Source organism: Burkholderia sp. LMU1-1-1.1, from assembly GCF_040675865.1.
In the GTDB taxonomy this organism is placed as follows: domain Bacteria; phylum Pseudomonadota; class Gammaproteobacteria; order Burkholderiales; family Burkholderiaceae_D; genus Rugamonas.
In genome coordinates this window covers 115,343-173,013 of the sequence record NZ_JBEGHG010000003.1, presented here as the reverse complement: position 1 = coordinate 173,013, position 57,671 = coordinate 115,343, and the positions used below count along the sequence as shown (strand labels likewise).

Below are 57,671 nucleotides of genomic sequence, written 5' to 3'. Positions count from 1 at the left end.
AACGCCGACGAAAACGCGTTCACGCCGGTGATCAATGCCGCGCTGCTGCCGCAGAAGTCGCGCGATCTGGAGCTGGGCGCCAGTTACGCCGACGCCTCGCGCAAGGTGACGGCGCGCGTATTCCGTCATAACTTGAGCAACGAGATCTTCTACGATCCGACGATGTTCGCCAACGTCAACCTCGATCCAACCAAACGCCGGGGCTTCGAACTGGATGCGGAACAGCGCATCGCCACCGACTGGACCGTCAGCGCGCATTACCAGTACGTCGACGCCAAGTTCCGCGAGGGCGCCAACAGCGGCAAGCAGATGGTGCTGGTGCCAGAGAACACGCTGAGCGCGCGACTGAGCTGGACTCCGGCCGATGGCCAATCCGCCGACATCGGCACGCAGTGGGTCGACAGCCAGCGTTACGGCTCGGACTTCGATAACAGCTGCTCGGGCAAAATTCCCGGCTTCGCCACCGTCGACGCCCGCTATGCCCGCAAGTTTGGCCAGTGGGAGTTTGCGCTGTCGGGCCTCAACCTGACGGACAAGCAGTATTACTCGCAGGCGTTTTCCTGTAAGGGCGGTATCTACGCGGCGGACGGCCGCCAGCTCAAGCTGTCGGCCCGCTACGAGTTTTAAGCGGGTTTTAACCCTCAGCCCGGGCGCGAACGGCCACCTCGCGCCTGAAAAGTGGTAATCTCCGCTCGTGGCGTGGTTTGACGTGTCACCCGCCACGCAAAGATGCGCTTTAATTTGGAACGGGTACGAAAATGAAAGAAATTAGCGACGAACGGAAGGCCGCCGAAGGCAAGGTGATGCATCTCTACAAGGAATCGTCACCAGTCATCGAGACGCTGTTCGAGTGGGCGTATATCAACCATGTCGCATGGAGCCTGGTGGTGGTGTTGATGGGCTTTGTCTTCTGGCTGGTGGTCGCCTTGGCCAACGCGGAAAATCAGCGCTATGCGTTGATGACTAAAAAGTGCGAAGACCCGATGTTCAAAGGCGAGATCGACAAGAAGTGCCTGCGGACCGTCGATTCGCGCGACCACTGGTGGCAGCACGTTACTTATGCGCTGAAAAACACCAGTCCGGAGAAGTAACCCAGACCACAAGCCCGCGACAGCGGGCTTTTTTACAAGGCGAGCGATGAAACAGGTGATGGTGGTGACCGGCAGCAGCCGGGGCATAGGCGCGGCGACGGCTTTGATGGCGAGCCGCCGTGGCTACGCCGTCTGCGTCAACTATGTCAGCAACGGCGACGCGGCCGAACAGCTGCGCGCGCAAATCGCCGGCGAGGGTGGCGAGGCGATCGTCGTGCAGGGAGATATGAGCGTGGAGGCCGACGTGCTGCGCCTGTTCGCGACGGTCGACGCGCAACTGGGGCCGATGACGGCGCTGGTCAACAACGTCGGCGTGCTGGAACAACAGTGCCGGCTGACGGAGATGTCGGCCGAGCGGATGCAGCGCGTTTTCACGACCAATATCATGAGCGCCTTCCTGTGCGCCAGGGAGGCGGTCAAGCGCATGTCGACGCGCGGCGGCGGGCAGGGTGGCGGCATCGTCAACGTCTCGTCCGGAGCGGCCCGGCATGGCGGCGCCAACACCTATATCGACTACGCGTCCTCCAAAGGCGCCATCGATGTGATGACCCTGGGCTTGTCCAAGGAGGTGGCCGAGGAGGGTATCCGCGTCAATTGCGTGCGGCCCGGCGTCACCGACACCGAGATCCACGCCAGCGGCGGCATGCCCGATCGCGTGGCGCGGATGGCATCGAGCCTGCCCATGGGGCGCGCCGCCCGGTCGGAGGAAGTCGCCGAGTCCATCCTGTGGTTGCTGTCGCCGCAGTCGTCCTACGTCAGCGGGGCGATCCTGGACGTCGCCGGCTCGCGCTAGCTCCCTTTAGCTGTGGATCACCACCGTGCAGGTGGTGCCGGCCACCAGCGCCAGATCCTTCGGCTTCTGGTCGATATGGATGCGCACCGGCACCCGCTGCGCCAGCCGCACCCAGTTGAAGGTCGGGTTCACGTCGGCCAGCAGCTCGCGTCCGACGCTGGCGTCGCGGTCGGTGATGCCGTGGGCGATGCTCTCGATATGGCCGCTCAGTTGCGCCGCGCCGCTCATCAGATGGACTTGCACCTGGTCGTTCACCTTCAATAGCGGCAGTTTGGTTTCCTCGAAATAGCCGACCACGTAAAACGACTCGCTGCCGATGACGGCCAGCTTGGCCGCGCCGACGGCGGCGAAATCGCCCGCGTGCACATTCAGGTTGGTGACATAGCCTGCCACCGGCGCCCGCACCACGGTGCGCTCCAGGTTGAGCTGCGCCAGGTTGCGCGCGGCCAGTGCCGCCTGGTATTGCGCCGACGCGGTGCCCACCGCGAATTGGGCCGTCTCCATGCTTTCGGCGGAGACGATGGAGCTGTCCAGCGCCGCGCGGCGGCTGGCCTCTTTGCTGCGGCGGCCTTTCTCGACCTGCTGCGACGCCAGCACGGCGTTGGCCTGCGCCAGCGCGTTCTGGTAGCGCGCCTTGTCGACGACGAATAGCACGTCGCCTTGCTTGACCATCTGGTTATCGCGCACCATCACGTCGGTCACGGTGCCGGCGACGTCGGCGCTGATGGTGACCACGTCGGCCTTGATGCGGCCGTCCCGGGTCCATGCAGATTCCATGTAATGGTCCCAGGCGGTGCGTCCGATCCACAGGGCCGCCGCCAGCAGCAGCATGGTCAGGAAGAAGCGGAAGATTTTAGATGCGCTCACGTTAGCTCTCGAAGATGGTTTGGATTATTTATATAAGATCAGCAGCAGCGCGCCGAAGATGCAGACGAACAGGCAAAGGCGCACCAGCGCCGGATGCCAGCTTTGGCGATACGCGCCGATGTGGCTCAAAACACTGTCCAGCGCGACCTGCAGCAGCAGGCTGGCGAGGAACAGCGGCAGCACGCCGGGCAGCAATACGCCGAAGAAGTCGATTTCACGCGGCATGATGGGGTTCTCCTGTTGATAGCTGGTCCAGCAAGGACGTGTAAATGGAATGCAGGTCGGTCAGTGCGGTTTGCAGGGGTGGGCGGCGCTCCGTCGCGGCGTCGGCCAGTACGGCGCGCACCGCTGTGCCGGCGTGCAACAGCGACTCCAGCGCGGTCGCGCCATGTGCCGGCGTCGGCGCGCGCAGGTAGTCGCCCAGGTTCCGCACCACCTGCTGCAGGCCGTGGCGCGCGGGGCCGGGCGGCGACGCCGCGATCAGCTGCCGCAGCTCGATCACCGCGTGGCCCAGCTCCAGCAAGGTCAGGCCCTGGCGCACCACCGAGCGCGCGGCTTCGCCCGGCGCCGGTCCCGAGGCTGCGTTCAACTGGCTCAGAAGATCTCGCACGCGGTTGTCGAAGCGGCGCTTGAGCCGGTGCAGCGGCGCCGTGCAGGCATTCAGCGCCTCGCGCCACAGCGCGGCGGCGACATGTCCCTTGTGGCCCATCGTGTGCTCGGGCAGCACCACCTTGAACATCGCCCAGGCGACCACCACGCCCATGGTCAGCGACAGTTCGCTGCTGATGAAGGCTTCGACGTCGTAGTGCATCTGGTTGGCCGGCACCAGCAACGTGGCCGAGAACATGCCGATGCCGATGCCCACACCCGCCCATTTGGGACCGGTGCTCAGGTAGGAGCCCAGCGCCAGCAGCGGCAAGGCCGCCAGCACCATCGGGCCGAAGTCGTCGGCCCGCGTCATCAGCAGAAACTCGGTGAGGAAGGCCAGCGGCATGGCGATCAGGAAGCCGGTCAGCACTTGCTGCACCAGCGCCGTCGGTCGCGGCGACGACGACGCCAGCGCGCAGAAGATGGTAGCCATCAGGATGGCATTGGCGGCGTAGGGCCAGGCCAGCCAGTACCAGGCGGCGGCGGTGATCAGCAGGGTGGCGCCGGCGCGGAAGCCGCTGGCGATGACGATGGCCGGCGGCGTCTTCGGCGTGTAGGCGCCGGGATCGCTGACCTGCTGGCGCTTCTCGCGCGTCAGGCCGTGGTACAGCGCCGCGAAGTCCTCCAGGTCGCGCACGAAGCGATCCAGCAGTTCGACCGCCGTGTCGAAGTCGATCTGTTGCGGGCGCCCCTCCAGCGGCTCGGCCGCCAGCCGCGCGCGTGCCGCCGTGATGTCTTCGGCCAGTTCCACGCGCATCCGGGCCAGTTGGCCTGCGGTCAGGTCGGGCTTCATCGCCCGCGCCAGATGCGCGTGCATCGGTTCTACCAGGTCCAGCACGGGGCCGCTGGCGTTGATGCGCAGGCGGTGGATGAGGCGGTGCAGCGTGTAGAAGGTGGTCAGCACCGTCATGAAAGCCGCGTTGAAGGCGTGCAGCTGGCGTGTGTGGGAGCGCGCGTGGTCGGCCTCGAAGAAGGCGGCCGCGCGGCCCGACTCCAGCGCGGCGATATCGGCGGCGAACTTCAGGTGGTTCAGCTCCGCCTCAGCCGGTGACAGGCGCCGCTCCAGCACTTGCTGGCAAAAAGTGATGAAGCCGGCGTAGCGCGTCTGCACGGTGCGCATGACGGCGTGCGAGTGGCGGCGCGGGAAAATCACGTCATGCACCACGGCTGCGCAGATGATGCCCAGTCCGACCTCTGTCACGCGGGTGACGGCCAGGGTGAACACGTGGGCCGGCGCGTCGATGGCGGGAACGACGATCATGCAGGCGGTGTAGCCGGCGAGCACAAAGCTATAGGATTGCTGGTTGCGGTGCATGGCGGCGCCGCCGGTGCATAGCGCGATCCACAGCGCCACGCCGATGAACAGCACCGGCGGCGACTGCGGGAACAGCGCCACCAGCAGCAGCGAAGCCGCGCAGCCGACCAGCGTGCCGAGAAAACGGTAGAAGGCTTTTTCCAGCACCATGCCGCTGCTGGGCAGCGCGAGGATGACGGTGGTCGCGAGCGCGGTGGAGGGGGAGTCGAGGCCGAGGCGGAAGGCCAGCCACAAGGCGGAGAAGGCGGCCAGCATGGCCTTGGCGACGAAGACCCAGCGCTGGCCTTCGGTGTTGAACCAGCCGGCGGTTTCAGAGCGCAGCCAGGCCGCTCCCTTGTTCACTCCCCGCGCCGCTTTGTGTTCCTGTGTTGGCGTGGCGGCGGAGGGAGGGTTCATGGTGTGGGTTAGTCTATGTAAGTGCTTCTAGGTTGTTCAACTGCCGTTTCAGCAGTGCTTCCAGTTGTTTGACTTCTTCCGCGTTGTAGCCATCGTAGGCGTGGGTGGTCGCAGCCCATACTTCCGGCAGCACCTTGGCGATCAGCGCGCGGCCGCTGTCGGTCAACGAGATCATCACGCAGCGGCGGTCGCCCGGGCGATTGCCGCGCGTGATCAGTCCCTGTGCTTCCAGGTCGTTGCACACGCGCGTCAGGTTGGCGGGCTTCTCCATGCAAGCCTCGCCCAGCGTGGAAGCGGTGGAGGTCTCGTCGTCCGAGCCATACAGCACCGCCAGCACCATGTAGCTGGCGTCCACCAGGTCATATTTGCGCAGCGCGGCATTGCTCAAATCTTTCATCCGTTTTTGGATGTGGTAGGTCATGCGCATCAGGCGCATCAGATCTTCGGGGAAGTCCGGCATGCGGGCATGGATGTTTTTCAGGCGCTTTTTAGTCGCTTCAAAACTGCTCATCGCCTTGCTCCTCTTATAATTTTGAAGGATTGATTGTACTTGGAAGCTCCCCGGTTAATCCACTTTTATGCCCCCGCCAAGCGCCGACATCAGCAAAGCGTAGTTATCCAGTTGTTTGCTCGCCACTTGTGCCATTTGCTGCTGCTCGTTTAACAAAGTCAGCTGCGCGTTGATGACATTGAGCGAGTCGGTCATGCCGGCGTTGTAGGCCCGCTCGGCCAGTCGCTGCTGACGGCGCGCCGATTCCAGCGCGCGCTGCGCCAGCAGGTCCTGCTGCTTGACGGAGGCGATCCGCACCACCGCGTTGGCCACATCGGACATCGCCTGTATCACGGTGGCGTTGTACTGTTCCACCGCGCCGTCGTAGAGCGCGGTCTGGTTGCCGAGTTGGGCGCGCAGCCGGCCGCCGTCGAAGATCGGCAGGCTGATGGCCGGCGTTATGCCGCGCATCTGCGAGTGGCTGTCGAGGAAGCGCGAGAAACCCAGTGACTGCAGGCCGACGAAGGCCGCCAGATTGATGTTCGGGTAGAAGTCGGCCTTGGCGCCGGCGATGCGCGCGCCGGCCGCTTCCACGCGCCAGCGCTGGGCGACGATGTCGGGGCGCCGGCCGACCAGCTCCGCCGGCAGCGTGTCGGGCACCGCTTCGCCGTGGCCCGCTTCCAGGGCCAGCTTCGGCCGGGCGATGGTCTCACCGTCGCCCGGTCCTTTGCCGATCAGTGCCGCCAGCTGGTTGCGCAACAGGACGATCGATTCGTCGATCTGCTCATGGTCGCGCCGTCCCGCCGGCAGCGTTGTTTCAATGTTGGTGACGTCGATGTCGCTCACCAGTCCCGCCGCACGGCGTTTGCGGGTGATCTCGAGAATGCGCTGCCGCTGTGCCAGGTTGTCGGCCACGCTGTCCCGCAGCGCGTAGTCGAGCGACAGCTGGATGTAGCTGCGCACGATGGCCGTCTCCAATGTCAGCCGCGCCATCTGCGCCTCGGCCGACGCCATGCGCGCCTCGTCGAGCGCGGCGGCGAGCGCGTCGCGGTTGCGGCCCCACAGATCCAGGTCGTAGGAGCCGGACAGGGTGGCGGTGTTCTTCCACGCGTAGTTGCCGGCCAGCGGAGCGGGCACGGTGCTGTGCGCGGAATACAGTTCGCGGTCGATGCTGGCCGAGGCGTCCACGCGCGGCAATGTGCCGGCTTTGGCGACGCCCGCCAGCGACTCGGCCTGGCGCACGCGCGCTTGCGCCGCGCGCAGGCCAGGGTTGTCGGCCAGCGCCGCGACCACAAGCTTGTTCAACTGTTCGTCATGCAGCGCTTCCCACCAGTGCTGCCCCGGCCAGGCCACGTCGGCGCTGGCGGCGGCGACGGCTTTGCCGGCGTTCAGTTGCGCGGGCTTGAGCGCGACGGCTTGCGGCTGGATGTGGCCCATGTCCGCGCATCCGCCCAGCACCGCCATCGCGCACGCCAGCATGGCGGCGGCGAGGGAGCGGGTTGATGGATGCGTGGTCATGGCGATCTGCTCGAGCTGCGATTAGTTGGCGACGTGTTTGCGGGTTTGCGCGACGTCGAAGTCCGCTTCCGTTTGCAGCAGCGTGCCGTTCTTGCGCGCTTCGAGGAACTCCGCTTGAACCTGGGCGCGGGTCAGGCCGGCCGGCTGTTGGGCCTTGCTGGCGGCGACCGTGGTGGCGGCGACGGCGTTTTGCGCGGCGGTGCTGCTGGTTGCCGCCTTGGTGGTGCCGGCGGTGGTGGTCGTGCTGGTCGTGCTGGTGGAGCTGGCCGCGCTAACGGCGGGCGAGGTGGTTTGCGCGATGGCGGCGCTGCTGCCGGCGATGGCGAAAACAATGGTGGCGGCGCGCAGCAGGTGGTTGGTGACGGTGCTCATGATGGACTCCTTCGTGTGTGTATGGAGTAACTATATCTATGAATAGTACATTTGTAAAGTAAAAAAATCCTATCGGCGCGATAGCGGCACCCGCGAGGCGTCTCCCCTATATGCGAGTGGGCGCACGGACCAAGCGCCGCAGCGGTGGTCCAATCGGGTTTTCATTGGAAGGAGTAGATCATGTCTGACAGTACACTCGACCCCGATAACATCCCGGCAGGTAACGATCGCGTGCTGGGGCGCGGCCATGGCACCCGTTCGCTCGGCCCGAGCGATAACTCCGACAGCGGCAGCGACGTGGCCGGCAATCCGGATCTGGCGCTCGACAGCGACACCGATGCCGAAGGCACCGGCGAGCGTGGCGACGTTGGCATCGATCGGGTGGAGGCGGGCGCCGACATCGGTTTCGATCATATCGAAACCATCCCCGGCGCCGATGCGATGGTGGACGGCGATTTCCACGACGTGGTGCCGTTGGAGGATGACGGCAGCGTGCCGGATGACGATGTGCCGCCGGATCAAACGTTAGAGCGTGGCGAGAAGTCGCGGTTGAACGGGCAGCCGGCTTCCCGCCAATAAGTAACTTATTTGTGGACGGAGGATACCGCCCACAGATTGATGTCGCCTTCTTTCGCTTGCTGGTCGATCGCGGCCAATTCCTCGACGCTGAAGGTGAGGTTCTTCAGCGCGGCGACGTTCTCGCGGATTTGCGCGCTGCTGCTGGCGCCGATCAAGGTCGACGTGATGCGCGCGTCGCGCAGCACCCAGGCCAGCGCCATCTGCGCCAGCGTTTGTCCGCGCGCCTTGGCGATCTCGTTGAGGGCGCGCACGCGGGCCAGGTTTTCCTCGCTCAGGTGCGACGCCATCAGCGAGCCGCCGCCAGGGCGGTTGATGCGGGCGTCGGCCGGAATGCCGTTCAAATATTTGTCGCTCAGGATGCCCTGCGCCAGCGCGGTGAAGGTGATGCAGCCGATGCCCTGTTTGCCCAAGGTGTCGAGCAGGTCTTCCTCGATCCAGCGGTTCAGCATGTTGTAGGACGGCTGGTGGATCAGGCACGGCACCTTCCACTCGTGCAGCAGGCGGGCGGCTTCGGCGGTTTTCTCGGCCGAGTAGGACGACACTCCGACATACAACGCCTTGCCCTGCTGGACCGCGTGCGCCAGCGCGCCCATGGTTTCCTCCAGCGGCGTCGCCGGGTCGAAACGGTGCGAGTAGAAGATGTCGACGTAGTCGAGGCCCATGCGTGTCAGGCTTTGATCAAGGCTGGCCAGCACGTACTTGCGCGAACCGCCGCCCTGTCCGTAGGGGCCGGGCCACATGTCCCAGCCGGCCTTGGTGGAGATGATCAGTTCATCGCGGTAGGGCTGGAAATCGGATTTGAACAGGTGGCCGAAATTGGATTCGGCGGAACCGTACGGCGGGCCGTAGTTGTTGGCCAGGTCGAAGTGGGTGATACCCAGGTCGAAGGCGGTGCGCAGCATGTCGCGCTGCGAGGCGAGGTTGTTGGTGTCGCCGAAGTTATGCCACAGGCCGAGCGACATCGCCGGCAGCTTCAAGCCGCTGCGGCCGCAGGTGCGGTATTGCATTTCTTCGTAGCGGTGGGGTGAGGCGAGGTAGGTCATTCGTGTCTCCAATCGGATTAAAAAAAGCCCGGCCTCGCGAAGAGGACCGGGCTTTTTCAGTGGTGCTAGTTCATTCAGGCGAAGTTGGCCGCCGCGAAGTCCCAGTTGGCCAGCTTGAAGAACGTCTCGATGTACTTAGGACGCACGTTGCGGTAGTCGATGTAGTAGGCGTGCTCCCACAGATCGCAGGTGATGAGCGCTTTGGCATCGGTGGTCAGCGGGGTGGCGGCGTTCGAGGTGTTGACGATGTCCAGCGAACCGTCGGCCTTTTTCACCAGCCAGGTCCAGCTCGAACCGAAGTTGCCGACGGCCGACTTGGTGAACTCTTCCTTGAACTTGTCGAACGAACCCCACTTGGCGTTGATGGCATCGGCCAGCACGCCGTCCGGTGCGCCTTTGCCGTTTGGCGTCAGGCTGTTCCAGTAGAACGTGTGGTTCCACACCTGGGCCGAGTTGTTGAACACGCCGCCGGACGATTTCTTGACGATCTCTTCGAGCGACAGGTTCTCGAACTCGGTGCCCTTGATCAGGTTGTTCAGGTTGGTGACATACGTCTGGTGGTGCTTACCGTAGTGGTATTCCAGGGTTTCTTGCGAGATATGCGGCGCCAGGGCGTCGATGGCATATGGCAGTGGTGGCAGGGTATGTTCCATTGTTGTTCCTTTGTTTGGGGTGTTAAAACCGAGGGTGAATTATGGCGAAACGTTCATCATTGTAAAGCGGATGCGCCTTCCATGCTCAAAAGGCCCGCTTTCCGTGTGGATACTCGGCGGCGCGGTCAGCGCACCCGGCGCGTGGTCTCGCGCACGATCAGTTCGAGCGGCGGAATCTCGCCCTGGGCGTCCTCGCCGTTGATCACGCGCAGCAGCGCGTGGGTGGCGATGCGGCCGATGTCGTACAGCGGCTGGCGGATCGTCGTCAGCGGCGGCGTCGTGTAGGACGAGCCCGGCAAATCATCGAAGCCGACCAGCGAGATGTCGTCCGGCACGCGGATGCCCTTGCGGTACAGGGCCAGCCGCGCGCCATAGGCGCTCAGGTCGTTGGCCGCGAACACGGCCGTGAATTGCTGGTGCGTATCGAACAGCCGGTTCATCGCCATCATGCCGCTGGCCTCGTGGTAATTGCCCTCGACGATCAGGTGCGGGTCGGCCTCGATGCCGGCCTCGTCCAGCGCGCGCTTGTAGCCGGCCAGGCGCTCGTCGGCGTCCATGTTGTTGGCGGGGCCGGAGATGAAGGCGATGCGGCGGTGGCCCAGCTCGATCAGGTGGCGCACGGCAAGATAGGCGCCGTATTCGTTGTTGATCTTGAAGCCCAGCGCGGTGCGGGTCTTGAGTTCGCGCCCGGTCGAGACGATCGGCCGCTGGGTGGAGAAACCGAGCACCGTCTCGTCGGAGATGCGGCCCGACAGCAGGATGATGCCGTCGACCTTGCGCGCCAGCAGCAGGCGGATGCGCTCGGCCTCCTCGTCGGCGTTCCAGTGGCCGCTGACGATGACCGAGGCGTAGCCGGTGCCCTTGAGGCCGTCGTCGACGCCGCGCAGCGTTTCATCGAAGAAAGGGGAGGAGATGTCCTGCACCACGATGCCGATGGTTAGCGAGCGGCCTTTTTTGAGGCCCTGCGCCATCTGGTTGGGGGCGAAGTTCATCTTCGCGATGGCGGCCAGCACGGCTTCGCGCTTGTCGTCGGAGACCTTGGCGGTGCCGTTGAGGATGCGGGAAACCGTACTGGGCGACACCCCCGCCTGGCGTGCAACATCCATCAGCGTCGACGGGCCGGAGTGGGAGGGGAGATCTGCCAAGGGGGAATCCTGTTGTTTAATTGTTATGAAAAGCTTTTCACCCAAGGTTACCATATTCGCTATCCTTTCGGCCAGTTCCAGTCGCGCATTGACTTTCCCCAGCGCCGGGTATCTAATGGAAAATGGTTATGAAATCGATTTCATAAAGGTGCTGCCGTATAATCCCGACAACGAACCGATAACGAACGCGTGCATCGCGGCACCCACAATAAAAAAGGAAGAGACATGGATCGCGCATCCTTTTCGCATCTGGCGAACGGCCCGCGCCTGCTGGCCGACATCGGCGGCACCAGCGCCAGCTTCGGCCTGGAGACGGCGCCCAATCAAATCGACGCCATCTGGGTCACCGACTGCGCCGCCTATCCCACATTGGGCGCGGCGCTGGTGGCCTACTTGTCGCAGCCGTCCACGGTGGCGGCCGGCGGCTACCAGGCGCGCTTCGCCGGCATCGCCATCGCCAATCCGATCGACGGCGACTGGGTCACGATGACCAACCACCACTGGTCGTTCTCGATCGAGGCGGTGTGCTCGCAATTCAGCTTGAAATCGCTGGTGGTGGTGAACGACTTCACCGCGCTGGCCAGCGCCTTGCCGTATCTGGCGGCGGACCACAAGCGCCAGATCGGCGGCGGCGTGGCGCGCGCCGGCGCGACCATCGGCCTGGTGGGCGCGGACGCGGGACTGGGCGTGTCCGGACTGGTGCCGTCCGGCGTCGACGGCCGCTGGATCGCCATCGACAGCGAGGGAGGGCACAGCACCTTCGCGCCGATGAACGAGCGCGAGATCGAGATCCTGCGCTATGCGCGCCGCTATCACGAGCATGTGTCGAGCGAGCGGCTGGTGTCGGGCATCGGCCTGGGGCTGGTGTACCGCGCGCTGTGCGAGCGCGCGCGCGTGGAGCCGCGCAACCTGGGCACGACGGAGATCATGGAGCAAGGCTTGCATCGCCTGTGCCCGGTATGCGAGGAGACGCTGGAGGCGTTCTGCGAGATGCTCGGGACGGTGGCGGGCAATGTGGCGCTGACCCTGGGCGCCAAGGGCGGCATCTACATCGGCGGGCGCATCGTGCCGCGGATGAGCGAGTTTTTCGAGCATTCCGGATTCCGCGCGCGCTTCGAGCAGAAGGGGCGCTTTTCGGACTATTTATCGCATATCCCGACGTATGTCATCACCGAGGAATATCCGACGTTGATCGGGATGTCGGCGATGCTGTCGGCAGGCTGAAACCCAACCGCGTAACCGTGGCCTGCGGCCGCCGCGTCACCGGGGTCGTACCCCGTACGGGGTACGACCCTGCGGTTATTGGGGGTTAAATCGGGGTTAATCGAGCGTCGGCTGCACCGCGTCGACGCCGACTTGCGCGCTGCCTTCGGCCAGCCGCAATGTCAATGTGCTTCGCGGCCGCAGTTGCGTCGGCGCGCGCACGATGGCGCCCTTGTCGTCCGTGACGATGGCGTAGCCGCGCTCCAGCGTGCGCTGCGGGTTCAATAACTCCAGCTGCGACGACAGGGCCGCCAGCGCGTGGCGGCGCCGGCCCAGTTGCGTGGCCACGCTGATCTCGGCGCGATGGCGCAGGCCCGCCAGCGCCGAGCGCGCCGCCCGCACGTCCGGCTTGTGCGCGGCCATCCGGCCGCTCAAGCGATCGAGCTGATAACGCGACTGCGACAGCGGCATGCGGTTGGCGTGCATCATCGCCGTCGACAACGCCAGCAGCTTCAAACGCTGCTGCTTGATCTGCGCGCCCGGGTTGAGCAGGCGCCGCGTGTAGTTATCCAGCGTTTGCGCGGCCTCGCTCACGCCGCGGCGCATGGCGCGGCGCAGGTCGGTGGCGTCGGCGCGCAGGGACGCCAGCCAGTCGGCGCGCGGCGTGGCCGCCAGCTCGGCCGCCGCCGTCGGCGTGGCCGCGCGCAGGTCGGCGGCGAAATCGCAGATCGTGAAGTCGGTTTCGTGCCCGACGCCGGAGATCACCGGCATGCGGCAATTGGCGACCGCGTACGCCACATCCTCGTCATTGAACGACCACAGGTCCTCGATGCTGCCGCCACCCCGGCAGACGATCAGCACATCGCATTCGCCGCGCAGCGAGGCCGCGTCGATGGCGGCGGCGATCTTCTCGGCCGCCAGCTGTCCCTGCACCGGGGTCGGATACAGCACGATGCGCACGTGCGGCGCGCGCCGCTTGAGCGCCGTCAGCACGTCGCGCAGCGCCGCCGCCTGCGGGCTGGTGACGATGCCGATCGTGCGCGGGAACATCGGCAGCGCGCGTTTGCGGTCGGCGTGGAACAGGCCCGCCGCGTCCAGCTTTTCCTTTAGTCGCTGGAACGCCTCGAACAGCGAGCCGACGCCGGCGCGGCGTATCGCTTCGACGTTGATCTGGTAGTCGCCGCGCGCGCCGTACAAGGTGACCAGCGCCCGCACCTCGACCTTGTCGCCTTCGCGCGGAATGAAGTCGGCGTACTGCGCGCGGCCGCGAAACATCACCGCCCGCACCTGGGCGGCGTTGTCCTTGAGCGTGAAGTACCAGTGGCCGGAACTGGCGCGGGTGAAGTTGGACACTTCGCCGCCGATCCAGGCCAGCGGGAACGAGCGTTCGAGCAGCCGCGCGACCGCCTGATTGAGGGCGGTCACGGTCATCACGGGGGCTGCGGCGGGGACGGAATCGGAGCGGTCGTCGAACATCATTGATTTCAAAAAAATAAACTATCCACACTATGTGAGATCTGTAACACAGTGGTCACACTGCACGTGAAGCGGTAGGTATTATAGATAGGGTCCTGATTTTAAAGGCTAATATTTCTGCCTTATTTAGAGGCAATGATTAAAAAGCCTTATGGATCAAGCACTTTAGTCTCCCCGATGGCAGTTACGCACAAAGTTATCCACACAAACTGTTCATGAAGAGATCTCGAAATCCCAGTTCTGTACGCCGATCTTGTGGATATCCATTTCGGCGGACAAGGTGAATAGGTCCGCGACTCGTTCCAGCGACATACCCCCGGCCATTTTATCTATCCAGAAGGCAAGCCCTGGCGCGTCGCTGTGCCGCCCGAAGATGCCTTGGTACAGCAGCTCGATGTCGTGCGCGCTGTCGCCGTTGAACACCATCGGATGCAACGCCTGCGATTCCACCGACTGGATGATGCCGATGGCGATCTTGCCCATGCTGGCGCCGTTGTCATACGCCGTGGCCCAGAACTCGACGCCCAGATGGTCGGCCTGGCGGCCAAGCACGCTTTGATACAAGCCCGTGATCGAAGCGAGCGACGCCGGGTTGTCGACATTGAGCGTGGTGTCGGCGAACTTCAGGCTTTCGGCGTTGATCACCAGTGCATGCTGCTGCGGCTGCGCCTTGGCGGTGATGATGGCGTAGCCCTGGTGCAGCTCGATCGTGTAGTTCGCGCTGGCGCCGTTGAAGGCGGCGCTGTCGCCACCGAGGCCGCCATGCAGGATGGTGGTGGTGTCGGCCGCCGCCGACGCGCGCGCCGACCCGGCGGCGGCCATGGCCACGGCGGACGGGGAATTGAACACCAGCGCATCGGCGCCGCCGCCCGCGAACACCGCGCCGCCGCTGGCGGAGGAGACGGTGAATTGCTGGCCGGCGGCGTCACCGGTGAGGATCTGGCCGGCGGTGTTGCCGTTGACGTTGACGGCGCCGATGACGGCGGCGAAGTCGATCGCGTTCAACACCAGTGTGCTGCCCGGGGCGAGGTCGCCGGCGTCGATCACCAGCGCGGTGTGCTGGCTGTCCGTGCTGGTGCCGGTCAAGGTCAGCGAGCCGGTGGGCGCGGTGGTCCCGCTGACCGGAACGATGGTGCTGACCAGCAGCGGCGTGCTGGCCGCCAACTGGCTCAGGAAGGCCACGCCGTTGCCCGTCAGGTGGCTTTGGTCCGACGAGGGGTGGTCCGGCGTCACACCCAGGATGGCCTGGATCAGTTGCTCGGTCGAGCTGCCGGCCGGCCGGCTGGCGCCGCTGGACGCGGTCAGGCCGTAGCCGGGGGCGATCTGGGCCAGCAAGAGGTTGGCGCCGCCGCCGGTCACCAGCGGAATGTCGGCCACGCCGGCGTTGCCGCTCGACTCGGCGCGGTTGTCGCCGACGATGCCGATCACGGTTTGGGTGCCAAGGCCGCCGCCGGGCAGCGCGACCGGCGTTTGCACCACCGCCACACCGTCGATGGTGGTGGCGGGCGGCGTGGTGGGTGGCGGCGCCGCCTCGATCGTCAGCGCCAGCGCCGCGCCGGCGGCCGAGGCGTTGCCGGCCGTGTCGAACTGCTTGGCGGTGAGCGTGTGCGCGCCCACCGTCAACGTGCTGCTGGTGATGCTCCAGTTGCCGGCGCCGTCGGCGGTGGCGGTGCCCAGCACCGTGGTGCCGTTGGTGTCGTACAGGCGCACCACGGCGCCGGCCAGCGCGGTGCCGGTCAGCACGGGCGTGGCGACGTTGGTGATGTCGTCGCCGGCGGTGCCGCTGTCACTGGCGACGGCCAGCACCGGCGCGCCCGGCGCCGCCGGCGCCAGCGTGTCGATGGTCAGCGACAGGCCGGCGCTGGCGGCCGAGACGTTGCCGGCGCGGTCGGTCTGAACGGCCGTCAGCGTGTGGGCGCCGTCGCCCAGCGTGGCGGTGGCGGTGCTCCAGGCGCCGCTGCCGTTGGCGGTCGCCGTGCCCACCACCGTCACACCGTCGGTGTCGTACAGGGTGATGGCGGCGTTGGCTTCGGCGGTGCCGGTGATGGTCGGCGTGGCGCTGTTGGTGATGCCGTCGCCCAGGGTGCCGCTGTCGCTGGCGCTGGCCAGCGCCAGCGCGGCCGGGGCGGCGGCGCTGGTGTCGATGACCACCGTCAGCGCGGTGCCGGCCGCCGAGACGTTGCCGGCGGCGTCGGTCGCGCGCGCCGTCAGCGTATGGCTGCCAACGCCCAGCGCGCTGCTGGTGATGCTCCAGTTGCCGCTGCCGTCGGCGGCGACGCTGCCGACCTGGGTGGCGCCGTCGAACAGATTGACGGTGGCGTTGGCCTCCGCCGTGCCGGTCACGGTCGGCGTGGTGTCGCTGGTGATGGCGTCGCTGGAGGAGGCGCCGCTGTCGCTGCCGGCGCTCAGCGCCGGCACGCCCGGCGCCGCCGGCGCGGTGTGGTCCAGCGTGTAGGTCTGGCCGGCCGTGTGGCCGCCGACGATGGCCACGGACGAGCCGTTCTGGATGCCGGTGCCGCTGGCGTTGAGGTCCAGCCGCAAGGTGCCGTCGCCGCTGATGCCATTGACGGTGACGGTGTACGTGTCGCCGCTGCCGGTGACCGACTGGATGGTGCCGGCGGCGGTGCCGCTGGCGGTCAGCGTGAAGTCGCCGGCGCCGACGCCGGTGACGCTCTGGCTGAAGACGACCGTGTAGCTGACCGAGGTGGCGCTGGCCGCCACCGTGCCCGGCGCGGCGGCGGCGCGCACGATGGAGCTGACGGCGGGGGCGTCGACGACGTCGATGACGAAGATCTGGAAGGCGTCGTTGCCGGCGGCATCGGTGGCGCGCACGTAGATATGGTAGCTGCCGGCGCCCAGCGTCTGCGCCGCCACCAGGCTGCTGCCCGAGAAGCTGAACTTGGCGTTGTCGGCGTCGATGGTGCCGTTGCCGACGGCGAAGTCGTAGCTGACGGCGCTGGCGTCGGTGGACGAGGCGGTGGCCACGGTGGCGCCGTTGGTGGCGGCGGCCAGCGCGACGGTGGTGGCGCTGAGCGCCATGGCGGTCGGCCCGATCGTGTCGACCCGGTAGGTGTAGGCGCTGGAGGCGGCGGAGACATTGCCGGCGATGTCGGTTTGCTTGGCCGTCAAGGTATGCGCGCCCTCGGTCAGCGCGCTGGCGGTGATGCTCCAGTTGCCGGCGCCGTCGGCGGTGGCGCTGCCCACCTGGGTGGTGCCGTCGCTGTCGTACAGGCGCACTGCGGCGCCGTTCTCGGCGGTGCCGGTGATGGTCGGCGTGCCGTCGTTGCTGATGCCGTCGGTGCTGGAGCCGCCGCTGTCGCTGGCGGCGTTGGCGCCGGCGATGGTCGGCGCCAGCGCGATGGTGTCGATGTTGAGCGTCGGCGTGAGGCCGGCCGCGCCGCCGTTGCCGGCCACGTCGGCGTAGCTGGCGGCGGTGACGGTGATGCTGGCGGCGACGTTGTCGGTTGCAGCCGCCGGCGTGAAGGTGGCTGTGCGCGTCAGGCCGGTGCCGGAGATGGCGCCCAGGGTGCCGCCGCTGACGACCACGTCGCCGCTGCTGCCATCCCAGGTGAAGGTGGCGCCAGGGTCGCTGCTGAAGGTGAAGGTGATGGTGGCGGTTTCGTTGGCCTTGAGGCTGGCGACGTTGCTGGTGATGGACACCGTAGGCGCGGCCGTCATGATCGTCACGGTTTGCGTGGCCGAGGCGGCGCTGGTGTTGCCGGCGGCGTCGGTGGCCTTGACGCTGACGCTGTGCGCGCCGGCGGCCAGCGCGCTGCTGGTGAGGGTCCAGTTGCCGCCGGTGGCGATGGCGGTGTCGAGCACGGTGGTGCCGTCGGTGTCGTACAGCCTGACGGTGGCGCCGGCTTCGGCGGTGCCGGTGAAGGTCGGCGTGGTGTCGTTGGTGATGCCGTCGGAGGGGCTGGTGCCGCTGTCGCTGGCGCCGGCCAGCGCCGGCGTCGACGGCGCCGATGGCGCCAGCGTGTCGAAGGTCAACGACGGCGTGGCGCCGGCGCCGCCGCCGTTGCCGACGGTGTCGGCGTAGCTGCCGGAGGCCACGGTGATGCTGGCGGTGCCGCCGTTGGTGGACGCGGTCGGCGTGAAGGTGGCCGTGCGCGTCAGGCCGGCGCCGGAGATGGCGCCCAGCGTGCCGCCGGTGACGACCACGTCGCCGCTGCTGCCGTTCCAGGTGAACGTGGCGCCGGGGTCCTCGCTGAAGGTGAAGGTGATGGTGGCGGTCTCGCCGGCCTTGAGCGTCGACACGTTGCTGGTGATGGCCACGGTCGGGGCGACGCCGTCGACCACCAGCGCCTTGTTGGCGCCCAGCGAGCCGGCCGTGCCGGGCGTGGGCAGGGTCAGGGTGGCGGCGGCGCCGCCGCTGGTCTGCGTGATGCTGCCGCCGTTGAGGCTGAGCGCGCCGGTGCTGAAGAGGTCCAGGTCGCTGCTGCTGTCGCCGGCCTGCACGGTGTAGGTGAAGGTCAGCGTGTTGGTGGTGCTGCCGCCGACATAGTTGATGGCGCGGCCGGCGCCGCCGGTGGCCAGGGTCAGCTGCGGCGTGCCGGTCACCGTGACGGCGGCGTCGAAGCCGACCTGGATGCTGATGGTGTCGCCGACCTTGTAGCTGCCGTTGGCGGTGCTCGAGGTGATCGACGTCACGGCCGGGCCGGGGGGCTGGATATTGGTCAGCGCGAAGTCGTCGAACGACAGATAAATCATTTTTCCGTTCTGCGAACCCGGGTCGGCCGTCACCCTGAGCTGGGCGATATTGGTCAGGCCCGAGAACGACGCGGTCACGAAAGTGGCGGCGCTACTAGAGGTGGTGACCGTCTGCGGCGTGCCGACTTGATTGCCGGCCGTGTCGTAGCCTTTGAAGATCAGGTTTTGCGCCGCCGTGCCGTTCTGGAAGCCGGAGACTTTGATCGATGTGGGCGTGAAGACCTGCCCGTTGACGAACGAGAACGTCAGCAAGGTTTCGCCGATGGAATAGGCGTCGCTGCTGACGTATCCAGCGCCGTAGCTTATGGCGCCTTGGGTGGCGCCGTCGATCTTCAATTGGTAAGCGCCGAGGCCGTTGACGTTGTAGAGCACGTCGCCCGCCGCCGAGGCCGGACTGCCGGTGTTGGCGAACCGCCCCGTAGTGTCGAAATTGACGCTGGCGCTGGCAACCGCCAGCGTCTGTTGATACAGCGCGGCCAGCGCCGGGTCGACCACGGCCGTCGTCTCTACCTGTCCGCTGTGGATTTCCAGCCGCCAGTCGCCGCCCTGCGCGGCGGCGCCGGTCAGGTTGGTCGAGGCGGCGACGTCGGCGCCGGTGGCGTCGGCCAGGCGGTCGATGAAGGCGGCGCCGCCGCTGCCGGCGCCGACGTCGCAGCCGTACAGCAGGATGTCGCCGCCGTCGGCCATGGCGCCACCGATCGCGGCGAGCTCGGCGCGGTGGGCGCCGAGGTTGCCGCCGTCGAGCTTGAGCGCGCCGAAGTTGACCGCCGCCGTGGTGCCGTGCGAGATGATGTGCAGCGCGTCGATGCCGGTGCGTCCGGCCAGGATGGCGGCGATCTGTTGCAGCCCGTCGCCGCCGGCGTCGAGCACGTGCACCTCGCCGCCGGCCAGACCCTTGAGCAAGGTCGGCAGGTCGGCCACGTTCGATTCGATGAAGGTGATCTCGGTGCGCTGGGCGATGACGAGCGGTGCCGGCTGCGCGGACGCGGCCGCCGGGAGCGTGATGGCCTCGGGCGCGCCGGCCATGATCCCCAAGCGCCACGGCGCGCCGTCGTCGTCGAGATGGGTATGGATGCCGTTGGTGTGCTTGCTGGTCATGATGGGTTCCCTGGCAGGGCCGGTTGGTTGCTGATCACATTCGCGCGACTGCCGTTGCGGTCGCCCCAGAAGGACAGCTTGGAATATTTTTCGTACAAATCGGGCGGCAGGATGGTGCGCCGCGCCTGGAACTCGACCTTGGCGCGCACCCGGTGCAGGCCGGGCACGCCCAGTTGCAGGTCGAAGTCGACGGCGTCGTACTCGATGTGCTCGAAGTCGTGCTCGAACGCCGGCTCGCCGATGAAGTCGTAGATCAACGGGATCACCTGTTGCGGCGCGCGCGACAGCAGGTCGTAGTCGACCACCAGCAGCGACTCGGCCTGTTCGCCGTAATAGGCTTCGCGCAGCGCGGCCCAGGCCGAGCCGACCATCTGGTCGTGCTGGATCAAGCCTTCGAGCCGGGTGTAGACCGAAGCGCGGCCGCCCGCCTGGTTGAACAGGCGCGTGTTCTCATACGGATTGGCGCGGTACAGGCGCTCGATGCTGTCCATGACCCAGGCGACGTTGCGCACGCAGACGATCACCTTGGCGCCGGGGAACAGGTCGCGCAGCAGCGGCAGCCTGCCGCACCACAGCCGGTTGGTGTCGAACACCACCTCGTTCGGATGGTCGCTGTAATAGGCGTCGAACAGGCCGCGCAGCAGGGCGCGGCGCTGCCGGGCGTCGACCAGCGTGGCGAATTCGCTGCCGGCGCTGACCTGGCCGAGCAGGCCGCCGGCCAGGTTGGCGACGGGACTGCTGATGCCGGCGTGGAAGCGGGGATTCTGGCGCAGGATGGCGGACAACAAGGTGGAACCGGAGCGGGGCAGGCCGGAAATGAAATGATAGGTGCGGTCTTGAACGGGCATGGTGGACGCGAACGCCGGCGATGGGACGGCGGGTAAGGTTTGAACAGGAATAAACTTTATTTAACTGTGGCATATTTAGAGGCAAAGTTTCTCCCCAATTGTCACAATCGGTCGCTATGTTGTTGATACAAGACAATTTCGGTGTTCAGGCGGGATTGTTCCAGCCACGCGTACAACCACGCCAACCGGTCGAGCAGCGCCGGTTGCGGCGCCGCGCCCCAGCGGTCGGCGGTGGCGGCGTCGCCGCTGAACGGCGCGCCGTGCTTGGCGTGAAAGGCGGCGCGGCGCAGCATGTTGACCCGCTCGGTGCGGCCGGGGCGGATGCCCAGCCGGGCCAGCAGCGGCAAGTCGGGCAAGCGGGGCAGCTCGGTGTAGTTCAGCAGTAGCAACGGTTGGCCGCCGGCCTGCGCCGCCAGCGCCGTCTCCATCAGGGCGCGCAGCACGTGCAGGCAATAGCGGTCGAGGTCGGACGGCGCCAGTCGGTCGTGGTCGCCGTTGCCGCCATCCGTTTCCCCGGCCGTTTCCGCGCCTTCCCCGGGCTGGCCGAAGGCGATGCCCAGCCAGGCAGGATCGATCAGTCCCGGCAGCATTTGCGGGCCGCGCTGGCGCCGGTGCGAGGCCAGCACCTGCAGCGGCTCGCGGTACAGGAACACCATCGGCGTGTCCGGGAAGGCGGCGCGGAACAGCGCCAGGTCGCGCAGGTGCCAACTGTCGAGTTTGATCACCAGATGGCGCTGGCGCGGATCGCGGCGCTGGCCGAGCGCGCGCACCAGCGCGCGCAGGCGCACGATGTCGGCGGCGGCATCGACGCCTTCGCGCCGCCGCAAGAAGTCGTCCAGCACCGGCGGCTCCGACAGCGCCACGCACGAGGGCAGCGTGGCCAGCATCTGGGTCAGCAGGGTCGAACCGCAGCGCGAAACATGGAAGATGAAGGCGGTCGGCGCCAGCGCGTCGGGCAGCGTCGCCGGCGCCCGCCAGTCGCTGAAACACAGCTGGCGTTCGGCAGGGGGCTGGTGCCGGAAGGTGTCGGAGAAAAACGGCTCGCTGAACGGGCGCTCGCCGAGCCGGCGCCACCACAGGCCGTCGGGATGGTCGCTGACGGCCACCGGATACCAGCCGCTCAGCGACCCGGCCTGCGCCAGGGTGATCTCGGGCGCGCGCAGCAGTGCGCGGCGCTGGGGCGCCAGCGGGTACTGGTCGCCCTCGGCCACCTCGCCCAGACGCGGCGGTGCCGACGGCGCCAGGCCGGCCTGGGCGAACAGCCGGCGCAGCCAGGCATTGACGTGGCAGTCGAGCACCAGGTGGACGCGGCTGCGCGCGCTGCGGTTGTGGACCGCGTGGGTGCGGCCGGCGTTGAGGTACCAGGTGTCGCCACGGCTGAAGTGGATGTCCTCGCCGTCGATGCGGAACGTCACGGACGGATCGGTCTGCAATGGCACGTGCAGCCGCGCCAGGCCATCCTCGAAGGCGGTGGCGGCGTCGCGGTGCGGCTTGATGACGGCACCCGCTTCCAGCGCCATCAGCCGCACGGCGGCCTTGTCGCACTCGAAGGCGTCGAGCACGGCGCGGAAATACGGACATTGCGCCAGCGCCGGCGTGTCGAGGAAATTGACGTCGGACAGCGCGCCGATGTGGCGCGGCTGGCCGTCCGCCGAGCGCAGCGCCAGGCAGCGCCAGCCGCCCTCGTAGTCGCGCGTGTTGAAGTGTTCGATCCATTGCGGCGCCAGCAGCGCGTCGAGTTCGGCCTGCAGCCGCGCGGCGTCAAAGCTGAGCGGCAGTTTCAGGTAGCGGGTCGACGCCGTCGTCATGGGGCCGCCGGCGTGGCGGCGGGGTCCCACCGCATCGGCTCGAACAGCTCGTCGCCGGCGCCGGCGCGGAAACCCAGGTCCAGATACAGATGGCGGGCCGGCTGGTTGTCGCGCCGCACCTGCAGGTCGAGCGGCACGCCGGCGATTTGCGCCTGGCGCTGGACCCAGCGCAGCAGCGCGCGCGCCACGCCCTGTCCGCGCGCCTCGGGCAGCACGGCGATGTCGATCAGGCGCAGACGGTGCGGGCGCCAGTCCAGCACCAGCTGCGCCACGCAGCGCCCGTCGCGGTGCAGCAGCCACTGGCGCGCGCACGGGTACTGGCGCCGCTGGCCCTCGGCGTGCACGCGCTGCTGCATGGCGATCAGCGCGTCGACCACCGGGCCGTCGCCCAGCCGCGTGAGGTCGTCGCGGGTGGCGCGGTACAACGCCGCCAGCAGCGGCTGGTCGGCGTCGGTGGCCGGGCGCAGGTCGAGCGCCGGCTCGGCGCCCGCCAGGTCAGTTGCGGGTGGGGTAGATTCCATTCAGGCAGATGATGTAGTTAAGGACGAGAAAAGGCGGCATAGTCGGCACCGGCGTGTTGACGCTCACGCTGACCGTCGCCGGCGTGCCGCCGCCGGTGGGGGCGACCGTCACCGAACCGTTGCCGCTGACCGTGGTCTTGACGCCGCCCAGGATCACCGGCGCGACCGCCGGCGCGCTCGACACCTGGTAGATCGCCGCGCCGGAAGCGCCGGCCGCCGTGCTGGCGAGTGTGGCGCCCGGCGTCGCGGCCAACTGGCCGCCGGTGCCGGTGCTCACGCTGATCTCGGTGGTCGCGCCGAGCCCGCTCAAGGACAGGGTCGCGTTGTGGGAGTGCGCGGGCAGGTTGGCCGCGGTCAGCGCCACCGCGCCGGTGCCGGTGCCGACGGCGGCCACGGTCTCCGTGCCGCCTTTCTGGGCCAGGGCGCGATTGGTAAGCGGCGCCTGGCCGTTGGGTCCGAGCACGGTGCGTCCGCGCAGGTCGGGCACGCCGAAGTCGTTGACGCCGTCGCCGCCGTACTGGGTGCTGAGGATAGAGAACAAGGCCTGGTATTGCCGGACCTGCAAGAGGCGACCGTCGCAGAATGCCCAGCCGGCCGGCGCGAAGGTGCCCGGCCAGGGCAGGATGGTTCCAAGCAATGCGTCCATTGATATCTCCGGTTGCCGGCCGTGGCCGGTGTGCTAGGGGGGGCGGGAAGCGGGGCGCTCCCGGCGCTAGCGCCGACGCTCGAGGCCGGCTTGCAGCCATCTTAAAGACGTTTTGAATTTAATAGCAATAAAAGCAATACTTCCAAGTTGGTAGCGTTGTATCTTTTCAATATCGGGAATTTCACGTTGACGCCGCCGAGCCTGCCTGCGTGTTTTTTGCGCATGGGCATAAAGATGAGATGAATCAAGCACTTGGATGTTGTCCGGTGGCCTTGCTCACAATCTTATCCACACAAAATGTGCAGAAGTGAAAGTCTCGGTGGACAAATCCTGTTCTCGCCTGAAAAAACGGCGAATCGTCATCATTGCTGTTTTTTTACTCAAGGCAAAAATTCCCTTATGAATCAACGATCTTTCACGATGTGGGAGCGGTTGCGCACAATCTTATCCACATCAAGTGTGCAGAAGTCGCTGGCCGGCGCGGCGGAGTTATCCCCGGCGGCGGCTGGCGGGCGCTGCGTCTATTTTACGCATGGCAAAAATAGCCTTATAAATCAAGGGGCTGGGGCGTGTGGAGTAGCCTTGCTAACAATCTTATCCACAAATTTTGTGCAGAAGTGCACAACCCGGCGGCTAGCGGCATAAAAGTTGTGTTGTGGATAAGTACTTTGGGGATTACACGCCGCTGGTCCCATCCTTGCCAGTTTTTTGCGCAGGAACATAAAGCTTATTGAAATCAATGGCATGCGGATCGATGGCATGGCTTGCGCACAATCTTATCAACAGAATGTGGGCATAAGTTGGCACAACTTTTGCAATGCATAAAGCGGGCCATGGTGCCGCGGTGTGCGCTAATTTTGAGCTTCGATATTTTTCTGTTTTAAATCAACGACTTGAGTTGTGTTGATGGGTATTGCGCACATTGTTGTCCACAGAAAATGTGCAGAACTCCCCAAACGCATGCTACTTGCCGAGTGTCGTCCAACAAGATACATTGCGCCTTCGGGTTCATATCACTACAGGAGTTCGTTTTGCTCGCTATCTTCCAAGCCGCAGGTTGGCCCATCTGGTTGTTGTTGATCGCATCGATCGTCGCAACGGCCTTGATCATCGAACGCTTGCTGTACCTGCGCCGTAGCAAAATCCTGCCGAAAAAGCTGCTCGACGAGGTGGTTCAGGTTTATCGCGGCGGCAACGCCAACACCGGCGTCATCGACAAGCTGGAAAAAAGTTCCCCCTTGGGCGTGGTGTTGTCGGCCGCGCTGCGCAACGTCGACGCTCCGCGCGAAGTGATGAAGGAATCCATCGAAGAGGCCGGCAGCGGCGTGGCCCACACGCTGGAACGCTTCCTCACCACCCTGGGCACCATCGCGACCCTGGCGCCGCTGATGGGGCTGTTTGGCACGGTGGTCGGCATGATCGAGATCTTCGGCTCGCAAAACGCCTCCGGCTCCAACCCGGCGCAACTGGCGCACGGCATTTCCGTGGCGCTGTATAACACCGGCTTCGGCCTGGCCATCGCCATGCCGACCCTGGTGTTCTACCGCCACTTCCGCGCCCTGGTGGACAGCTTCGTCATCGAGATGGAGCAGCAGGCGGTGAAGTTTGTCGACATCGTGCACAGCAAGCGCAAGTAAGGACGTCCGCATGAATTTCCGCAAAGGCCGGCACCGCGAGGACCCCGAGATCAACCTGATCCCGTTCATCGACGTGCTGCTGGTGATTTTGATTTTCCTGATGGTCTCGACCACCTACAGCAAATTCACCGAGCTGCAGATCACCTTGCCGACCGCCGACGCGCAGAAGCAGGAAGAAAAGCCGTTCGAGCTGAACGTGACCGTCGACGCCAAGGGCAACTACACGATCAACGACGAGCCGGTGTCGTTCCGCGACGTGGCCGGGTTCGCGCAGTCGATGAAGTCGGCGGCCGACAAGGGCGGCCAGCCCGGCAAGTCGCCGGTGGTGATCGTCAACGCCGACCAGTTCGCGATGCACCAGATGGTGATCAATGTGATGGAGGCGGCCCGCATCGCCGGCTACGACAAGCTCACCTTCGCCGCGCAGACCGCTGCCGCCAAATAAGTGTCCGCATCTTCCGCCACCAAGTCGTCCGCGCTGGAAGCGACGCTGACGCGCAACTGGCTGCGGCGCGGCCCGCTTGCCTGCGCGCTGTGGCCGCTGTCGCTGCTGTTCCGGGCGTTGAGCGGCTTGCGCGCGGGACTGTACCGCGCCGGCCTGCTCAAGTCGTCGCGGCTGCCGGTGCCGGTGGTGGTGGTCGGCAATATCTATATCGGCGGCACCGGCAAGACGCCGCTGACGATCTGGCTGGTGCAAGCCTTGCAGGCGGCCGGCATGCGCCCGGCAGTGGTCTCGCGCGGCCACGGCAGCGACGCCGACGGCGCGCGCGAGGTCGGCGCCTTGTCGACGCCGGCCGAGGTCGGCGACGAGCCGTTGCTGATCAAGCAGCGCACCGGCTGCCCGGTCATGGTCGGGCGCGACCGCGCCGCCACCGGCCGCGCGCTGCTGGCGGCCCACCCCGACGTCGATATCGTGCTGACCGACGACGGCTTGCAGCATTACGCGCTGCGACGCGATATCGAGATCATCCTGTTCGACGGCCGTGGCGCCGGCAATGGCTGGCTGCTGCCGGCCGGGCCGCTGCGCGAGCCGGTCTCGCGCCGGCGCGACTTCACCGTCATCAACGCGCCGCTGCTGACCGACGAGCTGGTGCGCGCCGTCGGCTGCCAGCCCCGACAGTCCATGTCGGGGTCAGACCCCGACATCAGATCCGCCTCGGCAACAATGTCGGGGTCAGACCCCGACATGTTGGCGCCGATCCAGATGACCTTGGTGGGCGAGTACGCGGAGCAATTGCGCGACCGCGGCCAGCGCCGCCCGTTGGCCGGGCTGAACCAACCCGGCCTGCGGCTGGCGGCGGCGGCCGGCATCGGCAATCCGGCGCGCTTCTTCGACATGCTCAAGGCCGCCGGCCTGTCCATCGCCGAGCTGCCTTTGCCCGATCATCACGACTTCGCCGACCGCCCTTTCGCGCGCCTGGAGGCCGATATCATCTTGATGACCGAGAAGGATGCAGTAAAATGTGCGCAAATTGAAGAACTCAGAGACGACCCGCGACTGTGGGTCGTCCCGGTAACGGCGCGCATCGATGCGGCGCTGGCCGACCAAATCGTGGAGAAATGTCGTGGACGCTAGATTGCTTGATATCCTGGTATGCCCGGTCTGCAAAGGCCCCCTTGAGTACGATAAGAAAGCCCAGGAGATGATCTGCAAGGGCGACCGCCTGGCATTCCCTATCCGCGACGGCATCCCGATCATGTGGGCCGACGAGGCTCGCACGTTGCAAGACAAGGTGGATTGAGCGGTGCCGCTCGTCTCCCACCCTGTGTCCCCGTTCGTCGTCATCATCCCGGCGCGGCTGGCGTCGACCCGTTTGCCGAATAAGCCGCTGGCCGACCTCGGCGGCAAGCCGATGGTGGTCCGCGTGGCCGAGCGCGCCGCGTTGTCGGGCGCCGCGCGCATCATCGTCGCCACCGACCACGAAGACATCCGCGCCGCCTGCGCACTGCACGGCGTGGAGGTGTGCATGACGCGCGCCGACCACCCGTCCGGCACCGACCGCATCGCCGAGGTGGCGCGCACCCTGAATCTGCCGGCCGGCGCCGTCGTCGTCAACCTGCAGGGCGACGAGCCGCTGATCGATCCGGCGCTGCTGCAAGCGGCCGCCGCCCGCATCGGCGCCGACGTGCCGATGTCGACCTGCGCCCATCCGCTGCACGACGCCGCCGACGCCTTCAACCCGAACGTGGTCAAGGTGGTGTTGGACAAGGCCGGCCGGGCCCTTTATTTCTCCCGCGCGACCATACCGTGGAACCGCGACGCCTTTGCGCAGTCCAAAGAAGCACTGCCAGCCGGCTACGTACCGCTCCGCCACATCGGACTGTACGCCTACCGCAATGATTTCCTGCAAGCCTACCCGGCGCTGGAAGCCTCGCCGCTGGAATCGATCGAAGCGCTGGAGCAGCTGCGCGTGCTGTGGCACGGCTATCCGATCGCCGTCCACATCACCGACTCGGCGCCGGCCGCCGGCGTCGACACGCCGGAGGATCTGGCGCGGGTGCGGTTGTCGTATCCGCTGCCGTATTGATATAGATCAGCTTACCGGCATAAATCAATCATAAACAGGAAGCAAGTGCGATATTCATACGGAATATCTCTGTATGCTCCTGTTTTGCCAGTGAAGAAGGGCGCAAGCCGTCACAAATTGGCGTTTAGACGAAGTTTTGTGGTAAGTTTCGTACCAACATAGTCGGACTTGCAGTATTTCTACTGTTTCCACCACACACACTAACCACATCCAAAATCTGTTTTAGGAATTTTTCATGCGTCTTATTCTTTTAGGAGCACCAGGTGCAGGCAAGGGCACCCAGGCTAATTTCATCAAAGAAAAATACAACATCCCCCAGATCTCGACCGGCGACATGTTGCGCGCCGCGATCAAGGCCGGCACGGAGTTGGGCGTAGCCGCCAAAAAAGTGATGGATGCGGGTGGCCTGGTCTCCGATGACATCATCATCGGCCTGGTCCAAGAACGGTTGAAGCAGCCCGACTGCGCCAACGGCTATCTGTTCGACGGCTTCCCGCGCACCGTCGCGCAAGCCGACTCGATGAAGGACAACGGCGTCGTTGTCGACTACGTGCTGGAAATCGACGTGCCGGACGAGTCGATCATCGAGCGCATGGACGGCCGCCGCGTGCACCCGGGTTCGGGCCGCGTCTACCACGTCAAGTTCAATCCGCCGAAGGTCGACGGCAAGGACGACGTCACCGGCGAAGACCTGGTGCAGCGCGACGACGACAAGGCGGAAACCGTCAAGAAACGTCTCGACGTTTACCATAATCAGACCGAAGTGCTGCTGGGTTACTACAATACCTGGGCCCAATCGGGCGAGCCTGGCGCGCCGAAATACCGCCGCATCGCCGGCGTCGGTCCGGTGGAACAAATTCGTGACAGCGCGTTTGCCGCGCTCGCCGAATAAGCGTTAAAGTAGAGCGGACCGAGTGTCCGCTTTTTTAACGCCCTTGTTTTTGACCAAGCCGGCAAAAGCTGGATGCCCTCCCGATTTGACGTTTTGCAGTTCGCAGGTTAGTCGGCTGTCCCCACCGGACAGCTACTGAAGTGTGGTTTGTAGGCTCGTTCAATAAAAATAAGGGGACACTATGGCAGCCAGTCTTTGGTTAGCAGTCGGTTGCGGCGTTATCGCCGTGGTTTATGGTTTATGGTCACGTAGTTGGATTTTGCGCCAGGACGCGGGCAACCCGCGCATGCAGGAAATTGCACTGGCCATTCAGCAAGGCGCCGCCGCCTACCTGGCGCGCCAGTACCGCACCATCGGCATCGTCGGCGTGGTGCTGCTCATCCTCATCGGGGTACTCCTCGACATCAACACCGCCATCGGTTTCCTGATCGGCGCGGTGCTCTCGGGCGCGTGCGGCTTCATCGGCATGAACGTGTCGGTGCGCGCCAACGTGCGCACCGCGCAGGCCGCCACCAAGGGCATGAACGAGGCCTTGAACGTCGCCTTCAAGGGCGGCGCCATCACCGGCATGCTGGTGGTCGGGCTCGGCCTGCTGGGCGTGGTGCTGTTTTATATGTACCTGATCGCCGGCCTCCCGCCCGACCTCGGCCCGAATCTGCATAAGGTGATCGAGCCGCTGATCGGGCTGGCATTCGGCGCCTCGCTGATCTCGATCTTCGCGCGGCTCGGCGGCGGCATCTTCACCAAGGGCGCCGACGTCGGCGCCGACCTGGTCGGCAAGGTCGAGGCGGGCATCCCGGAGGACGACCCGCGCAACCCGGCCGTGATCGCGGACAACGTCGGCGACAACGTCGGCGATTGCGCCGGCATGGCCGCCGACCTGTTTGAAACCTACGTCGTCACCCTGATCGCCACCATGCTGCTGGGGGCGCTGCTGATGACCACGTCGAGCACGGCGGTCGTCTATCCGCTGCTGCTGGGGGCGGTGTCCATCATCGCCTCCATCATCGGCTGCTCGATGGTCAAGGCCAAGCCGGGCAAGAAGATCATGTCGGCGCTGTACACCGGGCTGTGGTGGGCCGCCGGGCTGTCCCTGATCGGCTTCGCGGTCGTCACCTGGCAGGTCTGGCCGGACGAGGCGATGCGCATGCGCATGCTCGGCTGCACCGTGGTCGGCATCGTGCTGACCGGGCTGATGGTCTACATCACCGAGTACTACACCGGCACTGACTTCTATCCGGTCAAGCACATTGCCGAGGCGTCCACGACCGGCCACGGCACCAACATCATCGCCGGGCTGGGCGTGTCGATGAAGTCGACCGCCTGGCCGGTGCTGGCCGTGTGCGCGGCGATCCTGGTCTCGTATCAGCTGGGGCAGCTGTACGGCGTCGCCATCGCCGCCACCTCGATGCTGTCGATGGCCGGCATCGTCGTCGCGCTCGACGCCTACGGCCCGATCACCGACAATGCCGGCGGCATCGCCGAAATGGCCGGCATGCCCGAATCGGTGCGCGCCATCACCGACCCGCTCGACGCGGTGGGCAACACCACCAAGGCCGTCACCAAGGGCTACGCCATCGGCTCGGCCGGGCTGGCCGCGCTGGTGCTGTTCGCCGACTACACGCACGCGCTCGAATCGGCGGGCAAGAGCATCACCTTCGACCTGTCCAATCCGATGGTCATCGTCGGCCTGATCATCGGCGGCCTGATCCCCTACCTGTTCGCCGCGATGGCGATGGAGGCGGTGGGGCGCGCGGCCGGCGCAGTGGTGGTGGAGGTGCGCCGCCAGTTCCGCGACATCAAGGGCATCATGGACGGCACCGGCAAGCCGGAGTACGACAAGGCGGTCGACATGCTGACCGCCTCGGCGATCAAGGAAATGATCGTGCCCTCGCTGCTGCCGGTGGTGGTGCCGGTGGTGGTCGGCATGCTGCTGGGATCGGCCGCGCTGGGCGGCATGCTGATGGGCACCATCGTCACCGGCCTGTTCGTCGCGATCTCGATGACCACCGGCGGCGGCGCCTGGGACAACGCCAAGAAATACATCGAGGACGGCCACTTCGGCGGCAAGGGTTCGGAGGCGCACAAGGCGGCGGTCACCGGCGACACGGTCGGCGACCCGTACAAGGACACGGCCGGCCCGGCCGTCAATCCGCTGATCAAGATCATCAACATCGTCGCCTTGCTGCTGGTGCCGTTGCTGCCGGCCTCGGGCTGGCTGGCGGTCAGCGCGCCGGCGATGGCCGCGCACGCGCCGGCGCGGATGGCGCCGGCGGACGCGCCGCCGCCGCCCCGTTCCGCCTCGCCGCTGACGGAGGGCGCGCCGCTGGCGCCGGGCATGCCACCGCCACCGCCCCCGGCATCGGAACCCGCGCCGGTGAGGTAGCAGGGCGCAGGAGGTTACGAATTGTTTCAAGGCCTTCCGTGCGGCGCGATGCCTGCTAATAATACGAACAGGCGTCGCACTTTGGAAGGTGATGAAATGAAAGCTCTGAAACCAGCCGCGCTGACGGCGGCGTTCCTGCTTGGATCGTTACTTTGCGCCAACGCCTGGGGCGACCCCGCGCCCGCGCCGGCCAGCGGGGACGCTTACGCCAGGCTGCCCGTGTGCAAGCTCAGCGAAGACGGCAAGCGGCTCGCGGTGGAGCCGTGCCGCACGGCGCCGGCCGCGGTGCCGATGCCGCGCCGGCCGGTGCCGCTGACGATACAGCCGATGCCCAGCAACAAGCTCGCGCCGCAAGTCGCCATGCCCAAGGCGCAGCCGTCCACCCCGATCGAAACGCTGATGCAACCGCCGGGCACGCCGATACCGGCGATCGGCTGCACGGCCGGCGGCTGCTACGACCCCAGCGGCGTGCGCCACAACAACGGCCCGGCCGGCACCACGATCACACCGGCAGGCAAGATGTGCCAACGAAACGGCGCTTGGCTGCAGTGCTGATGGCGGCGCTGCCGGCTATTCGCATGCACAGACCGTTACACTTGCGCGAGGGGTGTGAGAATTGGTGAGTTTTCGGCCTGCATTTTCGGCTAGTATTGCTGGCTATATTTCAGTTTGGTAATCATTGTCACTTAAATATTGGGATGGGCCGCTGACCTATCTTCGCGCCACCGATTAAGGAAGTATGAAAACAAGTTCCTCCTCCCGCCCTTTGTTACACCGTCTGTTTTCCCGTTTTGCTTCCGGCTACGGTCCGCAGCTCACAGCCCTCATTGAAGAACGCGCCGAGATGGTCATGGACAGGCTCGTCAACGAACGCATCGATGCGCTGTTGGCCAAGGCGCCGACGCCGCCCACGGCGGCGGTGCCGCCCAAGATATTCCTGCCGCCGATAGATCTTTACCAGTCGGACCCGGCCTCCCCGTTCATGCGATATTCGACGTGCTCGGCGGCTGACTTCTACCATCCGGAGTTCTCCCGGATCGCGCGCGATCTGGCCATTCCGCCGATGTTGCACCGGAAGTTTTGGGAATGGGCATACATCGTCCATATCGCACGCAGTCGCGGCGTGATCGGCGAAGGCAAGCGGGCGCTCGGATTCGGCGTGGGGGCCGAGCGCATGCCAGCGTTGTTCGCCAAGGGCGGCATGCGGGTGACGGCCACCGACGCGCCGCAAAGCATCGACAATGCCCAGGGCTGGAGCGCCACCGGACAGTACAGCAACGCCATCGATAGCATTCCGTACCAGGGCATCCTGGACAAGGACGATTTCCTCGAGCGCGTGCGCTTCCAGGAGTGCGACATGAACAATATCGGCGACGACGTGGTCGGCTACGATTTCTGCTGGTCCTCGTGCGCGCTCGAACACCTCGGCAGCTTGCGTCTGGGGATGGATTTCATCATCAACAGCGTCGAGAAGACGCTCAAGATCGGCGGCGTCGCCTGCCACACCACCGAGTTCAATCTCAGCTCGAACGACAGCACAGTCGAAAGCGGCGACACGGTGCTGTACCGCCGCCGTGATCTGGACGCGCTCATCGCCGAACTGCGCGAACGGGGGCACCAGGTCGACGAGTTCGTCGTCGCGCCGGACGCCCATTTCCTCGACGGCTACGTCGATACCCCGCCGTTCGCCACGCCGACGCCGACCGAGGGGCCGGCCCATCTCAAGCTCGAGCTGTACGGCTATGCCTGCACGTCGGTCGGCATCACGGTGGTGCGGGGGCGCTGAGCCCCCGACAAGCCCGGTCGAGCGGGCGAATTTTTCCCGTTCCGGCCGCGAATTTGGCTACAATTGCGTTTGATGTGACGTTTACGTAAACGTCATGCAAATGCGATCGGAGACCTCATGCATATTCACGACAATGTATTTCTCATCACCGGCGGCGCGTCCGGGCTGGGCGCGGCGACGGCGCGCATGATCGTCGAGGCCGGCGGGAAGGTGGTGCTGGCCGATGTGCAGGCCGAGGCCGGCCAGGCGCTGGCCGCCGAGTTGAAAGGCGTCTTCGTCCAGACCGACGTGACCGCCGAGGCCGACGCCGTCCGCGCGGTCGCGGCGGCCGTGGCGCTGGGCACGCTGCGCGGCCTGGTCAACTGCGCCGGCATCGCGCCGGCCGCCAAGACCGTCGGCAAGGAGGGCGCCCATCCGCTCGAGCTGTTCCAGCGCACCATCAATATCAACCTGGTCGGCACCTTCAACATGGCGCGCCTGGCGGCCGAGGCGATGGGCAAGAACGCCGCCGTCGATACCGGCGAGCGCGGCGTCATCATCAACACCGCCTCGGTGGCGGCCTTCGACGGCCAGATGGGACAGGCCGCCTACGCGTCGTCCAAGGCCGCCGTCGCCGGCCTGACCCTGCCGATGGCGCGCGACCTGGCCCGCAGCGGCATCCGCGTGATGGCCATCGCGCCCGGCATCTTCGAGACGCCGATGTTGATGGGCATGCCCGCCGAGGTGCGCGACGCGCTCGGCGCCATGGTGCCGTTCCCGCCGCGCCTGGGCAAGCCGCATGAATACGCCCATCTGGCCAAGGCGATCATCGAGAACACGATGCTCAATGGCGAGACCATCCGCCTGGACGGCGCCATCCGGATGCAAGCCAAGTAAAACGGTTTAAACGATTTCGTGTAGGATGCCAGAGTGATCGGGCGCGCCCAGGGGGGGCTTTCCCGGCCGGCGCGCCCTCTATTTGGAGAGCCCATGATTCGTTTAAAGACACTGGCGCGCAGCGCCGCACTGGCCGTACCGCTGTTGGTCGTTCTGCACGCGCCGGTCCACGCGCAACGCGCAACGCCGGACGCCGCACCGGAAATCGCCACCGGCTACGCCGAGAAGGCCGGCAAATCCTCGCAAAAATTCATGGTCGCCGCGGCCAATCCGTTGGCCACGCAGGCCGGCTACCAGATGCTCAAGCAAGGCGGCGCGGCGATCGACGCCGCCGTCGCTACCCAACTGGTACTGACCCTGGTCGAGCCGCAATCGTCGGGCATCGGCGGCGGCTCCTTCATGCTCTACTCGGACGGCAAACGCGTGCAGTCGTACGACGGCCGCGAAACGGCGCCCGCGTCGGCCGACGAACACCTGTTCCAGGATGCCGACGGCAAGGCCGTCTCGCGCGAGGTCGGCGTGATCGGCGGCCGTTCGGTGGGCGCGCCCGGCGTGCTGCGCATGCTGGAGCTGGCGCATAAACAGCACGGAAAACTGCCGTGGAAAACCCTGTTCGCGCCGGCGATCAAACTGGCGGAGGATGGCTTCGCCGTCAGCCCGCGCCTGAACGCGCTGATCTCCTACGACCGCTATCTGGCCCGCGACCCCGTCGCCAAAAAATACTTCTTCGACGACGACGGCAAACCGCGCCCGGTCGGCTACATCCTGAAAAATCCGGAACTGGCGCGCACGCTGCGCGAGATCGCCGCCGGCGGCGCCGACGCCTTCTACAAGGGCCGCATCGCGCGCGACATCGCCGCCAAGGTGGCCTCTCATCCGACCAATCCCGGCAAGCTGACCGCCGCCGACATCGCCGGCTACCAGGCCAAGGAGCGCGCGCCGATTTGCAGCGACTACAAGGCGTGGACCGTGTGCGGCGCGCCGCCGCCTTCGTCCGGCGGCATCGCCATCGCCCAGATGCTGGGCATCCTGGAGGTCAAGGACATCAGCCCGTACAAACCGGTCGACGGCATGCCGACCGCCGAGGGCATCCACCTGTTCTCCGAAGCGGGACGGCTGGCCTACGCGGACCGCAACCGCTACGTGGCCGACACCGATTTCGTGCCGCTGCCGGGCAAGGGCGTTGGCGCCATGCTGGACAAGGCCTACCTGTCGCAGCGCGCCGCGTTGATCGGCGAGCGCTCGATGGGCCGCGCCAACTACGGCACGCCGGCCACCATGCAGGTCGCGTGGGGCGCCGACACCGCCATCGACAAGCCATCGACTTCGCACTTCGTGGCGGTCGACGCCTTCGGCGGCGGGCTGTCGATGACCACCTCGGTGGAAGACGCCTTCGGCGCGCGCCAGATGGTCGACGGCTTCATGCTGAACAACCAGTTGACCGACTTCTCGTTCGATTCGCAGGACGCCGACGGTCCGATCGCCAACCGGGTGCAGGCCGGCAAACGCCCGCGCAGCGCGATGTCGCCGACGCTGGTGTTCGACAAGGGCACGCACCGGCTGGTGCTGGCCACCGGCTCGCCGGGCGGCTCGGCCATCATCAATTACGTGGCCAAGGTGCTGGTCGGCACGCTGGACTGGAAGCTCGACGTGCAGCAGGCCATCAGCCTGCCGAACATGGGCAGCCGCAACGGCCCGACCGAGATCGAGGCCGGGCGCGTGGCGCCGGCGGTGATCGAGGAGCTCAAGGCGCGCGGCCACCAGGTGCGCGAGGCGGACCAGAACTCCGGCCTGCAGGGCATACAGCGCCGCGTCGTCGACGGCAAGGCGCAATGGTTCGGCGGCGCCGATCCGCGCCGCGAGGGGATCGTGCTGGGGGATTGATCGGGCCGGCCGCCGCGGGGTTTGTGGCAAAGTCGCCGAAAAGCGGCTGCCGCCTTCCCCAAACGGCGGATACCCTGATAACCTTGGCGCATGGGAATTCAAAAGAAAACAGGCTTGATCCTGACGGGAGGCGGCGCCCGCGCGGCCTACCAGGTCGGCGTTCTACAGGCGATCTCGGAGATACTATGGGAGGCGGGCTGGCCGCCGGCGCGTAATCCTTTCGACATCATTTGCGGCACCTCTGCCGGCGCGATCAACGCCACCGCGCTGGCCTGCCGTGCCGATAATTTCGGCGAGGGCGTGCAAAAGCTGCTCGACGTCTGGCAGCATATCGAGGTCGAACAGGTCTACCGCGCCGACTCGCTGGGCGTGATCCGTTCCGGCGCGCGCTGGCTGTCGTTGCTGTCGTTCGGCTGGCTGCTGCGCAAATGGCGCGCCGCGCCGCCGGCTTCGCTGCTCGACAACACGCCGCTGGTCGGCCTGCTGCACCGCATGCTCGACCTGCCGCGCCTCGACACGGCGCTGTCCGAGGGCCTGCTGCACGCGCTGGCCGTCACCGCCTCGTCCTACACCGCCGGCAACCACCTGACGTTCTACCAGACCGCCGCCGACATCGCGCCGTGGATACGCATGCAGCGCGTGGCGCTGCAGGACCAGATCGGCGTCGAGCACCTGCTGGCGTCGTCGGCGATCCCGTTCATCTTCCCGGCCACGCCGCTGTACATGGGCGGCCACCGCGAATACTGCGGCGACGGCTCGATGCGCCAGTTGGCGCCGATCTCGCCGGCGATCCACCTCGGCGCCAGCAAGGTGCTGGTGGTGGGGGCGGGGCGCCTGACCGAGCCGGCGCGCAGCGCCGCCGAAAAAAGTTCGGCGCGCTATCCCAGCCTGGCGCAGATCGCCGGCCATGCCATGTCGTCGATCTTCCTCGATTCGCTGGCGGTCGACATCGAGCGCCTCGAGCGCGTCAACAAGACCTTGTCGATGCTGCCGCCGGAGCTGCTCGAGCAGACGCCCCTCAAGCCGGTCAAGCTGCTGGTGATCGCGCCGTCCGAACGGCTCGACGATATCGCCAGCCGCCATATCGCCAGTTTGCCGGCGCCGATACGCACCATGTTGTCCGGAATCGGCGCGACCGAAACGCGCGGGGCCGCATTGGCCTCGTATTTATTGTTCGAATCGACTTATACTTGCGAGTTGATCCGCCTCGGTCAGCGCGACACCCAGGCTCGTAAAGAGGACGTGCTGGCCTTCTTTGAATCCTGAACACCGATTTGTGGAACCGTGTTGCCGTTTTTTAGACGATTATCCAGACTCTCGCCGGGTCCATTGCTGTTGGCCGCCCTTCTGCTGTGGGGACTCGGCATGGCCGCCGCATGGGCCGGCGCGCCGCCGCGCACCTTGCGCTTCGAGCAGCTCGGTGTCGAGAACGGACTGGCGCAGGAATCGGTGCTGGCCATCGCCCAGGACACGCAGGGATTCATCTGGCTCGGCACCCAGGCCGGCCTGACCCGCTTCGACGGCTACCGCACCGTCACCTACAAGAGCGCCGTCTCCGATCCCAATAGCCTGGTCGACAATTGGGTACGGGTGCTGCACGTCGACGGCACCGGCCGGATGTGGGTCGGCACAGACGGCGGCCTGGATCTGTACGATCCGGCCACGCGCCGGTTCACCCACTTCGCGCCGCAGGAGCCGGGGCAACGCGGCAACGGCAACCGCCACGTGCGCGCCATCGTCGACGATGGCTTGGGCGGCCTATGGGTGGGCAGCGCCGACGGCCTGCATCACTTCAACCCCTCCACCAAGCGCTTCACCAGCTGGCATCACGACGCGGCCGATGCGGGTAGCCTGGCCAACGACCAGGTCAACGCGCTGGCGCGCGACGCCGCCGGGCGCCTGTGGGTGGCCACCGCCACCGGCCTCGATATGCTGGCGCCGGGCGCGGCGCACTTCCGCCACTACACCCTGGACGCCGGCGGCGACAGCCGCTTCAACGCCGTGCTGTCGCTGCAGGTCGACAGCGCGCAGACGCTGTGGATCGGCACCATGGGCGGGCTGGAACAATGGCGCCTGCTGGGCGTCGAGCCGCAGCGCCGGCGCCTGGGCGCGCGCGAGGGCATCAATCCCGGGGTGAGCGTCACCACGCTGTACGAGGACGTCGAAAACCAGATCTGGGTCGGGACCCAGGCCGATGGCCTGTTCCGCTGGCTGCCGGCCGAGAACCGGCTGACGCAGTACCGCCACCAGTTCAGCGATGGCCACAGCGTGGCCGACAACCAGATATCGGCCATGTTCCGCGACCGGGTGGGCACCTTCTGGGTCGGCACCTGGAACGATGGCGTCAGCCGCGTCGACATGGGCAGCGGCGGTTTCGCGCGCATCGTGCGCCAGTCCGACATGCTCAACTCCGTGTCCGACAACAAGGTGCGGGCGATCGTCGCCGAGGGCGGCACGCGGCTGTGGCTGGGCAGCGGCGGCGGCTTGAACCTGTACGATCCCGTCACCGGCGAGAGCCGGGTGTGGCGCCACGATCCGCGGGACCCCAATAGCCTGAGCGACGACCAGGTCACCGCGCTGCTGCGCGAAAAAAACGGCAACCTGTGGATCGGCGGACGGGCGGGCGTCAACTACCTCAATCCGGCCACCGGCGCGATACGGGCGGTGTCGTTCATGAGCGCCGACGTCGGCAGCGACACGGTGCGCAACATCGTCGCCGACCGCGCCGGCATGTTGTGGGTCGCCAGCCGTGGCGGCCTGCACCGGCTCGATCCGCGCACGATGGACGTGCGCACCTTCCGCCACAACCCGGCCGACGGCACCAGCCTGGCCGACAACGTGGTGCGGCCGATCCTGGAGGACCGCCGCGGCCAGCTGTGGGTGGGCACCTTCAACGGCCTCGATCTGCTGGACCGCAAGACCGGGCGCTTCCGCCACTTCCGCCGCGACCCCGCCGACCCGCTCAGCCTCAGTCACGACGAGGTGCACTGCCTGTACGAGGACGCGCGCGGCACGATCTGGGTCGGCACGGCGGCGGGCCTGAACCGGATGGACGTGGCCCCGGACGGCGGCATCCGCTTCCGGCGCTACCTGCGGAAGGACGGCATCGCCGACGACGCCATCGCCTCCATCCTGCCCGACAACGCCGGCAACCTTTGGCTGAGCACCAACAGCGGCTTGTCGCGGTTGAACATCGATTCGGGGCTGGTGCGCAATTACAGCGGCGCCGACGGCACCATCGAGGGCGCCTACTTCGACGGCGCCGCGCTGCGCACGCCGGACGGCACGCTGTACTTCGGCGGCTTTAACGGCATCACCGCTTTTTCGCCCGCGGACGTGCGCGAAAACAGCGTGGCGCCGACGGTGGCGATCACCGACTTCCAGATATTTAACAAGTCGGTCAGGGCCGGGCAGGGCGAGCATGCGAAGGTGCTGACGAAGGCCATCGAGCACACCAGCGCGCTGACCCTGAGCGAGAACGATTCCGTGTTCTCGCTGGAGTTCGCGGCGCTGCACTACGCCGCGCCCCAGCGCAACCGCTTCGCCTACCAGCTGCAGGGCTTCGACGAGGACTGGGTGGTCACCGACGCCACCAAACGCTTCGCCACCTACACCAACCTGGACCCGGGCACCTACACCTTCCGCGTCAAAGCCGCCAACAAGGACGGCATCTGGAACGACAACGCCGCCAGCCTGCAGATCACCATCCTGCCGCCGTTCTGGAAGACCTGGTGGTTCCGCAGCCTGATCGCGTTGTTGTTGCTGAGCGCGGCCTACGCGGCTTACCATGCGCGCGTGCGCAGCCTGCGCCGCCAGCAGCAGCGGCTCGAGCAGCTGGTCGGCTCGCGCACGGCGGAAGTCGAGCATAAGAACCTGCTGCTGCAACAGCAGAAGCAGGAGCTGGAACTGCGCCGGCTGGAGGCCGAAGCACAGCGCGCCGAGGCCGAACAGCGCCGCATCGACACCGAGCGGCAGAAAAAGGAAGTCGAGCGGCAGAAGGAAAACGTCGAGCAGGCGCACCGCAACATCTCGGTGCTGAGCGAGCTGGGACGGGAGTTGAGCGCCACGCTGGACATGGAAACGTCGATGCTGACGCTGTACCGCCACGTGCATCACCTGATGAGCGCCCAGATCTTCGGCATCGGCTTCGTGCGAGAGGACGACGGCGTGATCGATTTTCCGTTCGCGATCGAGGGCGGCGTGCGCACGCTGCCCTACCAGCGGCGGCTCGATGAACCCAACCAGCTGGCGGTGTGGTGTGTCACCCACCGCAAGCCGATCTTCATCAACGACATGCGGGCCGAGTACCGCGACTATATGGACGATTCCGGGCTGGAGTCGGTGATGTTGTGCGTGCGCGAGGATGGCGTGCAGCTGGCCGCCGCGCAGTCGACGCTGTACGCGCCGCTGATCGCCGGCGACAAGGTGGTCGGCCTGATTTGCGTGCAGAGCACGCAAAAGAACAGCTATCAGCGGGTCCACATGGACATGTTGCAGACGCTGGCCTCGCACGCGGTGGCCGGGCTGGAAAACGCGCGCGCCTACCAGCAGCTGGAGGAGGCGCTGCAAACGCTGCGCCAGACGCAGGACCAGCTGCTGCTGCAGGAGAAGCAGGTGCGCCTGCACACCGAGGAGCTGGCGCTGGCCAACCGCGCCTTGCAGGACAACGACGAACGTCTGCGCCTGGCCAAGCAGAAGGCGGAGGACGCGACCCGGCAAAAGTCCGAGTTCCTGGCCAATATGAGCCACGAGATGCGCACCCCGCTGGCCGGCGTGATCGGCATGCTGAGCTTCGCGCTGCGCGACGGCCGGCTGCACGACAGCACGCGCGAGCAGATCCTGCGCGGCCAGGCCAACGCGCAGTCGCTGCTGTCGATCATCAACGACCTGCTGGACTTCTCCAAGATCGAGGCGGGCAAGCTGACCATCGAGAACATCGACTTCTCGCTGTCGGCGGCGGTGCACAACGTGGTCGGCTTGTTCGAGGAGCAGGCCGCCGCGCACAGCGTCGGCTTCAGCCTGGAGTTCGGCGACGGCCTGCCGCAGTTCGTCGTCGGCGATCCGACGCGGCTGCGCCAGGTGCTGGTCAACCTGGTCGGCAACGCCTTCAAGTTCACCCAGCACGGGTCGGTCATGATGCGCGTCGAGCGCGCGCCGGACGATGTGCAGGGGGATGGGCGGTCGCGGGACGGCCGCAAGGGGGCGGTCAACCGCATCCGCTTCACCGTCGCCGACACCGGCATCGGCATCGAGGCCGACGCCATTCCGCGCCTGTTCCAGCAGTTCGAGCAGGCCGACGCCTCCACCACCCGCCGCTACGGCGGCACCGGCCTGGGTCTGGCGATCTGCCGCCAATTGGTGGAGCTGATGGGCGGCAGCATCAACGCCGTCAGCACGCCGGGGCGGGGCAGCGTGTTCTCGTTCGAGCTGCCGCTGGCGAACGGCGTGCCGCCGCCGCTGGTGCCGCATGTGCCGCGCGAACCGCACAGCCACCAGCTCAAGGTGCTGTGCGCCGAGGATTTCCCCACCAATCAGATCATCATCCGCATGATGCTCGAGGACCTGGGCCACAAGGTGGACATCGCCGCCAATGGCGCGCTGGCCGTCAAGGCCTGCGCGCTGACGCGCTACGATTTGATCCTGATGGACGGCCGCATGCCGGAAATGGACGGCGCCAGCGCCACGCGCCTGATCCGCTCGGGCGGCACCGAGGCGGCCCCGGTGCGCGACCAGGAGTTGATGATCATCGCGCTGACCGCCAACGCCAGCGAGGAGGACCGCAGCCGCTACATTGCCGCCGGCATGGACGATTTCCTCACCAAGCCTATCGACGAGGACAAGCTGCACTTCCAGCTAAGCCGCGCGATCGAGCGCCAGTTGCAGCGCGGCGTGAGCCTGCCGCGCATGGAGCCGCGCCGTCATCCCGCCATCGGCACGCCGGAACTGGACGCGATGTTCGGGGTCGAGCCGGCCGCCTCGGAGCCGGCCAGGCTGGCGCAGCACAGCGGTGCCGGTGGCGACCTGAAAGCGCGCCTGCGCAACGCCTTCAACCAGGACGCGCCGCTGCGCCTGGCGGAGTTGGAGCGGGCCTTGGCGAGCGGCGACGGCGAGACCGCCAGCCGCCTGCTGCACGGTATGAAGGGCAGCGCGGGCTATCTGGAGGAGCAGGAGTTGCAGGCGCTGTGCGGCGAGCTGGAACTGTCCGCCGATCATAACGACTGGCCGCGGATCGCCGATGCGATGCCGAAGCTGCGCGTTCTGCTGGAACAGGCCGGAGCGACTAGCACGCTGTAAGCCGCCGCGCGCAATACCCAACGTGTTTGCGACACCCTCCTAAGCTGGCGACAGCGGGATTTATGCCCTGTTTATAATGTAAGATCATCACAAGTGCCCACCAAAGGCAAATTGCCGGCAAAGGCACAGGGAGTTACATGAAAGTTCTGGTAGTCGACGACGACGTCGTCTCGCGCATGGTGTTGATGCATTTGATCGACAGCTGCGGCAAGTTCGACATAGTGGAAGCGGAGGATGGCGCCGACGCGTGGCGGCAGTTGCAGGCCGGCTTGCGGCCGGCTATCTGCTTTTGCGACCTGCGCATGCCCAATATGTCGGGCATGGAGTTGCTGCGGCACGTCAAAGGCCATGCCGATCTGGAGGGCATGCCGTTCGTGCTGGTGACGTCGGCCTCCGACAAGGACACCTTGCAGGAGGCCACCGATGCCGGCGCCGCCGGCTACATCGTCAAGCCGTTCCAGGCAGAGCAGGTGCGCGTCCATCTGGCCGGCTTTCTCGACCAGGCGGCCAGCGGTTCCGGACACAAGGCCGAGGACCCGGCGGCGACATTGCGCCGCCTCGGCATCAACGCCGAGCGTCTGCTGGTTTATCTGAATGGTTTCCGCAATCAGTTGGCCGCCGCCGGCGGCGATCTCGATGCGCTGCTGGCCAGGGGCGGGCAGCAGGACGCCCAGGCGCGGATCGAACGGCTGCACGCTGGCTGCGTGACCCTTGGCCTGGGCGGCGCCGCCGCCGCGCTGAAGGGCTTGGCGCCGGGCCGGTTGTCCAACGAGGCGGTCCAGGCGGTGCTGTCGGATGTGATGCGGGCGGTCGATCAGCAGGCCGAATTGGTTCGCAAGAGCACCGTTGGCTGACAGCCGTATTGATTTCGCTCTGATTTCGTTCCGCACATTGCGCTTGATGCCGAGATAGTTTAAGTTTAAAGTATCTCTGACATTGCCACTTCAGGGCGACCATGAACCAATCCACCGACAGTCCCGCCGGCACCGCCGCCAGCGCCCACACCGACCATTTCGCGCGCGACCATTTGCCGCCGCCGGAACTGTGGCCGGAGCTGCGCTTCGACCTGCCCGAGCTCCAGTACCCGCCGCGCCTCAATTGTGTGGATGAGTTGCTGAAAGGCGCCACCGGTTTCGACGCGCGCAGCGCGATCCTCGGCGAGCACGGAAGCTGGACCTACGCCGGCTTGCGCGAGCGGGTCGACCGCATCGCCCACGTGCTGCGCGGGCCGATGGGACTGGAAGCGGGCAACCGCGTGCTGCTGCGCGGCGCCAACAATCCCATGATGGCCGCCTGCATACTGGCGGTGATCAAGTGCGGCTGCATCGCCGTGCCGACCATGCCCCTGCTGCGCGCGCGCGAGCTGGCCGCCATCGCCGGCAAGTCCGAGATCAACGCGGTGCTGTGCGCCGAAGCGCTGCGCGCCGAGCTGGAGGCGGTCGATCTGCCGTTGCCGCAATCGGTGCGCGAACGGACCTTGTGGTTCGGCGGCGAGGACAGTCCGCTGGAGGCGCTGATGGCCGCGCAGCCGGCCAGCTTCGAGGCGGTCGACACGGCGGCCGACGATGTATGCCTGATCAGCTTCACGTCCGGCACCACCGGCATCCCCAAGGGCACCATGCATTTTCATCGCGACGTCATGGCGATTTGCGACTGCTTCCCGCGTTCGGTGCTGCGCTCGCGGCCCGACGATGTGTTCATCGGAACGCCGCCGCTGGCCTTCACCTTCGGCCTTGGCGGCCTGCTGCTGTTTCCGCTGCGGGCGGGCGCGGCGGCGGTGCTACTGGAGAAACTGACGCCGGAAACGCTGCTCAAGGCGATCGAAAAATACCATGCCACGGTGTGCTTCACGGCGCCGACGTTCTACCGGCAGATGGCGCAGATGGCCGGCGCCCACGATCTGGCCAGCCTGCGCGCGACCGTGTCGGCCGGCGAGGCGCTGCCGGCGGCGACGCGCGAGGCCTGGCGCCGCGCCACCGGACTGGAAATGATAGACGGCATAGGCGCGACCGAACTGCTGCACATCTTCATTTCGGCCGCGGGCGACCAGGTGCGCGCCGGCGCCACCGGCAAGCCGGTGCCCGGCTACCAGGCCTGTATCCTCGATCACGACGGCAAGCCGGTCGGCCCGGGCGTGATCGGACGGCTGGCGGTGAAGGGCCCGACCGGCTGCCGCTACCTGGCCGACGCGCGCCAGCGCGAGTACGTGCTCAATGGCTGGAACCTGACCGGCGACGCCTACGAGATGGATGCCGACGGCTATTTCTACTACCGCTCGCGCACCGACGACATGATCATCTCCGCCGGCTACAATATCGCCGGCCCGGAAGTGGAGGACGCCCTGCTGCGCCATCCCGCCGTGGCCGAATGCGGCGTGATCGGCAGGGCCGACGACGAGCGCGGGCAGATCGTCGAAGCGCACGTGGTGCTCAAGCCGGACGCCGTGCCGTCGCCGCAACTGGCGGCGCAGCTGCAGGAATTCGTCAAGCAGCAGATCGCGCCTTACAAGTATCCACGTTCGATCCGTTTCCTCAAGGCGCTGCCGCGCACCGAGACGGGCAAACTGCAGCGCTTCAAACTGCGTACGGAAAATCCATGAACATCCTTTGCCTGGGCGGCGGCCCCGCCGGCCTGTATTTCAGCCTGCTGATGAAGAAGCGGAATCCTTCCCACCGCATCACCGTGGTGGAGCGCAACCGGCCCTACGACACCTTCGGCTGGGGCGTGGTGTTTTCCGACCAGACGCTGGGCAACCTGATGAACGCCGACGAGCCCACCGCGCGCGAAATCCTTCGCTCGTTCAATCACTGGGACGATATCGACGTGTTCTTCAAAGGGAGCAAGGTCACGTCGGGCGGCCACGGGTTCTGCGGCATCGGCCGCAAGCACCTGCTGAACATCCTGCAGAAACGCTGCGAGGAACTGGGCGTGTCGCTGGTGTTCGAGACCGAGGTGCGGGACGACCAGGAGCTCGCCGCGCGCCACGAGGCCGATCTGGTGATCGCCTCGGATGGCCTGAACAGCCGCACGCGTACCCGCTACGCGGACAGCTACCAGCCGCGCATCGAGGCGCGCCAGTGCCGCTTTGTCTGGCTGGGCACGCGCAAGAAGTTCGCCGCCTTCACTTTCGCCTTCAAACAGACGGCGCATGGCTGGTTCCAGGCGCATATCTACCAGTACGACGGCGAGACGTCGACCTTCATCATCGAGACGCCGGAGTCGGTGTGGCGCGCGGCGGGGCTGGAGGAGATGGGCCAGGCCGGGGCGATCGCCTATTGCGAGCAGCTGTTCGCCGAGCAGTTGGACGGCCACGGCCTGATGTCGAACTCGCCCCACCTGCAAGGGGCGAACATGTGGATCAAGTTCCCGCGCATCGTCTGCGACCAGTGGGTGCATTGGAACGAGGCCGGCGGCAAACGCATGCCGGTGGTGCTGATGGGCGACGCCGCCCACTCGGCGCACTATTCGATCGGTTCCGGCACCAAGCTGGCGCTGGAGGACGCGATCGAGCTGGCGCGCTGCTTCGGGCGGGGAGAGGATGCCGCGCAGTTGGAGACGGCGCTGGCGGCCTACCAGGATGCGCGCGCCGTCGAGGTGGCCAAGCTGCAAAGCGCGGCGCGCAACTCGATGGAATGGTTCGAGAACGTCGAGCGCTATTCCGCGATGGAGGCGCAGCAATTCGCCTACTCGATGCTGACGCGCAGCCAGCGGCTGTCGCACGAAAACCTGCGCCTGCGCGACGCGGCGTACGTGGCCGGCTACGAGGACTGGTTCGCGGCCCGCGCGTTCGAACAGGCGGGTTTGCCGGTTCCCGCCACCAGCGCTTCGACCCGCGTGCCGCCGATGTTCACGCCGTTCAAGGTGCGCGACCTGCTGCTGAAGAACCGCATCGTGGTGTCGCCGATGGCGCAGTACAGCGCCGTCGACGGCGTCGTCGGCGATTACCACCTGGCGCATCTCGGCGCCCGGGCGATGGGCGGGGCGGCGATGGTGTTCGCCGAGATGACCTGCGTGTCGGCCGACGCCCGCATCACGCCGGCCTGTCCGGGCCTGTATACGCCCGGGCACACGCAGGCCTGGCGGCGCATCGTCGATTTCGTCCACCGGAACAGCGACGCGCACATCGCCGTGCAGCTGGGCCACGCCGGCGCCAAGGGCTCGACGCGCGTCATGTGGGACGGCATCGACCGGCCGCTCGAGACGGGCAATTGGCCGCTGGTGTCGGCCTCGCCGCAGCAGTACCTGGCCGGCGTCTCGCAGACCGCGCGGGCGATGACCGTGGCCGACATGGACCGTATCGAAGGCGATTTCGTGCGCGCCACGCGGGCGGCGGACGAAGCGGGCTTCGACTGGGTGGAGCTGCACTGCGCGCACGGTTACCTGCTGTCGTCCTTCATTTCGCCGCTGACCAACGAGCGCGGCGACGAGTATGGCGGCAGCCTGGAGAACCGCTGCCGCTATCCGTTGCGCGTGTTCGCGGCCATGCGCGCCGCGTGGCCGCGCCACAAGCCGATGAGCGTGCGCATTTCGGCCCACGACTGGGTCGAAGGCGGCATCACGCCGGACGATGCGGTGCGGATCGCGCGCTTGTTCAAGGCCGCCGGCGCCGATATGATCGATTGCTCGTCGGGACAGGTGAGTAAGCTGGAAAAGCCGGTGTACGGCCGCATGTTCCAGACGCCGTTCGCGGACCGGATACGCAACGAGGCGGGCATCGGCGCGATCGCGGTGGGTTCGATCTTCGAGGCGGACCACGCCAACGGCATCATCGCGTCGGGACGCGCCGATTTGTGCGCGGTGGGCCGGCCGCACCTGGCCAATCCGGCGTGGACGCTGTGCGAGGCGGCGAAGCTGGGTTACACGGCGGTCGGCTGGCCCAAACAGTATCTGCCGGCCAAGCAGCAGATGGAGCGCAATATGGAGCGCGAGCGCCAGTTGGCCTCGGCGAACAAGGTTGAACCACGCGGGACGGATGAATGAACGACGCATTGAAATCACTAGGCACATTACCTTTGGCCGGCAAACACGCGCTGGTCACCGGCGGCTCGCGCGGCATCGGCGCCGCCTGCGCGCAGGCCTTGCTGGCGCGCGGCGCGCGCGTCACCCTGGCCGGCCGCGACGCCGCCGCGCTGGCCGCCGCGCAGGCGTCGATGCGCGCCGTGTCGCCGCCGGGCGCCGACATCGGCACCCAGGTGCTGGACGTCGCCGACGAGGACTCGGTGCGCGCCGGTTTCGCCGCCGCCGCCGAACGTTTCGGCCGCATCGATATCCTGATCAATAACGCCGGCCAGGCCGCCGCCGCGCCGTTCGGAAAAACCGGCGCCGCGTTGTGGCAGCGCATGCTGGACGTGAACCTGAGCGGCACCTTCCACTGCACCCAGGCGGCGCTGCCCGCCATGCTGGAAGCGAAGTGGGGCCGCATCGTCAACGTCGCATCGACCGCCGGCCTGACCGGCTACCGCTACGCCGCCGCCTACACCGCCGCCAAACACGGTGTGGTCGGCCTGACCCGCGCGCTGGCGCTGGAGGTGGCGACCAAGGGCGTGACCGTCAACGCCGTCTGCCCCGGCTATACTGAGACCGATATCGTGCGCGACGCCGTCGCCAACATCGTCGCCAAGACCGGCCGCACCGAAGACGAGGCCCGCACCGAACTGGCCGCCGGCAATCCGCAAAAGCGGCTGGTGCAAAGCGAGGAAGTGGCCAATGCCGTGGTCTGGCTATGCCTGGCCGAATCGGCCGCCATGAATGGACAGTCCATCGCCGTCGCCGGCGGTGAAGTCATGTGATGTACAAGGACGTTATGCCCCCATCAGACAACGATCAAGAGAAACAAAACGATGCCGATCCATCCGCGCCGGACGAACAAGCGGCGGGCGGGGAGCCGGTGCTCGACCTGGCCAGCCGGCTGACGCAGGACCATCACCAGTCGCTCAAACTGTGGCTGCGGATGCTGTCATGTACCGTCAAGATCGAAACCGAAATCCGCACCCGGCTGCGCGCGACCTTCGGCATCACGCTGCCGCGCTTCGACCTGATGGCGCAGCTGGAGCGCTATCCGCAGGGCCTGCGCATGGGCGAGCTGTCGAAGCGGATGATGGTCACCGGGGGCAACATCACCGGCATCACGGACCAGCTGGAGCAGGAAAAGCTGGTGGTGCGCGTGCCCGACCCCAAGGATGGCCGCGCCTACAGCGTCAAGCTGACGGCGGCCGGGCGCCGCGCCTTCACCGAGATGGCCGTGGTGCACGAGGGCTGGATCGCCGAACTGCTGCAGGATATGTCCGGCGCCGACAAGGGCCGGTTGATCGACCTGCTGTCGCAGATGAAGCAGCATTTGTACGCAGCCGATCGTTCCGCCGACCGCAACGCCGACGAAAAATAGGGACAAGAAAAGGACAACCCATGCGATATCTTCAAGGCGAAGCCCACCGGCTGCCCGGCAACCGCGCCACCCTGGCCGGCTACCGCGCCGGCCATTTCCTGTTCGAGGCCGACGACGGCGTGGCCACGCTGACCCTGAACCGCCCGGACCGCAAAAACCCGCTGACCTTCGACTCCTACGCCGAACTGCGCGACCTGTTCCTCGCGCTGGCGCGCGCGGACGATATCAAGGCCGTGGTGATCACCGGCGCCGGCGACAACTTCTGCTCCGGCGGCGACGTGCACGACATCATCGGCCCGCTGACCAAACTCGACATGCCGGGCCTGCTGGCCTTCACCCGCATGACCGGCGACCTGGTGAAAGCCATGCTGGCCTGTCCGCAGCCCATCGTGGCCGCGATCGACGGCATTTGCGCCGGCGCCGGCGCGATGCTGGCGCTGGCGTCGGACATCCGCATCGGCACGGAGCGCAGCAAGACCGCTTTCCTGTTCACCCGCGTGGGCCTGGCCGGCTGCGACATGGGCGCCTGCGCGCTGCTGCCGCGCGTGATCGGCCAGGGCCGCGCGGCAGAACTGCTGTACACCGGGCGTTCGATGTCCGGCGCGGAGGCGGAGCGCTGGGGCTTTTTCAACAGCTTGCGGGCGCCGGAGGAGCTGGCGGACGCCGCCCGCGCCTTCGCGCGGGGACTGGCCGCCGGCCCCACCTTCGCGCACGGCATGACCAAGAACATGCTGCGGCAGGAGTGGAGCATGGGCGTCGACCAGGCCATCGAGGCGGAGGCGCAGGCGCAGGCCATCTGCATGGCGACCAACGACTTCCACCGCGCGTACCACGCCTTCGTGGCGAAGCAAAAACCCGAATTCGAAGGCGACTGAAAGCATGAGCGACAAAACCTATCTGGCGTGGCCGTTTTTCGATGAGCGCCACGCGGCCCTGGAGCGGCGGCTGGACGAATGGGCCGCGCTGAACGTCTCCGGGCATCATGACGCGGACGTCGACGGCGCCTGCCGCCGGCTGGTGCGCCAGTTGGGCGAGGGCGGTTGGCTGCGGCACGCGGTCGCCGGCACGGCGCACGGCGGCGAGGCCGACGTCATCGACACCCGCGCCATCTGCCTGATCCGCGAGACGCTGGCGCGCCACGACGGCCTGGCCGATTTCGCCTTCGCCATGCAGGGGCTGGGTGCGGGCGCCATCAGCCTGCATGGCGGCGCCGCGCAGCGTCAGGCCTACCTGCCACGCGTGGCGCGCGGCGAGGCCATCGCCGCCTTCGCGCTGTCTGAGCCGCAGGCCGGGTCCGACGTCGCCGCCATGCGGTGCGCGGCGGCGCGCGACGGCGACGACTATGTGCTCGACGGCGAAAAAACCTGGATCTCCAACGGCGGCATCGCCGACTTCTATGTGGTGTTCGCCCGCACCGGCGAACAGCCCGGCGCGCGCGGCATCAGCGCCTTCATCGTCGATGCCGGCACGCCGGGCTTCGAGATCGCCGAGCGCATCCAGGTGATCGCGCCGCATCCGCTGGCGCGCCTGGTGTTCAACGGTTGCCGCATCCCGGCCGCCAACCGGATCGGCGAGGCGGGGCAGGGCTTCAAGGTGGCGATGGCCACGCTCGACGTGTTCCGCACCTCGGTCGCCGCCGCCGCGCTGGGCTTCGCGCGGCGCGCGCTGGACGAGGCGCTGGCCCACGCCACGCGGCGGCCGATGTTCGGCCAGATGCTGTCGGACTTCCAGCTGACGCAGGCCAAGCTGGCGCAGATGGCCACCGGCGTCGACGCCGCCGCCTTGCTGACCTACCGCGCCGCGTGGCAGCGCGATCAAGGCCGCAAGGTGACCAGGGAGGCGGCGATGGCCAAGATGACCGCGACCGAAACGGCGCAGCAGGTGATCGACGCCGCGCTGCAGATGTTCGGCGGGCTCGGTGTGGTCAGCGGGCAGCCGGTCGAGCGCCTGTACCGGGAGATCCGCGCGCTGCGCATCTACGAGGGCGCCACCGAGGTGCAGCAATTGATCATCGCGCGCGAGCTGCTGCGCGAGCAGACCGACAAGGACGCATGATGGAGATACTTCAACCGCCGCACTGGGCCAAACCGCGCGGCTATTCGAACGGCGTGGCCGCCAGCGGCCGCACGGTGTGCGTCAGCGGCATGATCGGCTGGGACGGGCAGGGCGTGTTCCATACCGACGATTTCGCCGGACAGGTGCGCCAGGCGCTGGAAAACATCGTCGCCGTGCTGGCCGAGGCGGACGCGCGCCCCGAGCACATCGTGCGCATGACGTGGTACGTGATCGACCGCAAGGAGTACGTGGCCGCCTACAAGGAGGTGGGGGCGGCGTACCGCGACGTCATCGGCGCGCACTATCCGGCGATGACGGCGGTGCAGGTGGCGGGACTGGTCGAGGACCGCGCCCGCGTCGAGATCGAGGTCACGGCGCTGGTGCCGTAGGCGGCATCAGCGCCGCCGGGCGTCAGCGCGACGACACGCGCGCCGTCGCGCTGCGCTGGCCGGCCAGCAGCGCGACGATGGCCGGCTGGTTGAGCATCACGCGGCCGCCAACGGCGGTCAAGTGCTGGGAGTCGAGATAATACAGATCGGCGCGCCCGCTGTAGCTGCAGCGGCCGGCCGCGCACAGCGTGGCGGCCGGATCGACCAGCATGACGGCCGGATAGCGGCGGCCGATGTCGTCGATGTAGGCGCTGGCCACGTCGCCCTTGTTGATCACCAGGCTGTCGGCCGCCGTTTGCCCGTCGCCCGATGGCGGCATGCCCAGCATCGTCGCCATGGCCTTGCGGGCCGGGATCAACGCGGCGGCGACCGCGCGCACCGGATCGAAGCCGAACATCGGCACATCCTTGACCAGTACCACCGTCTTGCCGGCGGCGGTCATCATACCCACCGTCGCCGCCAGCCCCTGGCGCAGATATTCACGGCTTTGCCCGGGCGTCACCTCGGCGTCCGGTTGTGTGTCGAGTACGAAGCGCTGGCCGGCCGCCTCCTGGTCGAAGGGCGCCGACCAGTACCCGGCCAGCACCACGGTTTTGATGGCGGGATCGTCGCGCACCCGGGCCAGCGCCGCCTGGTTGAAGCTGGCGCACTCGCGCGCGTGCGGCGGCTGATTGAGCATGCGGCGGCTGACGCCCTGGAGCGCCGGACAAGAGGCCTTGGTCAGCTGGTTGAAACCGATCCCCTGCCGGGACGCCAGTGCGCGCAGGCCGCCGGCGATGGCGGCCGCGTGGCTGTCGCCGATCAGCGCCAACGATCCATGTCCGGCGGCCGCGACGCACGCCGGCGATAGGTTGAGCGCCGTTTGGCCGTAACCGACCAGGCACACGTCGCCGGGCATCGGGGCGCTGCGTTCGATGGCGACGAAATCGTCGGGCAGGCGCTGCGGCCATCCGCGCCCGGCGGCCAGGCCGGCGCCGACGGCCAGCATGACCGCCGTGGCCGCGCCGTAGCGCCACAGCGTGCCGGCGTCGCCGGTCGTGCTGGTGCGGAATGGCCGTTCGACGAACCGCCACGAAGCGATGGCCAGCAGGAACGCCAGGGCGACCAGCACCAGCGCCGTGCCCACGCCAAGCGGGCGGTCCGCCACCAGCCTGGCGAAGCTGAGCATCGGCCAGTGCCACAGATACCAGGAATACGACACCAGGCCGACGAACACCAGCGCCTTGCTGCCCAGGATGACGCGGTTGACCAGGCTGCCGTTGGCGGCGATCAGCATCGCGGCGCCGAGCACCGGCAGCGCGGCGGCGATGCCGGGGAAGGCGGTGGTGTGGTCATACAGCGTCACGGCGGCCAGCACCGCCACCAGTCCGCCGGCGCCGAGCGCCTGTTTGACCCAGGCCGGCGGCGCCCGGCGCGCAAGCGCGGCGCGGCCGTCGTAATGGGCCAGCAGGGCGCCGATGCCGAGTTCCCAGGCGCGCGCCGGCAGCAGGAAAAAAGCCGTCGATGGATTGCGCGACGTCATCCAGACCGAAGCGATCAGCGACAAGGCCGTCAGCGCCGCCAGCACGCCGCCGACGCTCCATTTATAGCGGCGGATCAGCAGCAGCACCGGCGGGAAAAACAGGTAGAACTGTTCCTCGACGCTGAGCGACCAGGTCATCATCAACGGCTTGAGCTCGGCCGAGGTTGAGAAATAGTTGGCGCTTTTCCAAAAATAGATATTGGAGACGGCGGCGATGTTGGCCACCGCGCTTTTCGAGAAGTCCTGCATTTCGGCACCGGTCATGACCGGCGCGCCCGTGACGAAGCACACCAGCAGCACCACGAACAACGCCGGCAGGATGCGGCGGGCGCGGCGCGCGTAGAACTTGGCATAGCTAAAACGTTGCTCGCTGATTTCCCGCTGGATGATGCCGCAGATCAGGTATCCGGAGATGACGAAGAAAATGTCGACGCCGACGAAGCCGCCGTCGAAACCGGCCACCCCGGCGTGGAACAGCACCACGCAGAGCACGGCGATCCCGCGCAGGCCGTCGATGTCGGCGCGGTAGTTGGAAGAGGGTTTGCTCATGCCGCCACCATGAAGGCAGTGCGAAGTGCACCAGTCATGGATAATGCACAAAAAATAAACTTTTGGCAATCTTGGCGATGCGGCCGGGCGGCGCGGATCGCTCCGCGCCGCCGGTGTTGCGCTTTAGTTCTTGATCAGCACGCCGCGCGCAGTCGACGCGGTCCAGACGCCGCTGTCGGCCAGCACCGCCACCGCGATCTTGCCCAGCGCCGGATCGGGCCAGTTGAAGGTCGTCGACGAGCCGTTGGCCAGGAAGCCGCTGTCGTAGTACAGCGCGGTGCCGACCCTGACCTGCAGGCGGATCGTGGCGCCGCCGGTGGTGACCGACGTGAAGCGCATCTTGTCGTTCCGCTTGAGCGCGCTCCAGCTGACGTGGCTCGCGCCCGTGCTGTAGTTGACCTGGCTGAGCTTTTTCTCGGTGTACGGGAAGACCAGGGCCTGCTGCCAAGTATCGAAGCTGCCCGGTCCGTTGCCGCCGCCGCCGACCTTTTGCCAGTCGCCGCGCATCGACAGCACGCCCAGCTTTTGCGGGTCGTCGAACGAGTTGCCGTCGCCGTCCACCCAGCTCTCGCCCCACACCACCGGCCGCAACGCCGCGCGGATGCGCTCGAGGTCGGCCACCACGCGCGTGTCCCAGCCGTTGGGCATGAGCGTGTAGTTGGCGCCGTTTTCGACATAGATGCCGAACGCGACGTCATAGGTGCGGTCGACCACCATGGCGCCGTACACCTTGAGCGTGTTGGCCACCTTGCGCAGCGCCGGGCTGGTGATCGATTTGTGGTCGAACGAGGCCGGCAACATCATGCGCGTGCCGAGCGGGATTTGCCCGGTGTTGGTGTGGGCCGTGCTGTCGGCCGTGGTGGCCGGGAACACATAGCTCGGCTGCGTCACGCCGTTGGCCAGCGACTGGCTCGGCAGCGCCATGGCCAGGGCGTGCTTGTAATACTCGGCGCCGTCGTCGATCTCGTGGCGCCGGATCAAGCCGCCCGATGGCGGCACGCCCGACGAGCGCACGCCCTGGGTCCAGTGGACCGCGTCGCCCCAGCCACGGCCGTCGAGCCGCGTCCACGAGTACATGGTGGCGGTCCACTTGCCGCCCACCCAGCGGAGCTGGAAGAACGAGTGGACGATGCCCGTTTGCGTGTCGATGATGTCGGCGTGGCCGTCGCTGCCGCTGGCGCCGGTCACGCCGACCGGCCAATGCGGCAGCGTGACGTTGCGCGAGTAGCTGGCCGAGTCCGGGTCGGCCACGTTATAGACCGTCATCGGCGTGTCGGTGGCCGAGGCCTTGAACACCGTGAGCGAATACGGGCCGTCGTCGATGGCTGGCAGCCATGTCGGATTGAAAACCGGCTTGCGCAACTCGAACGTGCCGAAGTGGGGACGGATCGGACGTGCGTTCCACGGCGAATCGACCGAGAACGGCCGCTTGTAACTGCCCCATCCGGAGGGAGAGTCATAGGCGTTTTGGGCCTGGGCGGTGAATGGAATCGACGCCATCATGGCGCCGGCGATACAGGTTGACGCGAGCAATGCACGCAGTCGGGTAGGGCTAAATCTCATGTACAGTCCTCGAAAATGATGAAGGCTGTAACTGACCGTGAGCAATTTGTGCTTTTATGAAAGTTATTATAGGGCATTAAATTTCCTTTGTAAAATTTCTTTTTGGAATATTTACAGTGCCGACTGGCTACATTTGGTGCTTGATAAAACCATTTGTTGCCAAAAATGGTGCATCGCAGAATTTTTTATATCTCAGGATTAATGCCGATGGCAGGGCCATATGGCGATCCGCGCACTTATTTTTTGTTGCGACGCAAAAATCCCCGCGAAAGCAGGTAAGATGTTCGAATGCTAAAGTTTTTCCTGCATATAAAACACTTATCTTTCGTGGGGGAATTATGCTAACGCTGCAACAAACGTCGGCTTTGTCGGGGCACCGTCCCACCGGTTTTGACTATCTGCGTATTCTGTTGGCCGTTTTTATTGTCGCGTGGCACTCGGTTTCGATTTGCTATGGCGCCGCCGTCGAGAAGCAATATTTCCTGCCGATCCGGCCGCTGATCCTGACGTTCGTGCCGGCCTTTTTCGCGCTGAGCGGATTCCTGGTGGCGGGCAGCCTGTTCCGTACCAGCCACTTGCCGAGTTTCCTGACCTTGCGCGCGCTGCGCATCTTCCCCGCGCTGTGCGTCGAGGTGGTGATCTCGGCGCTGCTCATCGGCGCCGCGCTGACTACGCTGCCGCTGAACGAGTACTTCTCCAGCCCGATGCTGCACAAGTACTTCCTGAACATCCTGGGGATCATCCAGTACACCTTGCCCGGCGTGTTTGCCGACAACCATACGAACATGGTCAACGGCCAGCTGTGGACCATTCCGTACGAGCTTGAGTGCTATATCGCGATATCGATTTTGTACGTGGTGACCTTGCACCGTCGTCCGCGCACGTTCGTGGTGCTGCTGGCGTTGCTGACGGTGGCCGTGACCGTGCGCAGTTTTACCAAGGACCTTGGCGAGTTCAACTTCAAGCCGTCCGGACGTTGCGCGCTATGGTCGTTCCTGTGGGGCGTGGCGCTGTACACGATGCGGGAAAAGATCAAGCACAGCACGCTGGCGTTCGTCGCGTGCATCGGGGTGGCGTGGCTGGCGTTGCAGTGGCGCGAGGGGGAATATTTCGCTTCGGCGGCGATCGCCTATATCACCGTGTATATCGGCCTGATCGATTTTAAGAAGACGTTTGTGCTGCGCGCCGGCGATATTTCTTACGGTATCTATTTGTACAGCTATGCGATCCAGCAGGCGGTTTATCAGCTGTTGCCCGATCACCGTGCATGGCATGAGAATTTCATTATTTCGCTGGCGGTGTCGTGCTGCGTGGGTTATCTGTCGTGGACGTATGTGGAAGAGAAGGTGCTGAACCGGAAGCAGCAGGCGCTGGTGTTTGTGAAGTCGGTGACCGACCGCTTGAGTGCGGCGTTGCCGAAGCGGACTTGAAGGGGATTGTGACTCGTTTTGGCACGGTCATGAGGCGACCGTAAAACACGTGGGGCGGATTAGCGCGCAGCGCGTAATCCGCCCCACGTGTTTTAGAACGATGCCTGGCTTGTGGTCGACCAGTTAACCGGCGGCGGCCGACAAGGGTTGCGCGGGCGCGTCTTCCGCGCGGTCGGCTTGCTTGCCCGGCAGCTTGACGCGGTTGTAGCGCACCGCCACGATGACGATCGCCATCAGTTGCAGTATCCATATGATGCGGCCTTGGTAGCGGTCGTGCGGCGTCGACAGCGCGCCGCAGACGCCGGCGTTGATCAGCATGCTGAGCAGCATGATCGTGATCAACGTCAGCTCAGGGTACCGGCGCCGCCTGAACAAGACCACCACCGCCGCCAGGCACACCAGCAACGCCGCCACGCTGGTGATCTGGATCAGCAGCGCCGAATACGAGACGTTGAACGTGCCCGTGGCCGCGCGCGTGCCCTCGAGCACCGCCTGCTCGTCGGCCGGGATCTTCGGTTCGAAATTCTGCACCATGCCTGGCGCGTAGACGAACTCCTCAAGCCCGATATACCCCAGCTGGGCGCCGATGTTGCGCGCCGAGTTTTCCATCACCTGCAGCGGATACGCCATGAAGACCGCCTTGGCGAAGGCGAAATCCTGCTGCCCGAGGCGGGTGCGGGCATCCTTCGACGCCAGCGTGAAGACGCCGATGCGCGGGTCCGCGCTCCACAGGAAGTCGTCCGACGTGGCCCGCGTGAAGTCCCGTGCGTACTTGCAGACCTCGAATCCGGCCTGCGGGCACTGGGTCTGCACGAAGGTGTTGCCCGGGCCGTCGGCGAGCAGGCGCGCGGTCATGAACGGCGGACGGATCGGAGTGGTGTTGGTGAAGTGGCGCACGCCGAAGTTGAAAGCCGCCTCGCCGGCCACGCCGACGAATACCAGTCCGACCGCGAGCGCGACCGCCGGCCAGCGGATCGGTTCGCGGCGGTTGAGCACCAGCCACACCACGACCAGCGTGATGATGGTGGCCAGGATGATCATGATATTGGCGGTGTGGAACAACACGGCGGCCACGGTGAGCAGGGCCCAGAACAGGCGCACGCCGGTCGGCGCGCGCGGCATCATGACGAGGGCGACGACGCCGGCGATGCCGAGCCCGGCGAACACGTCCGGCATCAGCATGCTGTTGAAGTAGGGTAGCGGGCTGGCCACGGCCAGCAACAGCAGCGTGGCGGCGATGGTGCGGTAATCGACGGTGTAGCGCTGGCGCAGGAAGGTGGCGATCATGGCGGTGGCCAGCAGCGCCTGCAACAGCGGCACACCCTTCAGGCCCAGCACGCAGGCGGTCAGGAACATGAACATGCCGTAGTAGATCGAGCGGCCCGAGATCACGCCGCTTTTGTCGGGCGAGCTGCTCAGCTGCGCGGACGGCGCGGGGGCGGGCGCGCCGCTGGCGGCGGCCGCTGCCGCGCGGGCGTCGTCGGCAGGCGTCATGCCGGCCGTCAGCCAGTTGCGCGCCGTTTTGGTTTCCACCAGCAGGTTGGCGGCGCTGGCGGCGCCCTTGATGTAGGCGGTGGTGTCCTGGAACAGGAACGGCTGGCCGTTGAACCAGGCCGGCCAGCTCAGCAGAAATGGCAGGACCAGGAACGTCAGCAGTTTATAAATATTCAGGGTTTTCATCGTGTCAGCGCGTAATGTTCTTTTTGTTGAAAACAAAGAAATTTGCCATGATGAAGTTGGCGAACAGGCCGGCGATGCTGCCGACGGCGGTCGACAGGAAAGCGTTGTGCTGGGTGAACGGCAGCGTGGTGAAGGCGAGCATCGAGGCCGCCGCGTTGATGCAGGCGCCCGGCAGTTGCGAGATGGCGAACTTGAATAGTTCGCGCCAGCTGGCGCCGCCGGCCTGGTGGCGGAAGGTCAGTGCCCGGTTCAGCGCCCACGACAAGGTGATGGCCAGCGCCACGCTGATGACGCGCGCCAGCGACGGCCAGCCGGTCAGCTTGATCAGCAGCCAGAAGCAGGAGGCGTCGAACAGAAAGACGACACCGCCGATGCAGCCGAACTGGAGAAACTTGATGAGGAAGGCGGTGTCGAGGCGCATGGGCTTACTTTTGGCGGGTGAAGTAGCGCGGGGTCGCCAGGAAGGACAGCTGCTTGATTTCGCGCCGTCCCTGGGTCACCGAGGTCAGGATCAGGCCGCACACGGCGCTCAGGATGCCGAGCATGACGATGAAGGCCGACAGGATCGCCGTCGGCAGGCGCGGCACCAGGC

General features: G+C 66.4%; 47 protein-coding genes (2 of these 47 running past the window's edge). 27 read left to right on the top strand and 20 right to left on the bottom strand.

What is annotated here, in order from left to right; genetic code table 11:
- From MRBLMU1_RS04360 to MRBLMU1_RS04350, 3 genes are all read left to right on the top strand, one after another.
- On the top strand, positions 1 to 627 hold the 3' end of the coding sequence (locus tag MRBLMU1_RS04360; protein ID WP_363497552.1) for a TonB-dependent receptor. It extends 1,359 nt beyond the left edge of the window; the window shows 627 of its 1,986 coding nt (coding positions 1,360–1,986); the start codon falls outside the window, past its left edge; its stop codon occupies positions 625 to 627.
- 131 nt (positions 628 to 758) lie between these two features.
- Entirely contained in the window at positions 759 to 1,091 is a 333-nt protein-coding gene (locus tag MRBLMU1_RS04355) for a hypothetical protein (protein ID WP_363497549.1), read from the top strand.
- Positions 1,092 to 1,137: 46 nt separating this feature from the next.
- The gene (locus MRBLMU1_RS04350) at positions 1,138 to 1,884 is read left to right on the top strand and encodes an SDR family oxidoreductase (RefSeq protein ID WP_363497546.1); all 747 of its coding nucleotides are present in this window, start codon (positions 1,138 to 1,140) and stop codon (positions 1,882 to 1,884) included.
- Between the two features lie 6 nt (positions 1,885 to 1,890).
- On the opposite strand, the gene MRBLMU1_RS04345 is transcribed toward MRBLMU1_RS04350, so the two are convergent.
- From MRBLMU1_RS04345 to MRBLMU1_RS04320, 6 genes are read right to left on the bottom strand one after another with little or no spacing between them, the layout of a single operon-like run.
- Entirely contained in the window at positions 1,891 to 2,751 is an 861-nt protein-coding gene (locus MRBLMU1_RS04345; protein ID WP_363497543.1) for an efflux RND transporter periplasmic adaptor subunit, read from the bottom strand.
- A gap of 24 nt (positions 2,752 to 2,775) precedes the next feature.
- Complete coding sequence (locus MRBLMU1_RS04340) at positions 2,776 to 2,976, bottom strand: DUF1656 domain-containing protein (RefSeq protein WP_363497540.1); 201 nt, start codon at positions 2,974 to 2,976, stop codon at positions 2,776 to 2,778.
- Positions 2,966 to 5,110: an FUSC family protein gene (locus MRBLMU1_RS04335; RefSeq protein ID WP_363497537.1), complete on the bottom strand. Its 2,145-nt coding sequence runs from the start codon at positions 5,108 to 5,110 to the stop codon at positions 2,966 to 2,968. Before MRBLMU1_RS04335 ends, MRBLMU1_RS04340 begins: the two co-directional genes overlap by 11 nt.
- A 13-nt stretch (positions 5,111 to 5,123) precedes the next feature.
- Complete coding sequence (locus MRBLMU1_RS04330) at positions 5,124 to 5,621, bottom strand: MarR family winged helix-turn-helix transcriptional regulator (RefSeq protein ID WP_363497534.1); 498 nt, start codon at positions 5,619 to 5,621, stop codon at positions 5,124 to 5,126.
- A 54-nt stretch (positions 5,622 to 5,675) separates the two neighbouring features.
- Positions 5,676 to 7,118: an efflux transporter outer membrane subunit gene (locus MRBLMU1_RS04325; RefSeq protein WP_363497531.1), complete on the bottom strand. Its 1,443-nt coding sequence runs from the start codon at positions 7,116 to 7,118 to the stop codon at positions 5,676 to 5,678.
- Positions 7,119 to 7,139: 21 nt separating this feature from the next.
- Positions 7,140 to 7,490 (bottom strand): DUF4148 domain-containing protein, encoded by a 351-nt coding sequence (locus MRBLMU1_RS04320; RefSeq protein ID WP_363497528.1) that lies wholly within the window; start codon positions 7,488 to 7,490, stop codon positions 7,140 to 7,142.
- A 180-nt stretch (positions 7,491 to 7,670) separates the two neighbouring features.
- Between MRBLMU1_RS04320 and MRBLMU1_RS04315 the strand changes: the two genes are divergently transcribed.
- Positions 7,671 to 8,069, top strand: a complete 399-nt coding sequence (locus MRBLMU1_RS04315) for a hypothetical protein (protein WP_363497525.1) — start codon at positions 7,671 to 7,673, stop codon at positions 8,067 to 8,069.
- Positions 8,070 to 8,074: 5 nt separating this feature from the next.
- Here the strand turns inward: MRBLMU1_RS04315 and mgrA are convergent, their stop codons facing one another.
- The 3 genes from mgrA to MRBLMU1_RS04300 form a co-directional block, all read right to left on the bottom strand.
- Entirely contained in the window at positions 8,075 to 9,112 is a 1,038-nt protein-coding gene (gene mgrA, locus MRBLMU1_RS04310; RefSeq protein WP_363497522.1) for an L-glyceraldehyde 3-phosphate reductase, read from the bottom strand.
- Between the two features lie 74 nt (positions 9,113 to 9,186).
- A complete protein-coding gene (gene sodB / locus MRBLMU1_RS04305) occupies positions 9,187 to 9,765 on the bottom strand; it encodes a superoxide dismutase [Fe] (protein WP_363497520.1) in 579 nt (192 codons plus the stop codon).
- Positions 9,766 to 9,890: 125 nt separating this feature from the next.
- Positions 9,891 to 10,871, bottom strand: coding sequence for a LacI family DNA-binding transcriptional regulator (locus MRBLMU1_RS04300; RefSeq protein WP_363497821.1), 981 nt, complete (start codon positions 10,869 to 10,871; stop codon positions 9,891 to 9,893).
- Between the two features lie 264 nt (positions 10,872 to 11,135).
- Between MRBLMU1_RS04300 and MRBLMU1_RS04295 the strand changes: the two genes are divergently transcribed.
- A complete protein-coding gene (locus tag MRBLMU1_RS04295) occupies positions 11,136 to 12,134 on the top strand; it encodes a glucokinase (protein WP_363497518.1) in 999 nt (332 codons plus the stop codon).
- Positions 12,135 to 12,230: 96 nt separating this feature from the next.
- On the opposite strand, the gene xseA is transcribed toward MRBLMU1_RS04295, so the two are convergent.
- From xseA to MRBLMU1_RS04265, 6 genes are all read right to left on the bottom strand, one after another.
- Positions 12,231 to 13,592, bottom strand: a complete 1,362-nt coding sequence (xseA, locus tag MRBLMU1_RS04290; protein WP_363497515.1) for an exodeoxyribonuclease VII large subunit — start codon at positions 13,590 to 13,592, stop codon at positions 12,231 to 12,233.
- Between the two features lie 210 nt (positions 13,593 to 13,802).
- Positions 13,803 to 19,400 carry an Ig-like domain-containing protein gene (locus MRBLMU1_RS04285; protein WP_363497513.1) on the bottom strand — a complete coding sequence of 1,866 codons (5,598 nt, stop codon included), beginning with the start codon at positions 19,398 to 19,400 and terminating at the stop codon, positions 13,803 to 13,805.
- On the bottom strand, positions 19,397 to 20,248 hold the full coding sequence (locus tag MRBLMU1_RS04280; protein ID WP_363497510.1) for a sulfotransferase family protein: 852 nt from the start codon (positions 20,246 to 20,248) through the stop codon (positions 19,397 to 19,399). Before MRBLMU1_RS04280 ends, MRBLMU1_RS04285 begins: the two co-directional genes overlap by 4 nt.
- A gap of 101 nt (positions 20,249 to 20,349) precedes the next feature.
- Positions 20,350 to 22,056, bottom strand: coding sequence for an aspartyl/asparaginyl beta-hydroxylase domain-containing protein (locus tag MRBLMU1_RS04275; protein ID WP_363497507.1), 1,707 nt, complete (start codon positions 22,054 to 22,056; stop codon positions 20,350 to 20,352).
- Positions 22,053 to 22,577, bottom strand: a complete 525-nt coding sequence (locus MRBLMU1_RS04270; RefSeq protein WP_363497504.1) for a GNAT family N-acetyltransferase — start codon at positions 22,575 to 22,577, stop codon at positions 22,053 to 22,055. The genes MRBLMU1_RS04275 and MRBLMU1_RS04270 overlap by 4 nt, the downstream gene beginning before the upstream one ends.
- Positions 22,552 to 23,223 carry a phage tail protein gene (locus MRBLMU1_RS04265; RefSeq protein ID WP_363497502.1) on the bottom strand — a complete coding sequence of 224 codons (672 nt, stop codon included), beginning with the start codon at positions 23,221 to 23,223 and terminating at the stop codon, positions 22,552 to 22,554. The genes MRBLMU1_RS04270 and MRBLMU1_RS04265 overlap by 26 nt, the downstream gene beginning before the upstream one ends.
- Before the next feature lie 1,031 nt (positions 23,224 to 24,254).
- On the opposite strand from MRBLMU1_RS04265, the gene MRBLMU1_RS04260 reads away from it, so the two are divergent.
- The 21 genes from MRBLMU1_RS04260 to MRBLMU1_RS04160 all read left to right on the top strand — a co-directional run bounded on the left by MRBLMU1_RS04260 (position 24,255) and on the right by MRBLMU1_RS04160 (position 50,335).
- A complete protein-coding gene (locus tag MRBLMU1_RS04260) occupies positions 24,255 to 24,860 on the top strand; it encodes a MotA/TolQ/ExbB proton channel family protein (RefSeq protein ID WP_363497499.1) in 606 nt (201 codons plus the stop codon).
- 10 nt (positions 24,861 to 24,870) lie between these two features.
- The gene (locus tag MRBLMU1_RS04255; RefSeq protein ID WP_363497496.1) at positions 24,871 to 25,305 is read left to right on the top strand and encodes an ExbD/TolR family protein; all 435 of its coding nucleotides are present in this window, start codon (positions 24,871 to 24,873) and stop codon (positions 25,303 to 25,305) included.
- A complete protein-coding gene (lpxK, locus tag MRBLMU1_RS04250; protein WP_363497493.1) occupies positions 25,306 to 26,436 on the top strand; it encodes a tetraacyldisaccharide 4'-kinase in 1,131 nt (376 codons plus the stop codon).
- A complete protein-coding gene (locus tag MRBLMU1_RS04245) occupies positions 26,426 to 26,602 on the top strand; it encodes a Trm112 family protein (RefSeq protein ID WP_209726433.1) in 177 nt (58 codons plus the stop codon). The genes lpxK and MRBLMU1_RS04245 overlap by 11 nt, the downstream gene beginning before the upstream one ends.
- Before the next feature lie 3 nt (positions 26,603 to 26,605).
- Positions 26,606 to 27,388, top strand: a complete 783-nt coding sequence (gene kdsB / locus MRBLMU1_RS04240; protein WP_363497490.1) for a 3-deoxy-manno-octulosonate cytidylyltransferase — start codon at positions 26,606 to 26,608, stop codon at positions 27,386 to 27,388.
- Positions 27,389 to 27,623: 235 nt separating this feature from the next.
- A complete protein-coding gene (adk, locus tag MRBLMU1_RS04235; RefSeq protein ID WP_363497487.1) occupies positions 27,624 to 28,280 on the top strand; it encodes an adenylate kinase in 657 nt (218 codons plus the stop codon).
- A gap of 181 nt (positions 28,281 to 28,461) precedes the next feature.
- Positions 28,462 to 30,666 (top strand): sodium-translocating pyrophosphatase, encoded by a 2,205-nt coding sequence (locus MRBLMU1_RS04230; RefSeq protein WP_363497484.1) that lies wholly within the window; start codon positions 28,462 to 28,464, stop codon positions 30,664 to 30,666.
- 96 nt (positions 30,667 to 30,762) lie between these two features.
- The gene (locus tag MRBLMU1_RS04225; protein ID WP_363497481.1) at positions 30,763 to 31,221 is read left to right on the top strand and encodes a hypothetical protein; all 459 of its coding nucleotides are present in this window, start codon (positions 30,763 to 30,765) and stop codon (positions 31,219 to 31,221) included.
- Between the two features lie 295 nt (positions 31,222 to 31,516).
- On the top strand, positions 31,517 to 32,452 hold the full coding sequence (locus MRBLMU1_RS04220) for a hypothetical protein (RefSeq protein ID WP_363497479.1): 936 nt from the start codon (positions 31,517 to 31,519) through the stop codon (positions 32,450 to 32,452).
- Positions 32,453 to 32,569: 117 nt separating this feature from the next.
- Positions 32,570 to 33,328 (top strand): SDR family NAD(P)-dependent oxidoreductase, encoded by a 759-nt coding sequence (locus MRBLMU1_RS04215; RefSeq protein ID WP_363497476.1) that lies wholly within the window; start codon positions 32,570 to 32,572, stop codon positions 33,326 to 33,328.
- Between the two features lie 93 nt (positions 33,329 to 33,421).
- On the top strand, positions 33,422 to 35,212 hold the full coding sequence (gene ggt / locus MRBLMU1_RS04210) for a gamma-glutamyltransferase (RefSeq protein ID WP_363497473.1): 1,791 nt from the start codon (positions 33,422 to 33,424) through the stop codon (positions 35,210 to 35,212).
- 90 nt (positions 35,213 to 35,302) lie between these two features.
- Positions 35,303 to 36,478, top strand: coding sequence for a patatin-like phospholipase family protein (locus MRBLMU1_RS04205; RefSeq protein WP_363497471.1), 1,176 nt, complete (start codon positions 35,303 to 35,305; stop codon positions 36,476 to 36,478).
- A 99-nt stretch (positions 36,479 to 36,577) separates the two neighbouring features.
- Positions 36,578 to 41,506, top strand: a complete 4,929-nt coding sequence (locus tag MRBLMU1_RS04200) for a two-component regulator propeller domain-containing protein (RefSeq protein WP_363497818.1) — start codon at positions 36,578 to 36,580, stop codon at positions 41,504 to 41,506.
- Between the two features lie 137 nt (positions 41,507 to 41,643).
- Complete coding sequence (locus MRBLMU1_RS04195) at positions 41,644 to 42,360, top strand: response regulator (RefSeq protein ID WP_363497468.1); 717 nt, start codon at positions 41,644 to 41,646, stop codon at positions 42,358 to 42,360.
- A gap of 101 nt (positions 42,361 to 42,461) precedes the next feature.
- Entirely contained in the window at positions 42,462 to 44,105 is a 1,644-nt protein-coding gene (locus MRBLMU1_RS04190) for an AMP-binding protein (RefSeq protein WP_363497465.1), read from the top strand.
- Positions 44,102 to 46,486, top strand: coding sequence for a bifunctional salicylyl-CoA 5-hydroxylase/oxidoreductase (locus tag MRBLMU1_RS04185; protein ID WP_363497462.1), 2,385 nt, complete (start codon positions 44,102 to 44,104; stop codon positions 46,484 to 46,486). Before MRBLMU1_RS04190 ends, MRBLMU1_RS04185 begins: the two co-directional genes overlap by 4 nt.
- Positions 46,483 to 47,295, top strand: coding sequence for an SDR family NAD(P)-dependent oxidoreductase (locus MRBLMU1_RS04180; RefSeq protein ID WP_363497459.1), 813 nt, complete (start codon positions 46,483 to 46,485; stop codon positions 47,293 to 47,295). The genes MRBLMU1_RS04185 and MRBLMU1_RS04180 overlap by 4 nt, the downstream gene beginning before the upstream one ends.
- A gap of 14 nt (positions 47,296 to 47,309) precedes the next feature.
- On the top strand, positions 47,310 to 47,891 hold the full coding sequence (locus MRBLMU1_RS04175; RefSeq protein ID WP_363497456.1) for a MarR family winged helix-turn-helix transcriptional regulator: 582 nt from the start codon (positions 47,310 to 47,312) through the stop codon (positions 47,889 to 47,891).
- Positions 47,892 to 47,911: 20 nt separating this feature from the next.
- Positions 47,912 to 48,766: an enoyl-CoA hydratase family protein gene (locus tag MRBLMU1_RS04170; RefSeq protein WP_363497453.1), complete on the top strand. Its 855-nt coding sequence runs from the start codon at positions 47,912 to 47,914 to the stop codon at positions 48,764 to 48,766.
- Between the two features lie 4 nt (positions 48,767 to 48,770).
- On the top strand, positions 48,771 to 49,946 hold the full coding sequence (locus MRBLMU1_RS04165) for an acyl-CoA dehydrogenase family protein (RefSeq protein WP_363497451.1): 1,176 nt from the start codon (positions 48,771 to 48,773) through the stop codon (positions 49,944 to 49,946).
- Positions 49,946 to 50,335 carry a RidA family protein gene (locus MRBLMU1_RS04160; RefSeq protein WP_363497815.1) on the top strand — a complete coding sequence of 130 codons (390 nt, stop codon included), beginning with the start codon at positions 49,946 to 49,948 and terminating at the stop codon, positions 50,333 to 50,335. Before MRBLMU1_RS04165 ends, MRBLMU1_RS04160 begins: the two co-directional genes overlap by 1 nt.
- A 22-nt stretch (positions 50,336 to 50,357) precedes the next feature.
- On the opposite strand, the gene MRBLMU1_RS04155 is transcribed toward MRBLMU1_RS04160, so the two are convergent.
- Together MRBLMU1_RS04155 and MRBLMU1_RS04150 are read right to left on the bottom strand one after the other, a co-directional pair.
- Positions 50,358 to 52,406 (bottom strand): acyltransferase family protein, encoded by a 2,049-nt coding sequence (locus MRBLMU1_RS04155; protein ID WP_363497448.1) that lies wholly within the window; start codon positions 52,404 to 52,406, stop codon positions 50,358 to 50,360.
- 123 nt (positions 52,407 to 52,529) lie between these two features.
- The gene (locus tag MRBLMU1_RS04150) at positions 52,530 to 53,969 is read right to left on the bottom strand and encodes an Atrophin-1 multi-domain protein (RefSeq protein WP_363497445.1); all 1,440 of its coding nucleotides are present in this window, start codon (positions 53,967 to 53,969) and stop codon (positions 52,530 to 52,532) included.
- Positions 53,970 to 54,307: 338 nt separating this feature from the next.
- Between MRBLMU1_RS04150 and MRBLMU1_RS04145 the strand changes: the two genes are divergently transcribed.
- On the top strand, positions 54,308 to 55,399 hold the full coding sequence (locus MRBLMU1_RS04145) for an acyltransferase family protein (protein ID WP_363497442.1): 1,092 nt from the start codon (positions 54,308 to 54,310) through the stop codon (positions 55,397 to 55,399).
- 123 nt (positions 55,400 to 55,522) lie between these two features.
- Here MRBLMU1_RS04145 and MRBLMU1_RS04140 read toward each other — a convergent pair whose 3' ends face one another.
- The 3 genes in view from MRBLMU1_RS04140 to MRBLMU1_RS04130 are tightly spaced (at most 4 nt apart) and all read right to left on the bottom strand, a layout consistent with a single transcriptional unit that may run on beyond the window.
- Positions 55,523 to 57,079 (bottom strand): hypothetical protein, encoded by a 1,557-nt coding sequence (locus tag MRBLMU1_RS04140; protein ID WP_363497439.1) that lies wholly within the window; start codon positions 57,077 to 57,079, stop codon positions 55,523 to 55,525.
- 4 nt (positions 57,080 to 57,083) lie between these two features.
- Positions 57,084 to 57,500, bottom strand: coding sequence for a GtrA family protein (locus MRBLMU1_RS04135; protein ID WP_363497436.1), 417 nt, complete (start codon positions 57,498 to 57,500; stop codon positions 57,084 to 57,086).
- 4 nt (positions 57,501 to 57,504) lie between these two features.
- Positions 57,505 to 57,671, bottom strand: partial view of a glycosyltransferase family 2 protein gene (locus MRBLMU1_RS04130; RefSeq protein WP_363497433.1) — the end only. The gene runs 790 nt beyond the window's last position; 167 of the gene's 957 nt are visible here — the last part of the coding sequence; its start codon lies beyond the right edge, outside the window; it ends in the stop codon at positions 57,505 to 57,507.

Excerpts from the sequence above, each read along its gene's own strand:
- MRBLMU1_RS04355 (WP_363497549.1), top strand. The coding sequence starts at position 759 with ATGAAAGAAATTAGCGACGAACGGAAGGCCGCCGAAGGCAAGGTGATG.
- MRBLMU1_RS04175 (WP_363497456.1), top strand. The coding sequence starts at position 47,310 with ATGCCCCCATCAGACAACGATCAAGAGAAACAAAACGATGCCGATCCA.
- MRBLMU1_RS04335 (WP_363497537.1), bottom strand. The coding sequence starts at position 5,110 with ATGAACCCTCCCTCCGCCGCCACGCCAACACAGGAACACAAAGCGGCG.
- MRBLMU1_RS04180 (WP_363497459.1), top strand. The coding sequence starts at position 46,483 with ATGAACGACGCATTGAAATCACTAGGCACATTACCTTTGGCCGGCAAA.
- MRBLMU1_RS04320 (WP_363497528.1), bottom strand. The coding sequence starts at position 7,490 with ATGAGCACCGTCACCAACCACCTGCTGCGCGCCGCCACCATTGTTTTC.
- MRBLMU1_RS04255 (WP_363497496.1), top strand. The coding sequence starts at position 24,871 with ATGAATTTCCGCAAAGGCCGGCACCGCGAGGACCCCGAGATCAACCTG.
- mgrA (WP_363497522.1), bottom strand. The coding sequence starts at position 9,112 with ATGACCTACCTCGCCTCACCCCACCGCTACGAAGAAATGCAATACCGC.
- MRBLMU1_RS04220 (WP_363497479.1), top strand. The coding sequence starts at position 31,517 with ATGGACAGGCTCGTCAACGAACGCATCGATGCGCTGTTGGCCAAGGCG.
- MRBLMU1_RS04155 (WP_363497448.1), bottom strand. The coding sequence starts at position 52,406 with ATGAGCAAACCCTCTTCCAACTACCGCGCCGACATCGACGGCCTGCGC.
- MRBLMU1_RS04205 (WP_363497471.1), top strand. The coding sequence starts at position 35,303 with ATGGGAATTCAAAAGAAAACAGGCTTGATCCTGACGGGAGGCGGCGCC.
- MRBLMU1_RS04295 (WP_363497518.1), top strand. The coding sequence starts at position 11,136 with ATGGATCGCGCATCCTTTTCGCATCTGGCGAACGGCCCGCGCCTGCTG.
- MRBLMU1_RS04330 (WP_363497534.1), bottom strand. The coding sequence starts at position 5,621 with ATGAGCAGTTTTGAAGCGACTAAAAAGCGCCTGAAAAACATCCATGCC.
- MRBLMU1_RS04165 (WP_363497451.1), top strand. The coding sequence starts at position 48,771 with ATGAGCGACAAAACCTATCTGGCGTGGCCGTTTTTCGATGAGCGCCAC.
- MRBLMU1_RS04135 (WP_363497436.1), bottom strand. The coding sequence starts at position 57,500 with ATGCGCCTCGACACCGCCTTCCTCATCAAGTTTCTCCAGTTCGGCTGC.
- ggt (WP_363497473.1), top strand. The coding sequence starts at position 33,422 with ATGATTCGTTTAAAGACACTGGCGCGCAGCGCCGCACTGGCCGTACCG.
- MRBLMU1_RS04350 (WP_363497546.1), top strand. The coding sequence starts at position 1,138 with ATGAAACAGGTGATGGTGGTGACCGGCAGCAGCCGGGGCATAGGCGCG.
- xseA (WP_363497515.1), bottom strand. The coding sequence starts at position 13,592 with ATGATGTTCGACGACCGCTCCGATTCCGTCCCCGCCGCAGCCCCCGTG.
- MRBLMU1_RS04285 (WP_363497513.1), bottom strand. The coding sequence starts at position 19,400 with ATGACCAGCAAGCACACCAACGGCATCCATACCCATCTCGACGACGAC.
- MRBLMU1_RS04315 (WP_363497525.1), top strand. The coding sequence starts at position 7,671 with ATGTCTGACAGTACACTCGACCCCGATAACATCCCGGCAGGTAACGAT.
- MRBLMU1_RS04270 (WP_363497504.1), bottom strand. The coding sequence starts at position 22,577 with ATGGAATCTACCCCACCCGCAACTGACCTGGCGGGCGCCGAGCCGGCG.
- MRBLMU1_RS04230 (WP_363497484.1), top strand. The coding sequence starts at position 28,462 with ATGGCAGCCAGTCTTTGGTTAGCAGTCGGTTGCGGCGTTATCGCCGTG.
- MRBLMU1_RS04170 (WP_363497453.1), top strand. The coding sequence starts at position 47,912 with ATGCGATATCTTCAAGGCGAAGCCCACCGGCTGCCCGGCAACCGCGCC.
- MRBLMU1_RS04150 (WP_363497445.1), bottom strand. The coding sequence starts at position 53,969 with ATGAGATTTAGCCCTACCCGACTGCGTGCATTGCTCGCGTCAACCTGT.
- MRBLMU1_RS04340 (WP_363497540.1), bottom strand. The coding sequence starts at position 2,976 with ATGCCGCGTGAAATCGACTTCTTCGGCGTATTGCTGCCCGGCGTGCTG.
- MRBLMU1_RS04325 (WP_363497531.1), bottom strand. The coding sequence starts at position 7,118 with ATGACCACGCATCCATCAACCCGCTCCCTCGCCGCCGCCATGCTGGCG.
- MRBLMU1_RS04145 (WP_363497442.1), top strand. The coding sequence starts at position 54,308 with ATGCTAACGCTGCAACAAACGTCGGCTTTGTCGGGGCACCGTCCCACC.
- MRBLMU1_RS04140 (WP_363497439.1), bottom strand. The coding sequence starts at position 57,079 with ATGAAAACCCTGAATATTTATAAACTGCTGACGTTCCTGGTCCTGCCA.
- sodB (WP_363497520.1), bottom strand. The coding sequence starts at position 9,765 with ATGGAACATACCCTGCCACCACTGCCATATGCCATCGACGCCCTGGCG.
- MRBLMU1_RS04215 (WP_363497476.1), top strand. The coding sequence starts at position 32,570 with ATGCATATTCACGACAATGTATTTCTCATCACCGGCGGCGCGTCCGGG.
- MRBLMU1_RS04200 (WP_363497818.1), top strand. The coding sequence starts at position 36,578 with ATGGCCGCCGCATGGGCCGGCGCGCCGCCGCGCACCTTGCGCTTCGAG.
- MRBLMU1_RS04225 (WP_363497481.1), top strand. The coding sequence starts at position 30,763 with ATGAAAGCTCTGAAACCAGCCGCGCTGACGGCGGCGTTCCTGCTTGGA.
- MRBLMU1_RS04190 (WP_363497465.1), top strand. The coding sequence starts at position 42,462 with ATGAACCAATCCACCGACAGTCCCGCCGGCACCGCCGCCAGCGCCCAC.
- MRBLMU1_RS04300 (WP_363497821.1), bottom strand. The coding sequence starts at position 10,871 with ATGGATGTTGCACGCCAGGCGGGGGTGTCGCCCAGTACGGTTTCCCGC.
- MRBLMU1_RS04275 (WP_363497507.1), bottom strand. The coding sequence starts at position 22,056 with ATGACGACGGCGTCGACCCGCTACCTGAAACTGCCGCTCAGCTTTGAC.
- MRBLMU1_RS04195 (WP_363497468.1), top strand. The coding sequence starts at position 41,644 with ATGAAAGTTCTGGTAGTCGACGACGACGTCGTCTCGCGCATGGTGTTG.
- MRBLMU1_RS04160 (WP_363497815.1), top strand. The coding sequence starts at position 49,946 with ATGGAGATACTTCAACCGCCGCACTGGGCCAAACCGCGCGGCTATTCG.
- MRBLMU1_RS04265 (WP_363497502.1), bottom strand. The coding sequence starts at position 23,223 with ATGGACGCATTGCTTGGAACCATCCTGCCCTGGCCGGGCACCTTCGCG.
- MRBLMU1_RS04280 (WP_363497510.1), bottom strand. The coding sequence starts at position 20,248 with ATGCCCGTTCAAGACCGCACCTATCATTTCATTTCCGGCCTGCCCCGC.
- MRBLMU1_RS04185 (WP_363497462.1), top strand. The coding sequence starts at position 44,102 with ATGAACATCCTTTGCCTGGGCGGCGGCCCCGCCGGCCTGTATTTCAGC.
- adk (WP_363497487.1), top strand. The coding sequence starts at position 27,624 with ATGCGTCTTATTCTTTTAGGAGCACCAGGTGCAGGCAAGGGCACCCAG.